General features: G+C 39.2%; 55 protein-coding genes, 1 tRNA gene and 2 riboswitches (2 of these 58 running past the window's edge). Of the genes, 18 read left to right on the plus strand and 38 right to left on the minus strand.

The window, feature by feature from the left end:
• The 7 genes from F7732_RS17605 to F7732_RS17635 all read right to left on the minus strand — a co-directional run.
• Positions 1–490: the start of a SpoVR family protein gene (locus tag F7732_RS17605; protein ID WP_151575410.1), read on the minus strand. Its footprint begins 923 nt before the window's first position; 490 of the gene's 1,413 nt are visible here — the first part of the coding sequence; it begins with the start codon at positions 488–490; the stop codon falls past the left edge of the window.
• Positions 491–627: 137 nt separating this feature from the next.
• Positions 628–1,227, minus strand: a complete 600-nt coding sequence (locus F7732_RS17610) for a PepSY domain-containing protein (protein ID WP_151575411.1) — start codon at positions 1,225–1,227, stop codon at positions 628–630.
• Between the two features lie 382 nt (positions 1,228–1,609).
• Complete coding sequence (locus F7732_RS17615) at positions 1,610–2,311, minus strand: PepSY domain-containing protein (protein WP_151575412.1); 702 nt, start codon at positions 2,309–2,311, stop codon at positions 1,610–1,612.
• Positions 2,312–2,378: 67 nt separating this feature from the next.
• Complete coding sequence (locus F7732_RS17620) at positions 2,379–3,734, minus strand: sensor histidine kinase (RefSeq protein WP_151575413.1); 1,356 nt, start codon at positions 3,732–3,734, stop codon at positions 2,379–2,381.
• The gene (locus F7732_RS17625) at positions 3,731–4,426 is read right to left on the minus strand and encodes a response regulator transcription factor (protein WP_151575414.1); all 696 of its coding nucleotides are present in this window, start codon (positions 4,424–4,426) and stop codon (positions 3,731–3,733) included. The genes F7732_RS17620 and F7732_RS17625 overlap by 4 nt, the downstream gene beginning before the upstream one ends.
• A gap of 204 nt (positions 4,427–4,630) precedes the next feature.
• Positions 4,631–4,945, minus strand: coding sequence for a DUF3889 domain-containing protein (locus F7732_RS17630; RefSeq protein ID WP_151575415.1), 315 nt, complete (start codon positions 4,943–4,945; stop codon positions 4,631–4,633).
• 57 nt (positions 4,946–5,002) lie between these two features.
• Positions 5,003–5,995 (minus strand): M14 family zinc carboxypeptidase, encoded by a 993-nt coding sequence (locus F7732_RS17635; protein WP_151575416.1) that lies wholly within the window; start codon positions 5,993–5,995, stop codon positions 5,003–5,005.
• Between the two features lie 168 nt (positions 5,996–6,163).
• On the opposite strand from F7732_RS17635, the gene F7732_RS17640 reads away from it, so the two are divergent.
• A complete protein-coding gene (locus F7732_RS17640; RefSeq protein WP_151575417.1) occupies positions 6,164–6,418 on the plus strand; it encodes a YhdB family protein in 255 nt (84 codons plus the stop codon).
• A gap of 49 nt (positions 6,419–6,467) precedes the next feature.
• Here the strand turns inward: F7732_RS17640 and F7732_RS17645 are convergent, their stop codons facing one another.
• The 4 genes from F7732_RS17645 to F7732_RS17660 all read right to left on the minus strand — a co-directional run bounded on the left by F7732_RS17645 (position 6,468) and on the right by F7732_RS17660 (position 12,006).
• Positions 6,468–7,109: a response regulator gene (locus F7732_RS17645; protein WP_151575418.1), complete on the minus strand. Its 642-nt coding sequence runs from the start codon at positions 7,107–7,109 to the stop codon at positions 6,468–6,470.
• A gap of 12 nt (positions 7,110–7,121) precedes the next feature.
• Complete coding sequence (locus tag F7732_RS17650) at positions 7,122–8,243, minus strand: GAF domain-containing sensor histidine kinase (RefSeq protein ID WP_151575419.1); 1,122 nt, start codon at positions 8,241–8,243, stop codon at positions 7,122–7,124.
• A 344-nt stretch (positions 8,244–8,587) separates the two neighbouring features.
• A complete protein-coding gene (locus tag F7732_RS17655; RefSeq protein WP_151575420.1) occupies positions 8,588–10,324 on the minus strand; it encodes a phospho-sugar mutase in 1,737 nt (578 codons plus the stop codon).
• Between the two features lie 143 nt (positions 10,325–10,467).
• Positions 10,468–12,006 carry a carbon-nitrogen hydrolase family protein gene (locus F7732_RS17660; protein ID WP_151575421.1) on the minus strand — a complete coding sequence of 513 codons (1,539 nt, stop codon included), beginning with the start codon at positions 12,004–12,006 and terminating at the stop codon, positions 10,468–10,470.
• A gap of 351 nt (positions 12,007–12,357) precedes the next feature.
• On the opposite strand from F7732_RS17660, the gene F7732_RS17665 reads away from it, so the two are divergent.
• Entirely contained in the window at positions 12,358–12,795 is a 438-nt protein-coding gene (locus tag F7732_RS17665) for a disulfide formation protein C (RefSeq protein WP_151575422.1), read from the plus strand.
• 2 nt (positions 12,796–12,797) lie between these two features.
• Complete coding sequence (locus tag F7732_RS17670) at positions 12,798–13,262, plus strand: thioredoxin family protein (RefSeq protein WP_151575423.1); 465 nt, start codon at positions 12,798–12,800, stop codon at positions 13,260–13,262.
• A gap of 59 nt (positions 13,263–13,321) precedes the next feature.
• Here F7732_RS17670 and F7732_RS17675 read toward each other — a convergent pair whose 3' ends face one another.
• Entirely contained in the window at positions 13,322–13,723 is a 402-nt protein-coding gene (locus F7732_RS17675; protein WP_151575424.1) for a YhcU family protein, read from the minus strand.
• Positions 13,724–13,967: 244 nt separating this feature from the next.
• Between F7732_RS17675 and F7732_RS17680 the strand changes: the two genes are divergently transcribed.
• The gene (locus F7732_RS17680) at positions 13,968–14,876 is read left to right on the plus strand and encodes an RluA family pseudouridine synthase (RefSeq protein WP_151575425.1); all 909 of its coding nucleotides are present in this window, start codon (positions 13,968–13,970) and stop codon (positions 14,874–14,876) included.
• 58 nt (positions 14,877–14,934) lie between these two features.
• On the opposite strand, the gene F7732_RS17685 is transcribed toward F7732_RS17680, so the two are convergent.
• From F7732_RS17685 to F7732_RS17695, 3 genes are all read right to left on the minus strand, one after another.
• Positions 14,935–15,195 carry a GlsB/YeaQ/YmgE family stress response membrane protein gene (locus F7732_RS17685; protein WP_080847673.1) on the minus strand — a complete coding sequence of 87 codons (261 nt, stop codon included), beginning with the start codon at positions 15,193–15,195 and terminating at the stop codon, positions 14,935–14,937.
• Positions 15,196–15,496: 301 nt separating this feature from the next.
• The gene (locus F7732_RS17690; protein ID WP_151575426.1) at positions 15,497–17,767 is read right to left on the minus strand and encodes a HelD family protein; all 2,271 of its coding nucleotides are present in this window, start codon (positions 17,765–17,767) and stop codon (positions 15,497–15,499) included.
• A 1,326-nt stretch (positions 17,768–19,093) separates the two neighbouring features.
• Positions 19,094–20,146, minus strand: a complete 1,053-nt coding sequence (locus F7732_RS17695; protein WP_151575427.1) for a cytochrome-c peroxidase — start codon at positions 20,144–20,146, stop codon at positions 19,094–19,096.
• A gap of 362 nt (positions 20,147–20,508) precedes the next feature.
• Here F7732_RS17695 and F7732_RS17700 point away from each other — a divergent pair, with 362 nt between their 5' ends.
• Positions 20,509–21,765 carry a DUF5068 domain-containing protein gene (locus F7732_RS17700; protein ID WP_240056675.1) on the plus strand — a complete coding sequence of 419 codons (1,257 nt, stop codon included), beginning with the start codon at positions 20,509–20,511 and terminating at the stop codon, positions 21,763–21,765.
• A 275-nt stretch (positions 21,766–22,040) separates the two neighbouring features.
• Positions 22,041–23,855, plus strand: coding sequence for a dihydroorotate dehydrogenase (locus F7732_RS17705; protein ID WP_151575428.1), 1,815 nt, complete (start codon positions 22,041–22,043; stop codon positions 23,853–23,855).
• 3 nt (positions 23,856–23,858) lie between these two features.
• Here the strand turns inward: F7732_RS17705 and F7732_RS17710 are convergent, their stop codons facing one another.
• Positions 23,859–25,514: a M20/M25/M40 family metallo-hydrolase gene (locus F7732_RS17710; RefSeq protein WP_151575429.1), complete on the minus strand. Its 1,656-nt coding sequence runs from the start codon at positions 25,512–25,514 to the stop codon at positions 23,859–23,861.
• 293 nt (positions 25,515–25,807) lie between these two features.
• Here F7732_RS17710 and F7732_RS17715 point away from each other — a divergent pair, with 293 nt between their 5' ends.
• Positions 25,808–27,109 carry an NCS2 family permease gene (locus F7732_RS17715; RefSeq protein ID WP_151575430.1) on the plus strand — a complete coding sequence of 434 codons (1,302 nt, stop codon included), beginning with the start codon at positions 25,808–25,810 and terminating at the stop codon, positions 27,107–27,109.
• Between the two features lie 272 nt (positions 27,110–27,381).
• Here the strand turns inward: F7732_RS17715 and F7732_RS17720 are convergent, their stop codons facing one another.
• The 11 genes from F7732_RS17720 to proC form a co-directional block, all read right to left on the minus strand.
• Positions 27,382–27,693, minus strand: coding sequence for a Zn-ribbon domain-containing OB-fold protein (locus F7732_RS17720; RefSeq protein WP_151575431.1), 312 nt, complete (start codon positions 27,691–27,693; stop codon positions 27,382–27,384).
• A 2-nt stretch (positions 27,694–27,695) separates the two neighbouring features.
• Positions 27,696–28,832 (minus strand): thiolase C-terminal domain-containing protein, encoded by a 1,137-nt coding sequence (locus tag F7732_RS17725; protein ID WP_151575432.1) that lies wholly within the window; start codon positions 28,830–28,832, stop codon positions 27,696–27,698.
• Entirely contained in the window at positions 28,829–30,310 is a 1,482-nt protein-coding gene (locus F7732_RS17730) for a class I adenylate-forming enzyme family protein (protein WP_151575433.1), read from the minus strand. The genes F7732_RS17725 and F7732_RS17730 overlap by 4 nt, the downstream gene beginning before the upstream one ends.
• Positions 30,311–30,312: 2 nt before the next feature.
• Positions 30,313–30,804, minus strand: coding sequence for a PPC domain-containing DNA-binding protein (locus F7732_RS17735; protein WP_151575434.1), 492 nt, complete (start codon positions 30,802–30,804; stop codon positions 30,313–30,315).
• Positions 30,797–31,564, minus strand: a complete 768-nt coding sequence (locus tag F7732_RS17740; RefSeq protein WP_151575435.1) for an SDR family NAD(P)-dependent oxidoreductase — start codon at positions 31,562–31,564, stop codon at positions 30,797–30,799. The genes F7732_RS17735 and F7732_RS17740 overlap by 8 nt, the downstream gene beginning before the upstream one ends.
• A gap of 12 nt (positions 31,565–31,576) precedes the next feature.
• Entirely contained in the window at positions 31,577–32,923 is a 1,347-nt protein-coding gene (locus F7732_RS17745; protein WP_151575436.1) for a TRAP transporter large permease, read from the minus strand.
• Positions 32,924–32,928: 5 nt separating this feature from the next.
• Entirely contained in the window at positions 32,929–33,405 is a 477-nt protein-coding gene (locus F7732_RS17750; protein ID WP_151575437.1) for a TRAP transporter small permease, read from the minus strand.
• Between the two features lie 16 nt (positions 33,406–33,421).
• Positions 33,422–34,441 (minus strand): DctP family TRAP transporter solute-binding subunit, encoded by a 1,020-nt coding sequence (locus F7732_RS17755; protein WP_151575438.1) that lies wholly within the window; start codon positions 34,439–34,441, stop codon positions 33,422–33,424.
• Positions 34,431–35,243 (minus strand): IclR family transcriptional regulator, encoded by an 813-nt coding sequence (locus F7732_RS17760; RefSeq protein WP_338024132.1) that lies wholly within the window; start codon positions 35,241–35,243, stop codon positions 34,431–34,433. Before F7732_RS17760 ends, F7732_RS17755 begins: the two co-directional genes overlap by 11 nt.
• Before the next feature lie 755 nt (positions 35,244–35,998).
• Positions 35,999–37,387, minus strand: coding sequence for an L-cystine transporter (locus F7732_RS17765; RefSeq protein WP_151575440.1), 1,389 nt, complete (start codon positions 37,385–37,387; stop codon positions 35,999–36,001).
• 178 nt (positions 37,388–37,565) lie between these two features.
• The gene (gene proC / locus F7732_RS17770) at positions 37,566–38,369 is read right to left on the minus strand and encodes a pyrroline-5-carboxylate reductase (protein ID WP_151575441.1); all 804 of its coding nucleotides are present in this window, start codon (positions 38,367–38,369) and stop codon (positions 37,566–37,568) included.
• Between the two features lie 256 nt (positions 38,370–38,625).
• Between proC and F7732_RS17775 the strand changes: the two genes are divergently transcribed.
• A complete protein-coding gene (locus F7732_RS17775; protein WP_151575442.1) occupies positions 38,626–38,826 on the plus strand; it encodes a hypothetical protein in 201 nt (66 codons plus the stop codon).
• A gap of 390 nt (positions 38,827–39,216) precedes the next feature.
• Here the strand turns inward: F7732_RS17775 and F7732_RS17780 are convergent, their stop codons facing one another.
• Together F7732_RS17780 and F7732_RS17785 are read right to left on the minus strand one after the other, a co-directional pair.
• A complete protein-coding gene (locus F7732_RS17780) occupies positions 39,217–39,843 on the minus strand; it encodes an NUDIX hydrolase (protein ID WP_151575443.1) in 627 nt (208 codons plus the stop codon).
• Positions 39,844–39,942: 99 nt separating this feature from the next.
• The gene (locus tag F7732_RS17785) at positions 39,943–40,902 is read right to left on the minus strand and encodes an MBL fold metallo-hydrolase (protein WP_151575444.1); all 960 of its coding nucleotides are present in this window, start codon (positions 40,900–40,902) and stop codon (positions 39,943–39,945) included.
• Positions 40,903–41,231: 329 nt separating this feature from the next.
• Here F7732_RS17785 and F7732_RS17790 point away from each other — a divergent pair, with 329 nt between their 5' ends.
• From F7732_RS17790 to F7732_RS17825, 8 genes are all read left to right on the plus strand, one after another.
• A complete protein-coding gene (locus tag F7732_RS17790; protein ID WP_151575445.1) occupies positions 41,232–41,405 on the plus strand; it encodes a YjfB family protein in 174 nt (57 codons plus the stop codon).
• A gap of 172 nt (positions 41,406–41,577) precedes the next feature.
• Positions 41,578–42,021: a YrvL family regulatory protein gene (locus F7732_RS17795; RefSeq protein WP_151575446.1), complete on the plus strand. Its 444-nt coding sequence runs from the start codon at positions 41,578–41,580 to the stop codon at positions 42,019–42,021.
• 297 nt (positions 42,022–42,318) lie between these two features.
• Positions 42,319–43,227 carry an EamA family transporter gene (locus F7732_RS17800; RefSeq protein ID WP_151575447.1) on the plus strand — a complete coding sequence of 303 codons (909 nt, stop codon included), beginning with the start codon at positions 42,319–42,321 and terminating at the stop codon, positions 43,225–43,227.
• A 75-nt stretch (positions 43,228–43,302) separates the two neighbouring features.
• Entirely contained in the window at positions 43,303–43,764 is a 462-nt protein-coding gene (locus tag F7732_RS17805; RefSeq protein WP_151575448.1) for a GNAT family N-acetyltransferase, read from the plus strand.
• Between the two features lie 58 nt (positions 43,765–43,822).
• Positions 43,823–44,497, plus strand: a complete 675-nt coding sequence (locus tag F7732_RS17810; RefSeq protein WP_151575449.1) for an SOS response-associated peptidase — start codon at positions 43,823–43,825, stop codon at positions 44,495–44,497.
• A 115-nt stretch (positions 44,498–44,612) separates the two neighbouring features.
• Positions 44,613–44,699: riboswitch (cyclic di-GMP riboswitch) on the plus strand.
• 33 nt (positions 44,700–44,732) lie between these two features.
• Positions 44,733–45,095, plus strand: coding sequence for a response regulator (locus F7732_RS17815; RefSeq protein WP_338024131.1), 363 nt, complete (start codon positions 44,733–44,735; stop codon positions 45,093–45,095).
• A gap of 357 nt (positions 45,096–45,452) precedes the next feature.
• Complete coding sequence (locus tag F7732_RS17820) at positions 45,453–45,731, plus strand: hypothetical protein (RefSeq protein WP_240056676.1); 279 nt, start codon at positions 45,453–45,455, stop codon at positions 45,729–45,731.
• A gap of 175 nt (positions 45,732–45,906) precedes the next feature.
• The gene (locus F7732_RS17825; protein ID WP_240056677.1) at positions 45,907–46,944 is read left to right on the plus strand and encodes a DUF3231 family protein; all 1,038 of its coding nucleotides are present in this window, start codon (positions 45,907–45,909) and stop codon (positions 46,942–46,944) included.
• Between the two features lie 113 nt (positions 46,945–47,057).
• Here F7732_RS17825 and F7732_RS17830 read toward each other — a convergent pair whose 3' ends face one another.
• The 8 genes from F7732_RS17830 to queG all read right to left on the minus strand — a co-directional run bounded on the left by F7732_RS17830 (position 47,058) and on the right by queG (position 55,884).
• Positions 47,058–47,561, minus strand: a complete 504-nt coding sequence (locus F7732_RS17830) for a DUF421 domain-containing protein (protein ID WP_151575451.1) — start codon at positions 47,559–47,561, stop codon at positions 47,058–47,060.
• 191 nt (positions 47,562–47,752) lie between these two features.
• Complete coding sequence (gene yhbH, locus F7732_RS17835; RefSeq protein WP_151575452.1) at positions 47,753–48,925, minus strand: sporulation protein YhbH; 1,173 nt, start codon at positions 48,923–48,925, stop codon at positions 47,753–47,755.
• A gap of 328 nt (positions 48,926–49,253) precedes the next feature.
• Complete coding sequence (locus F7732_RS17840; protein WP_066448160.1) at positions 49,254–49,442, minus strand: hypothetical protein; 189 nt, start codon at positions 49,440–49,442, stop codon at positions 49,254–49,256.
• Between the two features lie 56 nt (positions 49,443–49,498).
• Positions 49,499–51,394 (minus strand): PrkA family serine protein kinase, encoded by a 1,896-nt coding sequence (locus tag F7732_RS17845; protein ID WP_151575453.1) that lies wholly within the window; start codon positions 51,392–51,394, stop codon positions 49,499–49,501.
• 958 nt (positions 51,395–52,352) lie between these two features.
• The gene (gene nfsA, locus F7732_RS17850; RefSeq protein WP_151575454.1) at positions 52,353–53,102 is read right to left on the minus strand and encodes an oxygen-insensitive NADPH nitroreductase; all 750 of its coding nucleotides are present in this window, start codon (positions 53,100–53,102) and stop codon (positions 52,353–52,355) included.
• 76 nt (positions 53,103–53,178) lie between these two features.
• Positions 53,179–53,652, minus strand: coding sequence for a tRNA (uridine(34)/cytosine(34)/5-carboxymethylaminomethyluridine(34)-2'-O)-methyltransferase TrmL (gene trmL / locus F7732_RS17855; RefSeq protein ID WP_151575455.1), 474 nt, complete (start codon positions 53,650–53,652; stop codon positions 53,179–53,181).
• A 63-nt stretch (positions 53,653–53,715) separates the two neighbouring features.
• Complete coding sequence (locus tag F7732_RS17860; protein ID WP_151575456.1) at positions 53,716–54,594, minus strand: amidase domain-containing protein; 879 nt, start codon at positions 54,592–54,594, stop codon at positions 53,716–53,718.
• A gap of 162 nt (positions 54,595–54,756) precedes the next feature.
• On the minus strand, positions 54,757–55,884 hold the full coding sequence (queG, locus tag F7732_RS17865; RefSeq protein ID WP_151575457.1) for a tRNA epoxyqueuosine(34) reductase QueG: 1,128 nt from the start codon (positions 55,882–55,884) through the stop codon (positions 54,757–54,759).
• An 86-nt stretch (positions 55,885–55,970) separates the two neighbouring features.
• Here queG and F7732_RS17870 point away from each other — a divergent pair, with 86 nt between their 5' ends.
• Positions 55,971–56,636 carry a B3/B4 domain-containing protein gene (locus tag F7732_RS17870; RefSeq protein WP_151575458.1) on the plus strand — a complete coding sequence of 222 codons (666 nt, stop codon included), beginning with the start codon at positions 55,971–55,973 and terminating at the stop codon, positions 56,634–56,636.
• 256 nt (positions 56,637–56,892) lie between these two features.
• Here the strand turns inward: F7732_RS17870 and F7732_RS17875 are convergent.
• Positions 56,893–56,966, minus strand: a tRNA-Gly gene (locus tag F7732_RS17875).
• A 419-nt stretch (positions 56,967–57,385) separates the two neighbouring features.
• Positions 57,386–57,468, plus strand: a riboswitch (cyclic di-GMP riboswitch).
• 43 nt (positions 57,469–57,511) lie between these two features.
• Between F7732_RS17875 and F7732_RS17880 the strand changes: the two genes are divergently transcribed.
• A protein-coding gene (locus F7732_RS17880; protein WP_151575459.1) for a DUF5050 domain-containing protein crosses the window boundary here: on the plus strand, positions 57,512–57,671 show its start. Its footprint extends 965 nt past the window's final position; the window shows 160 of its 1,125 coding nt (coding positions 1–160); it begins with the start codon at positions 57,512–57,514; its stop codon lies beyond the right edge, outside the window.

The raw sequence follows: 57,671 nt of genomic DNA on the forward strand, positions 1-57,671 counted from the left end.
GATCAATATGCTCCTCAATGGCGAGAACAGCATCTAAAAATGTCTCTACCTCTTTTCTGCCATGTTCAATTTCATATAAGCGGATCCTTTCAGCTGTTGCCGCCATACTTTCAACCATATCGCGCTTTGTATTCTGGAAGCGAACATTGTTTTTGAAGAAGTCGCAGTGTGCCAGAACGTGCGCGACGATGAGTTTATTTTGTATAAGTGAATTCGAATCAAGCAAAAAGGCGTAACACGGATCGGAATTAATTACAAGTTCATATATTTTTGAAAGTCCAAGATCATATTGAAGCTTCATTTTAAAGAATTGCTTGCCAAAGCTCCAGTGAGAGAAACGAGTTGGCATTCCATAGGCTCCAAATGTATAAATAATATCTGCCGGACAAATTTCATAACGCATCGGATAAAAGTCGAGACCAAACCCGCTGGCAATTTCCGTAATCTCCTGTATCGCATATTCGAGTGCTTTCGCATCCTCCACTTGCATTTGCCACTCCCCCTTTAAGTCCTTATCCTAATCTATGAGCAGGGACGGGGAATGATGATTCTTGCTCGTATTTTTATAGATGGCTCTTACATTCTTTACTGCATAAAAAAACAGGCTGTTTAACAGCCTGCCGGAAATTAGTCATTATCGTTATCAAATTCCAGTTCCAATACTTCGCCTGTTACTGCGTCTAATTCAATTTCTGCCTCGCCATTGTTTGTGCGCAGCTCAAATTCGTACTTCATTCTGCCATCATCGCTATCCAAGTCCATTTCCTTTACTTTGCCGTTAGCTTCTTTTTCTGCAATGGCAATTGCGTCTTTTTCAGATAAGATCTTTTGATCAGCAGTTTGTGTGCTTTGACCTGATGCAGAAGAGTTTGCTTGACTGTTTTGTACATAATCATCGTCTTGATCATCGAAATCATCGTCATCATCACGATCTTCTCTAACAGATAAAACTTCGCCAGTATATGCATCAATATCCACGTCATAATCCATGCGATCATCATTGTTATCAATATCCACGTCATAGTAGCGTCCGTTTAAATTACTTTCCAGTTCAATGCTTTCAATTACACCTGGCTGCTCTTTTAAGGCCAGCTCCTTAGCCTTCTCCAAAGTAATCATTTCTTTTGCTGCCTGCTCCTCAGCTGATTTTTGTGTTGCGCCAGCTGCTGCTGCTCCTCCTAATACGACAAACCCTGCAAGTGCACCGATCCAAATTTTCTTTTTCATTTTTGTTTCCTCCTTCAATTTGTTTTCTACAATATTAATATAGTCTTCTTATCTTAAAGAAACGGTAGAATAACATTAGAAAATGATGAGAAAGAAATGAAATTTACTCATTTAGGTGTAAAAATGCTGATGGATAGCGATTCCAGAGAAATTTGATGATCTAAATAAAGGGGTAAAATTGATGGATTGTTTTTTTCACTGCTGAATTTAAGGCAAGTGGAGTTTGATAAGGGGGATAGTCGCCATGATCTGGAAGTTATCTGCCCGACCGAATTCCATGAAATTCACCAAGATGGGGCGTTTAAGACATTGATACATCCCTCCTCCACTCGGAGTAGAATAAAAAAAAGGCCAAGGAAATCTCATTTCCCTGGCCTAATCTTTAATCTTCTTCCCATGATATAGTATATTTGCCTGTGATCGCGTTAATTTGGACGACGGCTTCTTGGTCATCTTCTGTCTCAATTTCTACTAGGTAGTAGGGCTGGTCATTGATGGATTCAAAATCAACGTCATCAATAGAGCCACTAACCGTTTGCAGGGCAATTTCTTTCGCTTGCTCTTCTGTTAAAATTTTAGTAGTCTCCTCTTCTAAAGGAGTTGTTTTTAGAATTTCGCCTGTTACAGCATCTATTTCAAGCTGGCTTTTTTGTTCTCCCTTTTCCACTTCAGCCACGTACAGTTTTTTCTCATTTGATGTGCTGCTTTTAACAGAAGTCACCTTATGACCTGCTGCTTTAAGCTGATCTTTAATCTGCTGTTGTGTTAAGATTTCCTTTTCAGCTGGTTCATCGCTTTTATCAGAAGTATCTGTGTTCTCGTTCGTTCCTGTTTTTTCGAGGGATCTTGTTTCTCCATTGAAGGCATCAATGGCAACCTGATATTTTCCGTTATCGCGATTCATCTCGGCGATAAACTCCCCGTCCAGTTCTTCAATATTCATTACCTCGCCTGTATAGCGATTCGCAATAAGTGTTTTGGCTTCTTCCATTGTCATTGCTTTTTCCTGATTAAATAGAAAAAAGCCTGCAATAAAACCAGCCAGAACCAATACAGTTAGGATCCATATCCATTTGTTTTTCATCTATTTCCCCCTCCATCCTTCTCTCCATATTATGAAACAGAAAAATGAGAAATGGATGAGAATTGCCTTAATTAAACATTAAAGTGACCGTGGTACCAGCCCCTTTTTCACTTTTAAGCTCCAGCTGGATGCCCATTACATCTGCCATTTCCTTTGCCAATGAAAGTCCCAGACCAGTTCCGCCATTTTGCCTTGTTCTTGCTTCATCCACCCGATAAAATCGTTCAAATACCCGCGGCAAATCCTCTTCACCGATGCCTGAACCGAAATCCTGAATATGGATAAGTACTTTCTGGTTCTTTTTTTCGCATGTAAGAATGATGTCATCATCGCTATATTTCCTCGCATTATCCAGAAAAATAAACAGCAGCTGTTTGAGCTTTTGCTCATCTGTACGCACAATGGAAGTCCCGTCACAAATAAATGAGATTTTTCGATTATAGGCTTGCTCAAACGCCTTAGCAGTTTGAAGCAAAAAGGGTTTTAGCTGAATGTCGTTCCATTCAATATTCCATTGTTCGTGGTGCTTAGCCAGCAATAACAGCTGTTCAGTCATTTCTCTCATTCTTATGGCTTCAGAATGAATCGCTTCAACAGATTCCTCGAATAAAGCTGGATCTTGTAAGCCTCTTCGTTTTAATAAACTCGCATAGCTTTCAATAACGGTTAAAGGCGTTTTAAATTCATGAGAGGCATTGGAAACAAACTGTTTTTGCTTTTCATAATTATTTTCCAATAAAGTAATCATATGATTAAACGTATCTCCCATTATATGAAGTTCGTCCTTCGATTTCCCCTCTAGCTTAAGCTGTTTAAACTGTCCGCTCTCCCTAATATCTTTCATAGTCTCAATCATTGAAATGATTGGATTCATGATAAAACTGCTCAAGATTCTGCTTGATATTAACACAGGAACAAGTGTCAGCAATGTAACAATCACAAGAACAATCCGAAACAGCTGCAGAATATTAATCGCTGATTGAATGCTTTGAACCGTCTGTAAATTAGCAACTTCTCCATCCGGCAAAATAATAGGAATAGACGAAAATGCATAATGCTGATTGCCAAGAACCAATTCTTCCGTTTGTTCTGACTGATAAAATTGTTCATCCATCTCGTCTAATAACTTTCGGTTTTCGTCTGAATTTGAGCCTATCGTACTTTTCAAATCACCATTAACATCCTGCACAATTTGAATAACTCCATCTAAAGGAGCATATGCCCTAAGCAGATCGGCTGGAGGTATTTGCCCTAGGGATTGGTCAATCTCCTGCGCCAGGTTTTCTAACTCATTCCTTGCAGTATCCAGTTCACTGTCTACAATCATCTTTGAAAACAGAAAGAAAAGAGCTGCATTCATGACAATAATAAGGAAGGCAAATAATACAGATGTGTACAAGTTAATTTTATTTCGAAGCTTCATTTTGGCTCCTTTATGACGTAGCCTACACCCCGAATCGTATGAATAAGGGAAGGCTCTCCTGCTGGTTCAATTTTTTTGCGGACATAGCGAATATATACATCAACCACATTCGTATCACCCATGAAATCGTAGCCCCATACAGCCTCTAATATTTGATCTCTGGACAGCACCTGTCTCTTATTGCGGAGCAGGAATGATAAAAGATCAAATTCCCTCGGTGTTAATTCAATTTGTACATCGCCTCTAGTCACTTCTCTTGTCTTTTCATTGATTTTCAAATTTTCTATTTCTAAAGAATCTATTTGTTCTTCATTTTGTTCACTCTGTTTGTTGCGCAGTGCAACTCTAACTCTTGCAAGCAGTTCTTCAATTTGAAAAGGCTTTGTAATATAATCATTTGCACCCAAATCAAGGCCAGAAACCTTATCCTCCACTGAACTTTTTGCCGTAAGAAGGAGCACAGGTGTAGATTTATTCCCTGCTCTGATTCTGCGCAGCAGTTCAATTCCGCTTAGTCCTGGCAGCATTACATCAAGCAGGATTAAATCCCAGGTTTCTGTTCTGAATTTCTCCAGTCCATCTAAGCCATCAAACACCTTGGTCACTTCATATCCTTCAAATCCCAGTTCCAATTCAAGCAAGCGTGCAATTTTTACTTCGTCTTCAACTACGAGTATTTTCTCTTTCGCCACCAGGTCTGCCTCCCCGCCATCTCTTCATACCTTTAGACTAGCAGAAACATTTTTTAAAATCCATTTCTTATTGCATCGAATAGATCAAAAAAACCCACCAAGCAAGGCTGCTGGTGAGGCAGGTACACGTATAAAAAAGAATGCCTTTTCATGCAACCTCAGCAGGATTACAATGAAAAGACATTCGATGGAAACAATCAATCCCTATTTCTGTTCTTCAACGGTCAGGCTTAACGACTTATTATCAGTAAGCAAATGAGTGACTTTAACTAGAATGGTTTTGTCTTTACCGTTCTCTTTTACAATGAAGACAAATGTATCCATTACTTCTGCTTCAGTCAATTTTCTGCGGCCGCCGTATTTATACTCTACTACTGCCTCGCCAGGATAATCCTCTTTCACAACAACTGTTGCAATTCTTCCGTATTTTTCATAATCCGGCTTTTCTTCCGCGTGGACAGGAAGATCTGCGTTTATTATGAAAAAAAGTGCTAATAACAGGACGGATAATCGTTTCATGCGTACCTCCATATGTTTGTCATTGCCTTTATTTTTTCAAAAAATGGTTTTTTTATGTCAACGATTTTCCTTTTCGATCATTTTCTTCGCTTCTTGTGCCAGCAGGATGCCGACATGCTGATTTCGTTCCCATTCCTTATGGAATTCGCTTGTGGGCGGAGCACGATCTTCGACCAGCCTGCATATCTCAATAGTCATGGCTGGTTTGCGGAATTCTGAAATAAACCAGTCTTTAAAGCCTCCTCCTACTGCTTCAGCGGAGGGCTCAGATAATGGGTAACCTGTTAATTCTGCTACTTCATTTGCAATAGCCCGATCTCTTACAGAATGAGCCCCATTATGATAGTCCCAAAAAACTTCCTGCCCGGAAGAATGGTATGCTACAGCAAGTTCTGGATTTATTTTATACACAAAACGTATAAGCGCTTTTACTTCCGCAGCTTCAACTGGATGCTTTCCTTTATAAAATTGCCAGGAAGGCAGTTCCGATCCAGTTTGCAGTTCATCCCAGCCGGAAGGATATTGCCTATTCAAATCAATGCCAATTCCATTCGCTTTCCAGCTTGTAAAATCAGAACGGCCATCATTCATTTCGAGCAGCCTTCCATGAAAACCTTTTGGAAAAGCATCTATTCCTTCCTGCTGCAGGACGACTCCATCAGGATTCAGCATAGGAATAAACCAGATAGAGATTTCGTCTAAGAGTCTGTACGAATATCCTCCAATCCCTTTTTTCTGATGATAGGCATAGGCATAATCCTCCATCATTTTCATCGTTAAGCTTGTTGTCAGCCATTCACGCCCATGATGGGAACCAACAATAAGAATATTTCGATTGCCTTTGCCTAGTCTTACAGCATAAAGATTCCGTCCAAATGATGATTTTCCGAACTTTTTAACCTTCATAAAACGGTATTGCTTTTTCATCGTTTTCAGATCTTGTTTCAAAATATCGTAATGATATGGTGCATGAGGATTTATAATAGCAGCATTTGCACCCCAGCCTGCTGCAAAAAAGAATACAGCAAATAATAGCACTATTCGTTTCATTGAAATAATCCTTCCTTATTCGTATCATCATTACCTTCCGCAAAAATAAAAAGCTTATACAGGTAAAAGTTGAAAAGCCCAGTAAACATGGATGACCAACATTTACTGAGAAATAAAACAGTAAGTTGACATACACTATTATCAACTCCTGAAAGAGGAGGCAAGATGATGAATAAAGTTGATTATGACCGTGCCTTATATTACACCCATCGTTCTGAATGGGATAACTTGTTAATCCTAATGGTTCGTACACAGGATCAGTTTCTTTCAAAAAAAATTGAGCATTTCCTGCATGCTTATAATTTTGAAAAAGACTACACAGTAGTAGAAAGAAACCTATATTCTTTACTGAGATATATTGACCATGCCAATGAATTGTCTGCGGAACATATTCTTGAACATACAGAAGCACACTCTATATAGGCGAATTCCACCAAAAAAACACGAGCCCAATGCTCGTGTTTTTCTTGCGTTAATACTTATGAATTCCTAGCCGCACCGCCAGCAGTGCTGCTTGGGTGCGGTCTGTTACCTGAAGCTTAGAAAGGAGGTTGGAGACATGTGTTTTGACTGTTTTTTCAGTAATAAAAAGAGCTGCTGCGATTTCTTTATTGCTTTTGCCTGCAGCAATTTCCCTCAATACATCCTTTTCTCTTTTGGTAAGGACATTTAATTCATTCTGCTCTGATTGGCGCTGGCTGAGCTGTTTAAGCAAATGTGCAGTTGCTTTTGGATGAATTTCATTTTCTCCCTTTACAAGCTTTTCAATGGCTTGCACCAGCACATCTGGCTGAACATCTTTTAACTGATATCCAGCTGCGCCTGCTTCAATGGCAGGGATTACATGGTCTTGGTCAGAAAAGCTCGTAAGGATCATGATTTTAGAGGGCATTGATCTCTTAGTAATTTCCCTCGTAGCCTCAATGCCATTCATAACCGGCATATCAAGGTCCATTAAAATAACATCTGGCCGGAAAGCCTCGGCCATCGAAACTGCTTCTTCTCCGTTTGAAGCTTCTCCGATGATTTCAATATTTTTTTGTGTTTTTAAGAAGAACACCAGACCGCGTCTGACAATATGGTGATCGTCTGCAATTAATAAACGGATGGCCATTTTTTCAACTCCTTATGACAAGGGCAATGTAATAATAATCTCTGTTCCATTACCTGGTGAGCTTTTCAGCTGAAAAGAACCGTGCATCTGTTCAGCACGCTCCTTCATGCTTTTTAAGCCAAGTGATGGTATCGATGCTTCTTGATCGTAATGAAACCCTGTACCTTCATCTCTAATCTGAAAAAAGATTCTTTCTGAATCCACTTCACATACTAAGTAAACATCACTTTCTCCAGAGTGCTTCTTGCTATTTGCCAGGGCTTCCTGGCCAATCCTCCATAATACTGCTTCCATCTGTTCTGACAAACATATGAGACCACGCACTGTAGCATGAATTCTTATGCCAATCATTTCACTATAGGTTGTTAGAGCAGAAATTAAGCCATTTTCAAGCCCATGCGGTTTTAGCTGCCAGATCAAAGCCCTCATTTCTTGTAATGCTTCCTGTGCTAGGTCTTGAATATATGTAAATGTTTCTTTTGTTTCTGTGTTTTCTGCGATCTCTGCTCCTCCTCTTGCTGTTAAACTCAATGAAAACAGCAATTGATTAACAGAATCATGGAGATCGCGGGCAAGGCGATTACGCTCAGCTGATAATGCAGCTTCCTGCTCAAGCCGTGTAAGATGAATTCTCTTCAATGCTGTTCCAATTTGAAATGCAACCGACTCTAACAGTGCAAGCTCACCATCATTAAAAGTCGTTTTTTCAGGAGTGCCTACATTTAGAATGCCAAATCGTTCGTTTCCGGCACGCAGCGGAACAGATGCATGATGTGTTAGCCCGTTTGTATGCTCCACTTTTTCAGCCAGTATTTTTTCAATTCGTTTACAGCCCATAATGTTTGTAGCCTCAGACAGATGGCCATTTCTATATTTATTAAGACACCAGCAGTCTCCTGAACACATTCGGGCAGTGTTGTTTCGCGCCAGCGCCCTTGGCAGATTTACAGCTGCAGCAAGCTCATGATTTCCATCCTCATCAATTAGAAAAATCCATCCTGTCTCCAGCTCAGTAATATGAAGCAGCCTTTCCAAAACGTTTATGAGAAGAGAATCTACATCAGTGCCAGTGTTTAAGAGCTCAGCAATCTCTTTTAAGGTTTGTAATTCATGATCTCTTTTCTCTTTCATCATAATTCCCCCTGTTATTGCTAATTCCATTATAAAACGATTCTGTAACGCTTGCGTTCTAAATTAGGAGGAATTTTATACATCAAAAGTCGTAGATGGATGAAAACTTTAGCATGAGATTATCTCTTCGTCTTTTTAGCTATATTCTTAGTGTGTTTATTTCTGCTCTAGCTCTAAGTCTTTTGGCCTTTTCCAATGGTTATCAATCACTCCCAATAATTTCTCGGGTATTTATCAGTTCTTTCGCTTATTTGCTTACCTTTTTCAAACAATCCCGCAAGTTTCCTTTTTATAAAAAACACAAAAAAAGCGTCCAATAGTCAAATGACAACTATTGGACACCCAAATTATTTTGCTAATACCTGCAATTTATTTTCAACATTCTTCATAAATGACTCTTTTATTTTGTCTAATTTCTCACTGCTGGCTTCAAAGGAGTCTGCAGTGATGCCGAAGTAGAACTTAATCTTTGGTTCGGTTCCGGATGGACGAAGACAAATCCAAGTGCCATCTTCAAAAAAGTATTTAATGACATTTGATTTTGGCAGCGATATTTGATTTTCTACCCCATCCAATTCTGTACGAATACCAGTTAAATAGTCCTCAACAGCATTCACCTTTATTTTTCCTAATTCTGTTAAAGGCTCAGAACGGAATGCTGATAAAATTTGCTGAATGGTTTCAGCACCATCTTTTCCTTTTAAAGTTAAAGACTCAAGTCCTTCCATATAGTAGCCATGTGTTTCGTATATTTCTACAAGAACATCATATAGTGATTTACCTTCCTTCTTATAAAAGGCTGCTGCTTCTACAGCAAGCAGTGCTGCCTGCACAGCGTCTTTATCCCGCGCAAAATCACCAATTAAATAACCATAGCTTTCTTCATATCCAAACAAGAATTTATATGTACCTTCATATTCATTTATTTTTTCGGCAATGAATTTAAAGCCTGTCAGCACATCTTCTGATTTCACTCCAAAGGAGGCTGCTACCTTGCTTCCAAGCTCTGAAGTAACGATGGTTTTCATCATGATGCCATTATCAGGAAGTGTTCCTTTCGCCTTTTTCTGCGTCAGTACATAGTGCAGCAATAACGCACCCGTTTGATTTCCGCTTAATAGCGTATATTCTCCGTCCTGCATCTTTACCGCAACACCGATACGGTCAGCGTCTGGATCAGTGGCAATTAATATATCACCATTCACACGTTTCCCTTCCTCAATGGCAAGTTGAAATGCAGACCTTTCCTCAGGGTTTGGACTAGCTACAGTTGAAAAGTTAGGATCAGGCAGTTCCTGTTCCTTAACCGTATAAATATGTTTATAGTGAAGAGATTGGAGACCATTGCGAACAGGGTGATTCGCAGTGCCATGAAGCGGTGTAAAGACAATCTTGATATCAGAATCCTCTCCCACATGCGGATGCTCGGAAATGGTCATAAGTTTCTGATTGTAAGCCCGATCAATATTTTCCCCTATCATAGTAATGAGTCCTTGTTCTTTTAACTCATTTTCATCATTTACTTCAATGGTAAGCTCGTTTTCTATTTCATTAACCTTCCCGATGACCTCATCTGCGGCAGCAAGGCCAAGCTGTGCACCGTCTGGTCCATATACTTTATAGCCATTATATTCCGGCGGATTATGACTTGCTGTTATAACAATACCTGCAAACGCATGCAAATATCTGACTGCAAAAGACAGCTCTGGAGTCGGTCTTAGCCCATCAAAAACATAGGTCTGGATTCCGCGGGTTGCCAATGTTTTCGCAGCCTCCATCGCAAATTCAGGCGACATATGTCTGGAATCGTAGGCAATCGCTACACCGCGATGCTTGGCTTCTAATCCTTGTTCTTCTATGTATGCAGCCAATCCTGCGGAAGCCTTGCGCACGGTATATATATTCATGCGATTCGTACCAGGCCCAATAACACCGCGCATCCCACCCGTTCCGAATTCTAATTCCTTGTAGAAGGCATCTTCTAAAAGCTTTTCATCTTGTTTTAAATTTTGGAGTTCAAGCTTTAAATCTTCCTGTACTTGCTCAAACTGACTCCAGCGTTCAGCTTTCTCTTTCCATGTCATTCACCATCAGCCTCCTAAAAAAAATCCATATGTATGCTTATTACATTCGATAAAACAAACAGAAATCCTTTTGAATCTGCACCTGAATTTGTGACAATTCATGACAGAACCAAAAGGATTAAACATGCATTTCTGTTTTAATTTTACTTTTTATATTCAATTCTGTAAACGTCATGACGGCGATCCTTTAAGTGAAGGACCGTGCCGTCCTGACGCTGTCTTCTTAAAACTTCCAGATCGACATCGCCAATCTGAACCATTTCAATATTTGCATTTGCCTCACCAATAATTCCGTCTCTGGCAAATTCCACGTCGGATGGAGAAAATATACCGGATTGCGCATACTGTATATCCATATTATCAGCTTGAGGCAAATTGCCGACTGTTCCAGAAATAACAGTATAGATTTGATTTTCAATGGCACGAGCCTGTGCGCAATAGCGGACTCTTAAATATCCTTCCCGGTTGTCAGTACAAAATGGCGTAAAGATAATATTGGCACCTTTATCTGTGGCAATACGGGCAAGCTCTGGGAATTCAATATCATAGCAGATTTGAATGGCAATTTTTCCGCAATCTGTATTAAAGACTTTTACTTCGTCCCCTTCGCTAATTCCCCACCATTTTCTTTCATTCGGTGTAATATGAATTTTATATTGCTTTTCAATGGTTCCATCCCGACGGAATAAATAGGCAATATTGTATATCTTATCGTCATCTTCTTTTACAAAATGAGAGCCGCCGATAATATTAATATTGTAGCGGATGGCTAAATCCGTGAAGAGCTGAATATAGTCCTCGGTAAACTCTGTTAATTTTCTGATCGCCAGGCTAGGCGTTTTCTCATCTAAAAAGGACAGAAGCTGTGTTGTAAAAATTTCTGGAAATACAGCAAAATCGGATTCCGCATCAGATGCCACATCTGTAAAGTACTCCACCTGATTCGCAAAGTCTTCAAATGATTTAATTTGGCGCATCATATATTGAACAACACAAATCCGTACAGGATAACTTGTTTTGTAAAATCGTTTGGATGTAGGGCGATAGTCAACATTATTCCATTCCATTAAGGTCGCATATTTATTGGACTGCACATCATCAGGCAAATAATTAGGGTTAATGCGCATCAGTGAAAAGCCATTTAGAAGCTGAAAAGAAAGGACAGGATCATAAATAATATGTAAGGATACCTCATTCACATATTCTCTTGGGCTCATTTGGTCTGCGTGTTTATGATAGTTGGGAATCCTGCCGCCAATGATAATGCTTTTTAAATTTAGTGCCCGAACCAATTCTTTACGTTCTTCATATAAACGATGCCCAATTTTCATTCGGCGATAAGCGGGGTGAACCATTACTTCAATTCCATATAGGTTATAGCCATCTGGATTGTGATTGGTAATATAGCCATTATCCGTTACATCTGCCCATGTATGACGATCGTCATATTCATCAAAATTGATAATAAGACTCGAACATGAGCCGATGATTTCACCATCATATTCTGCGACAAACTGTCCTTCCGGAAAAATGCTTATGTGACTTTCCAAGTGTTCCTCTTTCCAAGGATCCATCCCTGGAAAACATTTTCCCTGCAGACTGATAATCTCCGGAATATCTTTTCTTTGCATATTTCTAATAATCATCTTTTTCTCAAATCGACTTAAATCAAGCTCACTCAAGCATAACACTCCCTATTTTTATATACACAATTGATTTGCTTCATTTGCTAAATTCCTGTTTTATGTATAATCAATTATTTCCTATACCCTCTTTTCTCAGCAATCTAACATTACTTTCTATTTCTAGCATATGAATTTTATAAAAAATCTATAATTGAATTGAAAAATTATCTTTTAATCGAGACAGTTTCGTTTACTTTAAAAGAGGTGGACCTTATAATTTTTACAGCAAGGAATTTCCACCAGGTTTTATCACCAAATTTAAGGCTGTTTCTGCATCTTGCGGCTCATTTAATCATTCTCCAATTATGTAAAAATGAATCAAGACAGCCGATCAAAAAGGAGACAAGTATGAACAAGTCTGTTAAAGACAAAAGGGAAAACACCCTCTTTATTGCCTGGGCAGCATCTATTATTGCCATGTTTGGCAGTCTGTATTTCTCAGAAATCAGACAGTATGAGCCTTGTGATCTTTGCTGGTATCAGCGGATCCTTATGTATCCATTCACCATTATTCTAGGAGTCGCTGTTGTAAAAAAGGATTATAAAATAGCTTTATATTCCATGATTTTATCAGCTATTGGCGGGTGTATTTCCCTTTATCATTACGCTCTGCAGAAGCTTCCCTTTTTACAGGATGCCGCACCTTCATGCGGGCGAGTACCGTGCACTGGCCAATATATAAATTGGTTCGGATTTATCTCTATTCCGTTTTTAGCTCTTATTGCATTTATGATCATTTTTGTATGCAGCTTTTTGATTTGGAAACAATCGAAGGAGGAAAATTGAAAATGAAGAAAATCATAATATTTCTAGCCATTATGCTGGTTTTATTCGGTGGGGTTGGCGTATTAACTTATATGCAGAATAAAGCACCAGAGGATAATGTCTATCAGAAAGATACACTTGAGCCGGAAACATTAGCTCAGCTTGACGATCCTAATTATCAAAATATCATCTTGCCGGAAGCACTTGGGGATAAATTGGAGAATGGCGAAGATACAACAGTATATTTTTATAGCCCAACCTGTCAATATTGCCAGCAAACCACTCCGATTGTGGCTCCTTTAACAGAAGATATGGGGATTGATCTTGTTCAATATAATCTGCTTGAATTTGAACAAGGATGGGATGACTTTAATATTTCTGAAACACCAACGATTATCCAATTCAAAGATGGCGAAGAAGCTGCAAGAATTACTGGTTTAAGAGAAGAAGCTGTTTTTGAGGATTGGTTTAACGAGAATTCAATGTAACTTTAAGTATAAAAAATCCTGCTGATGAGTGCGTCAGCAGGATTTTCTAACATTGCAGGTTAAACAAGCCATTCATTTGCAGGTTTTGTATATACACTAAAGCGTGTATCTGTGTTAGCTTCTTTTTCTTGGCTAAATTGGCTAAAATGGAAGGGAAAGGAAAGTTCAAACCTTTCCAGGATTTCAACGTTTCTATTAAACATATCCTCATACTTTTCATCAATTTCTGCCATTTCCAATATAGAGTAAATCGTTTCCAGCCCGCAAATGACTTGATACGCCTCCCTCAGCGTGCCAAAATATTCAAAATGGCGGGTGGATGTGTGCAGCACCTTCAATGTTTGAAATTCTTTAATTTCCTCATCAGTAAAATATTTTGGAAAAATATCTGCGTAAAATTTCTGAATGAGCCGGGCAATACGCTGTTCCTGATCTGGAGTAGATGCAAATACAACCTTCACCGAAAAAAACCACCTTTAAACACCTGTAATAATTTCGTAATATATAATAAGAATAGCATATTCTATGCTGGTAACAGGGTGGTAATTATACCCACGCATAAGTTAAATATTAGCAATTATCTATTCCAATAAAGCTAAACCTATATTTTTGGAAATATCTAGTTATACCGTTCCGAATTCACAGGTTATAATTCATTATATGGTGGAAGAACATGATTTTATCTTCCAAAGTTAGGAGTAAATTATGGTAACAGCCAAGGTAAAAGGAGAATGGTATGAAATTACCATTCCAGAACAATGGAATCAAGTTTCAGTGGACCATCTATTCAGAAATATTTGGCAAGCATCGAAGAAACAAATTCATTTTATGCGGATGGAAAAGCATGTTTTAATGAATGGAGAAATAGCTCAATGGGAAAAGCCAATACAAACAGGCGATCTGCTGATGATGAAAGTATTTGGAGAAGAGGCATCTGAAGTGCTCCCAGAATATATGCCAATTGAAGTTCTGTTTGAGGATGAACATTTTATTATTTTCAATAAGCCTGCCGGAATGGATACGCACCCAAATGAACCAGGACAAAAAAATACACTTGCTAACGCAGCAGCATTTCATGTTCTTTCTCAAGGAGTTCAGAGAAATGTAAGACATATACATCGCCTTGATCAGGATACATCCGGATGCATTCTTTTTGCCAAACATCCATTAGCAGGAGTCATTGCCGATAAGCTGCTTGAAGAAAGAAAAATCAAACGTACCTATTCAGCACTCGTACATGGTCATCTTAGGAAAAAAAGCGGAACCATTCACGAACCGATCGGTCGCGACAGACATCATCCAACAAGAAGAAGGGTTTCACCGAAAGGTCAGGATGCCATCACCCATTTTTCAGCATTTCAATTTTTTGAAAAAGAAAAACTTACGTTTATTCAATGTCAGCTGGATACAGGAAGAACTCATCAAATTCGTGTACATCTTAGTCATATCAAACACCCTCTGGCCGGCGACACTCTTTATGGAGGCAAACCGATATTTTCAAGACAAGCCTTGCATGCAGCGAGATTAACCTTTACGCATCCTTTTACACTCGAAAAGGTTGATGTAACCTGCCCGCCGCCAAAGGAATTTAGTGCTTATATGAAAGATCATTAAACGCAGAAAAGCCTCCCATTATCAGGAAGGCTTTTCTATTTCAATCTGCATGTAACTATTAGTCAGTAGATTTTCTAAATGCTCTCATTGCAAAGCTAACAATTAGCACAAGTACAATTGCACCAATTAGAGCTGGTACGATGGCAAAGTCTGCAACAACTGGACCCCAATCTCCTAAGATTAATGATCCAAGCCATGCCCCGATGAATCCGGCAATAATATTGCCAATAACTCCGCCTGGTACGTCTCTGCCTGTAATTAATCCGGCAACCCAACCAATAATACCACCTATAATTAATGCCCAAAGAAAGCTTAACATTATAATTCCTCCTTGTTCGTTTTCAATAGTTTTTGTTATATAGTGTAACTTATACAACTAGCAGAAAGTTTTCCTTTTCCACATGTGGTTTTTTCTGCTTGTACAAGTTAAATACCCCGCATTCAAAAACTGAAACATGTTAATAAAATAGTGATTGAAAGAGGAATACAATGAAAACGTTTAATTATTGGTTGCATAAATATTCCCTCAGCACAACAAAAAGCGATTGCTTTTTGCAATCGCTCGTTTATTTGAACGGCTTTAGCCAGTTAGTTAGGATATTCCCGGCCAAAAATTTGTCCTAAACCTCTTCAAGCAAAAAATCAGATGAATGTAATCCATAAAAGTATAAGCGATGCAGCGGACGTGTCATGGCTACATATAAAAGCTTAATATCCAGCGGAGAGGCATCTGAGTAAACTTCATCCAGGGAAAAAACAATGACCGCATCAAACTCCAATCCTTTAACCAAATATGAAGGAACAATAACTGCCTCGTCCTTTGGAATTTCCTCTTGTTCCTGCAGCAATTTTACACGTACCTTAGAATAGTCCTTAAAAAGCTGATAGAGCTGCTCACAATCTGTCCTGGTTTTGCCAATAAGCGCAAAGGTTTTAAAGTGCTCATTCTTCAGTTCCTGCAATTTTTTCTCAAGCTGCTTTACAAAAAACTTGCCTTCTTTTCGCCGATAAAAAGCTGGTGCCTCTCCATGTCTGACAACAGGAACTACCTTTGGGAAAAAAATCGGGAGTTTTTCGAGAAGCATATTGGCTTCTTCCATAATCTCTACAGTCGTCCGATAGCTTTTTTGCAATTCCGTATAAGTTGCACGGGGAAAAATATGTTCAATCACCGTTTCCCATGAAGAAAGACCTCGATAAGAATGAATGCCTTGAGCAAGATCTCCAACTAATGTAAACATATCTGTATCTGCCGCTTTTTTTAAGGATAAAAGCTCCATAAAGCTATAATCCTGAGCTTCGTCAATTACTATGTTTTTGGCTCGATGTTCTTTTTCCAGACCATATAAATGAACCTGTAAAAATAATAGGAGTGCTAAGTCCTCCCGTTCGTACTCATTTTTCTTAAATAACTGCTGATTGTAGTCACAAAGCAGCTCTGCTTCCTCCATAGATAATGTTCCGTCTGAAAGTGAATGAAGTTCTTTTGCATCCTGAAATAAATCGCGATAATAAGAACGCAGATCTTTTTTAGGAAAAGGCTTCATATACTTTCTGACTGCCCCTTTAATGGCAGACTGTATCTCACCCACTCTCTTTTCTTTTTTATCCATAGCTTCAATTACATACTGACGCCTTTTATCGGGATCATCGCCGCGATAAAGAGCTCGTTCAATCCTCACATCATAGTAGGTTTGAATCTTTTCCAGCATATTTTTCTTTTTTAATCGCACATCATTCTGAAGGATCCCCTTTAATTTTTCAAGCCTGCGGTAAAGAGGTAAATAATCATAATCATCTCTAAATAGCTTTATAAACTTTTTATGGCTAAATAAACGAAATTTATCTACATAGAAATCCTCAGCCGGATAAAAGGTTTTGCTTATTTTTATTAAATAATTGGTTAAAATAGTTTGAAATACAGCTGATCCTTTAAGGGCGGACAGCTGCTGAATACCTTTTGAAGACTGTGAATCCTTGTCTTCAATGATCCTGATCAGCTTATCATCCTTTTGCAACTCCATTTTCAAATCAATACAAAGTTTGACATAGTCCTGAAAGGTTGTCTGGCGGATTCTTTCCACTCCAAGTTCTGGCAGAGCTTCAGATATGTAATGCAGGAACAATCCGCTTGGGGCAATAATCATCAGCTGTTCCGGAGCAAAATTCTCTTTATATTGGTAAATAAAATAACTAATCCTGTGCAGCGCAATCGTCGTTTTGCCGCTGCCCGCTCCTCCCTGAACAATAATGGGCTTGTTCAAATCAGCTCGGATAATTTTATTCTGTTCTTCTTGGATCGTGGTAATAATTTCGGTGAGGCGATTACTTGAGCTTTTAGCCAGAGACTCCTGCAATAATTCATCTGTTGTGGTTAAGTCAATGTCGCGAATTTCCTGCATGAATCCGTCTTCAATCATAAATTGTCTCTTTAAAGTCAAATCACCAGTAAAACTCTCCTCATAGGATTCATATTGGACCGGTCCAAGTCTTCCTTCATAATAAAGGTTTGCAATCGGTGAGCGCCAATCCACTATGATTTGCTCCTGGCTTTCCCGAGAATACAAAGAAGTTTTGCCAAGATAAAGAACTTCTTTTTCTCCTGCACCATCACGGTTAAAATCAATTCTTGCAAAATAAGGCGTTCTTCTGGCTTTTTTTAAAGACTTTAACTCATCCTTAGACATCTCAAAAAATCTGGCATTGGTTAACAGGGAAGAATAACTTAAACTGGATTCAAGCCAATCAGCATCCGAAAAGGCTTCTTTCATATTTTCCTGAAATTGTTCCTTACTGGATTCAGCTGTTTTCACAACAGCTTCAATATACCGTTTAGTAAATTCTAATCGCTGCAGTTCTGTTTTGTAATCGGGGTGATTCTGAAGAGACATTCATTTTACCTCCAAAGTTTAATTTCAGCCGCAATGGAGAAAGAAAAAGCACACGGCACTTCGCCCAGGAATTCCAATCATCCTAAGCTTAAAGTGCAACTGCTTTTAAGAATAGCAAAACGCGTGAGAAGAAGAATATATTATCAGAAAAATCTGCAACAAGCAATGTTTTATGAAAAAAAGCAGCGATACACGTTGTTCGGCAATGAACTAAGGTTTCCGAAAGCCGGAGGCCGGGAAAAATTTTTTCTTATAGGATATTTACGAGGTTTATTGGTCTTAGATATTTCTGGAATCTGTGCTTCTTGTTCTTTTCGGGAATGACTCGCCTTGGGAGATTCCTGAAATCTGTGGCTTCCCTTCTTTTCGGGAATGACTCGCCTTGGGGGATTCCTGAAATCTGTGGCTTCCCTTCTTTCGGGAATGACTCGCCCTTGGTAATTCCTGAAATCTGTGGCTTTCCTGCTTTTCGGGAATGACTCGCCTTAGATAATTCCTGAAATCTGTGACTTCCCTTCTTTTCGGGAATGACTCGCCTTGGGTAATTCCTGAAATCTGTGGCTTCCGCTCTTTTCGGGAATGACTCGCCCGTGGTAATTCCTGAAATTTGTGCCTTCCCTTCTTTTCGGGAATGACTCGCCCGTGGTAATTCCTGAAATTTGTGCCTACCCCTCTTTTCGGGAATGACTCGCCTTGGGTAATTCCTGAAATCTGTGGCTTTCCCTCTTTTTGGGAATGACTCGCCTTGGGTAATTCCTGAAATCTGTGGCTTCCCTGCTTTTCGGGAATGACTCGCCTTGGTAATTCCTGAAATCTGTGGCTTCCCTTCTTTTCGAGAATGACTCGCCTTAGATAATTCCTGAAATCTGTGGCTTCCCTTCTTTTCGAGAATGACTCGCCTTGGGTAATTCCTGAAATCTGTGGCGTCCGCTCTTTTCGGGAATGACTCGCCCGTGGTAATTCCCGAAATTTGTGCCTTCCCCTCTTTTCGGGAATGACTCGCCCGTGGTAATTCCTGAAATCTGTGGCGTCCCCTTTTTTCGGGAATGACTCGCCCGTGGTAATTCCTGAAATTTTTGCCTACCCCTCTTTTCGGGAATGACTCGCCTTGGGTAATTCCTGAAATCTGTGGCTTTCCCTCTTTTCGGGAATGACTTGCCCGCAGTTATTCCTCTAAACTTTGACCCACACGTTTTTTAGGATTACTCCCACGCCCTAACTCTGACACACACAACTTTTAAGAAATATTCATTGGCCCTTACTTTAAAGAGAACTCTCCAATTAAAAAAGCCGGAAAATAAATTCCGACTTTCCCAGTAATAACATTTAAGGTATCTCAGGCGTTTCAACTTCAGGCAGATCACCGCTTAAGCTTTCCATAAAAGCAACAAGCTGCTGCACTTCTTTATCCGTTAAGCCTAATGGATTGATCAGATCACTTTTGTTTACATGATCTCCTCCGCCGTCGTTATAATAATTTACCACATCTTCGAGAGTGGCAAAGCTGCCGTCATGCATAAATGGCGCCGTATGAGCAACACCTCTTAAACCTGTCGTACGGAATTTCCCTTTATCTTCTTCGTTTTTGGTTACCTCGTATCTTCCTTCATCACCTGTCATCCCAAGATTGTGATAGCTATAATCAGAGAGCATTGGACCGGCATGGCAGGTAATACAGCTTGCTTTTCCGGCAAAAAGCTTCATGCCTTCTTTTGCATCTGCACTAATAGCATCCTCCTGACCCTGTAAATAGCGATCAAAGGCTGTATCTGAGATGACAATGGTACGCTCAAATGCAGCGATTGCCTTCGCAATATTATTCGCACTAATTGGATCATTAAAAACAGTGTTAAATTGTTCTACATATGTTGGTACACCATTAAGCTCAATGACAAGTTCATCAAGGTCCTGATTCATTTCCACTTCAGATTGTATCGGTCCAAGTGCCTGTTCTTCCAGACTTCCTGCTCTGCCGTCCCAAAAGTATTCAGGATAATAGCCCGAATTGATAATAGTCGGGCTATTTCTGCTCCCTTGTGCGCCTTCAAACCCAATAAATGTTCCAAGTCCATCACCATAACCTGCACCTGGAGCATGACATGTCATACAGCTTAATTTATTATTTCCAGACAATCTAGGATCAAAATAAAGTGTTTTTCCTAATTCAACCTTTTCATCTGTCATTTCATTATCAGCAGGTATCGGCATTTCACCTAACGGCTCAAACATCGCTTTTACATTTTCTAACTCTTTATCGACACCAGCTGTTTCGGTTTCAGGCTGGTCTTTTTCAGGAGCTGCAGCATTCTCGTTTTCATTGCTGCACGCGCTGAGCATTAGAAGAACCATAAATATGAATAACGGATATCTTAATTTCATCAGTTACTCCCCCTCTTTTTCAATTTGCCAATGATAACGCTATCTTTATTTTTCAATTTGAGTATATAACTAAAAGAATGATCATTTAGCAATCATTTCCGAAAAGTTTGTGACACTTATCACAAATCAACTTATGCCTTGTAATCAACTTGTTTACATTATAAAGACTGCAAAGTTATTTTCATAAGATCCTATTATCTATCAATCGATATTTAAAAGATGTTATTTCTTTTTACCTATTTTCATTATAATTTTGTTTTTATTATTATAGTAATAATTTACTATTTATGTATTTTAATTGAAAAAAGTGTATTAATTCCCTTATAATGAACAGGAAAAAATTACATAACGAGGTGTAGACAGTGAAAACGAAAATGTTGGCAGTTTCTATCTTATCATCAGCACTACTTTTAGCTGCATGTGGAAATAGCAGCAATGAGGAAACATCAGCAGCAAATGAAACGGATGAAGCAGTAAAGACGGAACAAACAGAGGAAGTTGAACCGGCAGAACAAGAAGAAGCTGAGGAAAGCAGTCAGACAAGTGAATTTTTAAATCCGCTCTTAGAAGAAACGGAAGGCACTATTGAAAGCATCTATAAAAACGAATCACCACAGTATACCCATAGTTTAGATGGCTTTAACATTTCCGTGAATCAATATGAAATTACTAAAATCACAGATATGAATCAGGATTACGCTTCTTATTTTAATGATGAAGTAAATGGGTATGTTGTTTCGGCAGAAGTGACACTCGAAAATACAACAGATAAAAACCTATACTATAATAACTTCCATAAAATCCAACTCGAAAATGAGTTAGATTATATTAACTCTGAAAGCAAAAATTTAATACCTGAAGACCAGCAGATTCAAAAGCTCAGAAAGAATCAAGATGAAATTAGCTTATATGAAGCTGGCGAAAAGGTAACCGGTTTGGTAACGTTTATTTTAACAGAAGCAGAATTTGAAAAAATGAAAACTGTAACTCCTAAATATATTATTGAGGGTGGAATAGCTGATAATAAGGACTACTCCGGCAGCAATCTTGAAAATTCACCAGCCTATGATTTTGTCTATGCTGGTGAGCAGGCTTCAGCTGTTGCTGATCAGCCTTCTCTTTACCAGGATCGCCTCACAACAGATAACTGGGCTGATAAGACCATCCTCTTTGAAGAAGAAGGAATAAATGAGACAAAGGAAATCGGTGATGTAACAGTAACACTTGAAGGTGTCCAATACACTGATGTTGTCCCGACCGATGCAAATGCATCCATGTTCACTGATTTTGGTGACAGCGGAATTGTTGCCCTAACCGTTAAAATGAACATTGATAATCAGTCCGATTCTGCAGTTAATATTTCTAATTTAGGCACGATGCTTGATGTTGATGACAGCAGAGCAAGATATTTAAACGTTGCACAAGCTGAGCCACGAGACCCGCGAGAGATTGCTGCAGGAGAAGCTGGAGAGAAGTATCATGTCTTTTTATTCAGAAAAGATGAATTTTCCATCTACAAAAAATTTACGATGGAATTTGGTCCATTTTATCTTGAAAGCGGCGAAAAAGCATTCAAAGGCGAGCAAGCCATCTTTGAACTTCCAAATCCACACCAATAATGCGCTAAAAAACCCCAGAAGATTTTCCTGGGGTTTTTCTGTTTTATCCAAACTCCCGTTCAAGCTTTCCAGGATTATATTCATAGGGGATATTTTAAAAGTCATGTACACCCCGAGTGAAAACCCTGTACTGCTTCTAGGGAAGATATTATTATAAAGTTTTCTCCATCAAATGATCTGTAATTTCCTATTCTCACCATGATAAAATATTTATAGTTTCATAAACTTTTAAAGCAGTTATAAATTTAACGTCATTGTAAGAATGAGGTGATCATATGCCTGATTGGTCTTATCATACCATTTTTAAACCTTTATTATCACGCCTTCCTGCTCAAACTGGCAGAGCTTTTATTCACAATGCAATGAATACGATGGTTCATCTTCCATTCGGCAGCAGGTTTGTTGAATTTTTAGGACATTTAAAGCCATCAGATTCTCTAAAGCATCCATTTTTTAAATACCAGCTGAAAAGCAGAGTTGGATTAAGCGGAAGAATTGATCCGCATTTAATTGGAACATCTGCATTTAATCAGCTTGGTTTTGGCTTCTTAGAAATTGGCCCGGTTTCCCTTCATCAGGATGCAGCAGAAGAAATGCCTTTATTTTCAGAAGATCGAACTTCCTTATATTTACCATCACAAACCTATTCAATTGGCTTAAGTCAAACCATCACACAGTTAAAAAAGCATCGAGTGGATATTCCATTATTAATCCGACTTCGCCATCCACAGGGAAACGAAATTGAAAAACAAAACGAGCTCCGCGAAATGGCTTATAGATTAGAAGAGTTTGCAGCCGCTTTTGTGATCGAGGCCGATGGGGATAGATGCAATCTCGAGGAAATCAGCAGGATGTCTGCAACCCTTCCATGTCCCGTAATTCCCGCTATAAAGGCTGAAGATATTAGCATCATAGAATGGGAGCACTTAACAAAACATGAAATAATATTGATTGATACAGATCATCAAGTTTCAACTGAATCTCTTTTGGCAGATGTTCAAAATTTACAGCACTATACAAACATCATGGTTTCAGGAGTCATTCATGAGCCTGATGACGCTGTAAAACTTTATCATGCCGGCTGCAGATTTATGATGCTATCAGAAGGATATGTTATATCAGGTCCAGGACTTCCAAAGCGCATCAACGAGGCACTTGCAGATGAAAGCAAAGAAGATATTCCTAATGGAAAGCAATCTGGATGGATTTATTATTGGCTTTTTGGGTTATGCATTTTAATTGGCGGACTTATTGCCTTGCTGTTCAGTATGAGCAGAGTGATTTTACCTTATGACGAAACCTTTTTGGGCATGACAAGAGAACAGCTTTTGCTCGTTAACCCGAAAATCATCCAATTCATGGCGCATGATCGGATGACACTTGCCGGAACAATGATTTCTGGAGGATTTCTGTATATGCAGCTGGCAAAACACGCTGTCAGAAACAACATCCATTGGGCAAGAAAAGCTGTCATGATTGCAGGCACTGCTGGTTTTCTTGGTATTCTCTTATTCATTGGCTTCGGGTATTTCGATTGGCTGCATGGATTACTTTGGCTGATCCTCTTGCCTTTTTTTATCCTTGGGTCAAAAAAAACGAAGGAAGCAAAGCAATCTCCCTCGTCTAAAAACAGAAAAAATACAGCAGCATGGAAAACAGCCCTCTGGGGGCAGCTATGCTTTGTTGTACTTGGATTTTCATTTGTCATAGGGGGAATTGTGATCTCGGTCATTGGCGCATCAAATGTTTTTGTGAACACAGATTTAACTTTTATCTGTATGACACCAGAACAGCTCAGCAAGTTAAATGACCAGCTGATTCCTGTCATAGCACATGACCGCGCCGGGTTTGGCAGCGCCTTGTTTAGTGTTGGACTGCTGGTACTAATGATTTCATTGTGGGGATTTCATGAAGGAGCAAGCTGGGTATGGAACACGCTTTTGATAGGGGGAATCCCTGCTTTTGCTGCAGGGATTTCAACCCATTTTATCATCGGCTATACTACTTTTATCCACTTGCTGCCTGCCTATTTTGCTCTGTTTTTATTTGTGGCAGGACTGCTGCTATCAAGGAAATTTTTAAGAAAATAACACTCACAAAATACTGTTTGTAAAGTCACGAATCAGCTTAGGTAAGGTATGAAACGTATATGGCTTATACACACGTTCGGTCCACTTATGACCGCCTTTGCCGAATACACCGAGATTAATAGAAGGGATATTCAGCTGTGTCATGGTTTTAAGAGGCAGCGGAAAGAGAGCGTCCATTGCAGGGAAGTTTTTCCGCAATGTGCTTATATCTTCCTCGCTTCCTTGAAATGACATAAAGCTTCCGTCGGCTAAATAAGGGAAGTATTTTCTTATTTTAAAGGTTTCCCCTGTTTCAACTGCTGTTTGCTCCAGAATATTCATTAAGATGGTTCTTAAGCTGGTGTCTTTTGATTCTGACTCACGCAATGAATTAGACGGTAAAAAAGGTGTTCCATAGAACAAGATGACTCGAGGCTTCTTTTCTGGATCAGCGTGCTGCAATGCTTCCACAATTTCAAAAGCAGTCATTCTGGCATCCATCTTTGCCAACCGGCATAGATGGAGTGTCTCGCTTATGATCTCGTCTGTTTCAATTCCTTCCCTTTTTAGTCTGTCCAAAAGATCTTTGAGCGTTAGAACCTCAATTGCCCAATTGACATCTCTTTTCGGAAGATTATTTGTTTTTCTGTATAACTCGAACGTATCTTCAAGCCGCTTTTCAATCGCTGTACATGCTTCGGCTGCTATTTTGACTAGCTCATCTGTTACGGTTTGTAGAGGTTTTTCGTATATAAAATAGTGAAAAAAGATCCTGCTTGTTACCGCTGTCTGGACATCATATCTCTTTTTTTCATCTCTCATATATAAACAGCTGGGCGGCAGAACAAGCTCATCAGAGAGCTTTTCAGTGAGATGAAAATTTTGATTGATTCTTGTATTCAATTCTGCTGCAATTAAGGTTGAATCTACTCCAAGGAGACTTTCACCTACATGTGACTCTCTTCCAAAGACCGCAAAGCTCGGAAGTAATTTCCCAGCTGCCCCTGTATAAATATATTTTGTTTCATCTCCATCTGCTAAAGGGGATATAAAATCATTGTTTATAGCAGCTACATAATGCAAACCTTTTTTCTCCTTTAATGAGATCAGTTCTGAAAGTGCTGAGCGAATGCCCGCATGTTCTCCCTCTTCATCCGGATTAAACATAACCAGCAGATTCCCAGGCAATTCTTCTCTATTTTCACAATAGTACAGCAGATTAACGAGATGGACAGCGATGCCACTTTGCATATCCAAAGCTCCTCTTCCGAATAACCATTGTTCTGAAGCCGCATCTTTTTCAAGCTCCGGGTCATTGGGTGAAGATGAAAAGAATTCTTTTAACCCTTGAGGATCGTGGGCAATATCCTGTATAGCTCCATAATCCTCTGTTCCGACTGTATCAATATGTGAATGATAAACGACCGTTTCTTTTACCTCTTTACTACTTGGCAAAAAAGCAAAAACATTTTTGCGTGAAAGGGAATCTTCTTTGATTTCTGAAAGCCAAACGTTTTCAGGGTGATCACTGAAGTAGGGAAACTGCCCGATCAAATCTGCAATCCATTCAGCCTTTTCCACTTCTCCAAACGTTAAAGTATAACTTTTCTGTCTCACAAGCATTTGGGTCAGGTATTCTGCCTGTTCAGGCAAGCTCAATGTCCGTAAATATGAATACATTTAATACTCCCCCTACTCTATGTATATGACGGTGGTGCTAAAAGCCAAGTCACGCTAACATATCAGCACCCACTTACATTAATTCCTCTTCCAATCTATTAAAGATTATATTTCAGAATATTATATCAACTTTTCCATAGATTTGGTTAGATTATGTTAAATTCATTAAAAATATGCAATTTAGACTTGAAAACTGCTCTTTAAACGAATAATATATAATTTGCGTCTTTAAATGTTCGTTTTTTTGAGCATACTAGAACACAAACTGTCTTTTTTCATTGGAGGATTATCTTATGTTTAAATTAAAGGAAAATGGAACATCTGTGAAAACTGAAATGATGGCTGGGATTACAACGTTCCTGACTATGGTTTATATAGTTGTTGTAAACCCTGGCATATTAGCAGATGCCGGTGTTCCTTTTGAGCAAGTTTTTATTGCAACGATCATTGCCGCTGCAGCAGGTACCATTTGGATGGCATTATTTGCAAATTACCCGATTGCCATTGCACCTGGTATGGGATTAAATGCATACTTTGCTTATTCTGTTGTCGGTACTCATGGAAATATTGATTATGCAACAGCTTTTGCAGCTGTTTTTGTAGCAGGGATTATTTTTATCATTTTATCGTTAACACCTTTTCGCAGTAAATTAATTGAAGCAATTCCGGATAATCTTAAGCACGGAATCACTGCAGGAATTGGGTTATTCATTGCTTTCATCGGCCTGCGCTTAACAGGTCTGATTACTAGTCATCCTACCAACTTAGTGGCATTAGGAGATCTGACATCATCTTCATCTGTCCTTGCTTTAGTAGGATTGGCCTTTACATTGATTTTAATGGCGTTAAATGTGAACGGTGCATTATTCTTCGGTATGATTGCAACTGGATTAATCGCCTACTTTACTGGACAGCTTGCATTTGAGCAGGGAATTATGGCACTGCCTTCTCTTCCTGAGGGCATCATTGTTTTCAACCCGATTGATGCAATTGGAGAAGTTGTTCAGCATGGATTATATGCCGTTGTCTTTTCTTTTTTGCTTGTAACGATTTTTGATACAACTGGAACGATGGTTGGGGTTGCCCAGCAGGCTGGACTTATGAAAAATAATAATCTGCCGCGTGCAAGACAAGCATTATTATCAGATTCTGTCGCTACGACTATTGGTTCGATGTTTGGAACAAGCCCAACCACAGCTTATATTGAATCGACTTCAGGAGTTGCTGCCGGCGGGCGTACAGGTCTTACTTCATTAACCGTTGGTGTTCTGTTTATCTTAGCAGCCTTCTTTGGACCGCTTGTCAGCGCGGTTTCTGGCATTTCTGCTATTACAGCACCAGCATTAATTATTGTCGGAAGCCTTATGATGGGCAGCATCGCTCATATCAAATGGGGAGAAATTGACGAGGCATTTCCTGCGTTTATTATTATCTTGAGCATGCCGCTCACTTCCAGCATTGCTACAGGAATTGCCCTTGGATTTATCAGCTATCCAATTTTAAAAGTAGCAAGAGGAAAATGGAAAGATGTTCATCCGCTTGTTTACGTTTTTGCTGTATTGTTTTTATATCAATTGGCGTTTCTGCCGCATTAATTAGACGGACCTGGTTTGTTCCAGGTCCATTTTTTTGTCTTTTGGCTGAACATTTCGTTGTTTTAATGTAGATTTTTTAGTGTTATATGATGGTAAAAAACCTAATATCCTCCGTTCTGAAAAAATATCCGCCATTAGAAGTGTCTTATCCGCCGTTATTTTCATATATCCGCCAAAAACACCGATTTATCCGACAAACCCAAAAACTCGTCCTGCTTCCAAACGAAAAAAGCACCCCAGCCCTAAAAGCTGAAATGCTTCACTCTTATTCCTTAAACTCTTTCAAAAATGTAGGCATCTCCGTCCTTTTCAACACATTTCACTTCATCGTTAATCTGCACTTCTTCTGACAATCGACCAGTGACCCTGAGGCCGCTCGGTGTATCAATTAAAGCGACGGTATAGGGTGCAAGGTGTGCATATTCCTTTGAAGTTACATGAATTCTTGTGAAAGAAAACACCTTACCATCACCCTCTTCCGCTGTCTTCGTAAAAGAAGTGCCTTTACAGACCGGGCAAAGCCATTTTCGCTGAACAAATTGCTTTTGACAGCCTGTGCATTCAAACACTTGTATGTTTGCCATGTTTATTTGACCCCCTCAAAAATATGAACGGTCGAATACGCGCCAGTTCCACCCAGGTTTTGTGCAAGACCGATGCGTGCTCCTTCAACCTGATTGCAGCTTGTTCCGCGCAATTGTGAAACAATTTGATAAATTTGTGCTAGACCTGTTGCACCAATCGGATGTCCCTTTGAGAGCAGCCCGCCGCTCGTATTAACCGGAACTACTCCGCCATGTTTGGTTAGACCTTTCTCAACGGCCTCCCAGCCTGTTCCTTTTGCAAAGAAACCAAGTTCTTCAATGGATAGAATTTCTGTCATCGAAAAACAATCATGCAGCTCCACCACATCAATATCCTCAGGACCCAAACCTGCTTTTTCATACGCACGCCGTGCTGATTCTTTTACAGCAGGTAAGCTTAAAAGGTCAGCAGCTTCCTGCATTTGAGTCGTACCAGATGCCTGACCTGAAGAGCGGACAATAACTCCATTTTCACCTTTTGAAAGAACGATCGCTGCAGCGCCGTCACTTGTCGGGGAGCAATCGAATAAGCCTAACGGTTCTGTGATCATTCGAGCGGACATGTAGTCCTCCATGGTCGCAGGTTTAGTAAATTGAGCAATTGGGTTATGAAGCGCGTATTCCCTGTTTTTAAGGGCTACATGTGCCAAATGCTTTTTGCTGGCTCCTGTTTCATAAAAATACCGGTTTGCAACAGTTCCAAAAAATCCTGGGAATGTCAGTCCCGCGTGCTTTTCATTTGAATCATTATCCATCGCAGCATTAATGGCATTTGTAATGACTTCTGTAGGAGCACCTTTCATTTTTTCAACGCCAGCCACCAGCACGTTTTCATATTCTCCGCTTTGAATCATCAAGAATGCCTGACGGAAGGCAATCCCTCCTGATGCACAGGCTCCCTCTACTTTAACGGTCGGAATAGCTCCTAAACTAAGATCGTTTGCCACAATTGCACCTAGTATTTCCTGATTGCCAAGTGACCCGGACATAAAGTTTCCAACATAGACTGCATCAATTTTGGGGAAATCAGCTTCCTTTATGGCTTGAAAACAGGCATCCAACAGCAGGCTTTTTAAAGTTTCTCCTTCATGTGTGCCGAATGTCGTGATTCCAAGTCCAGATACATTCACTTTGTTCATTGTACTCCGCTCCCCTCCTGTTCCCGCAGCTCCCTTTTTAAAATTTTTCCATAACTGCTTTTTGGCAATTCTTTAACAATATGAATCTGTTTTGGCTTTTTATAGCTTGCCAGATGATCCTTGCACAGCAGGAGTAATTCATCTTCGTCCACTATATGCCCCTCATTTAAAACACAATAAGCAACGACCATTTCGCCCCACTTTTCATCAGCAATCCCAAGGACACAAGTTTCTTTAATGCCTTCATGCTTATTTATGACCTCTTCAATTTCTCTTGGATATATATTTAAACCGCCGCTGATGATAACATCCTTTTTGCGGTCGACAATATGCAGATAGCCATGCTCGTCACACCAGCCTAAATCACCTGTATAAAGCCAGCCATCTCTTAATGTTTCCTTCGTTGCCTTTTCATTTTTCCAGTAGCCCTGCATAACCAATGGACCTTTGCAGATGATTTCGCCAATTTCTCCTTGAGGCACCTCTGCACCATGATCATCGACCAGCTTCATTTCAACAAATGGACCTGCTGAACCGCAGGATTCAAGTCTGTTCACGAGTTCTTGCCTCGGCATCACCGTAATAGTCATAGGAGCTTCTACCTGGCCATATGTCTCAATAAAAATAGGTCCCGCCTTCTCAATCGCCTGCTTTAATTTGCTTGCAGCTATAGAAGACCCTGCCATATTAATAGATTTAATATTTGATAATTTTTTTGCATCAAAATCTGGGCTCTGAATCATTAGATTTACCATTGTTGGCACCATAAAGATAAAAGAAACCTTCTCTTTTTCTACATCATTCAAAAACTCAGAAGGATTAAATTTATCAAATATCACTTGAGTTAAGCCGAACAGCCATGAAATATGTGATAAAAAGTTGCTTCCATGCGTCAAAGGAGCAACATGCCCAACAACATCATCTGCTGTGATCTCGCAGACAAGTGCCAATGAAAGAGCGCTTGAAATCATATTTCGATGTGACAGCATAACCCCTTTTGGCTTACCCGTTGTACCAGAAGTATACATGATCGCAAATAAATCATCTTCCTCTACATCCATTTCTGGCTGTAAAAATTCTTCTGCAAATATCCATTCCTCATACTCATGACCAATAAATACACACTGGCAGCTGCGTGTTACCTTTTCAATCAGAACTTCTTCACCTATTAAAATCTGCACATCAGCATTCTCTAAAATGTATTCAACTTCTTTTTCATGCAAGCGGTAATTAAGAGGAACTTTGATAAAGCCGCCGAATGCGGCCGCTAAATCAAGCTCAATATGCTCCAGTCGATTGGACATTAAAATGCCTATGCGGTCGCCTTTTTTCAAGCCGGCTTTTTTTAATGCTGCATATAACTGAAAGACTCTTGTTTGGAGCTGGGCATATGTTAAACTTCGATAAGCATCTTTAACAGCTATTTTATCTGGGTAACGCTTAAATACTTTCCCTGCTAAGTCAGCGATCGTTTGCATGATTACGCCTCACTTTCATCATAAAAGTTAAACAGTGAAAAACCTGATGGCTGATAGGTTTCTCTTACAGGCTGAATGCCTTCAGCCACTATAATGGTGAATTCGAGCGTAATCGCTACGATTGTTTTTCCTTCTAAGAAGTGGCCGCCAGAGACATTTTTGCGATGATCTACAAAGACACCGTGAAAATGAATATCAAGATCTCCTTGTTCATCTACTCCAATAAACCCATTGCCTGAAAGCAATTCAACAGGGGTGTTCCATTGAATCGGTTTTGAATAAACCATCTCTCCATCGTTATAATCCAATTGCACGATCTCTATATTAGAAAGCGAGCCAATGCATGAAAGCGAGCCTGATTTTACTCCATGCCGCTCACAAGCCTTTTTTATTCCGCCCAGCAAGTCTTCTCCAGGAGCAAGATAGCCCATAATGATGCCTCTTTTTTGATCAAATACAGATCGTGATGTGCGCTGAACTTGTACTTTAACCAATGGCAGCGCCCCCGCATACCTTTAGTACTTGACCGGTCGTGTAGCCTGCCTCTTTTGATGCAAGATACAAAACAGCCTCGCCGATATCATCAGGTGTGCCCATTCTTTTTACAACTTGACTGTCCAGGTTGTAGGCCATTCCTTTTGTAATAGCCGTTTCAACCGCTCCTGGAGCAATGCTGTTACAGACAATACCCAGCGGTCCCACTTCTTTGGCTACCCATTTCGTAAAAGCAATAACGCCGCCCTTGGATGCCGCATAGCCAGGGCCGGACCTTCCTTTCGTACTTCCTGGCTCGAAGCTTGAAATATGTCCGCCAACTAAGCCCGAAATCGAACTGATATTAACAATTCGTCCATACTGCTGCTCCTTCATATAAGGATAGATCACTGCCTGTGTCAGAAAGAAAGTCGCCTTTAAGTTCGTATCCATATCACGGTCCCACATCTCTTCGGTCATTTCTTCTAAATCCAGTCTGCTGCATGTTCCGGCATTGTTGACAAGGATATCTATTCTGCCTAATTTCTCATGTACATCTTTTACCAGATTTTGAATGGCAGATTGGTCTCTTATATCCACTTCATATGAAAATACCTGCACAGCGCGATATAGTTCATAAATTTCTGCTTTTGTTTCCTCACTTGACATTAAATCGACAAGCACTACGTGCGCACCTTCCCGCGCCAACACTTTCGCACAGCTTGCCCCAATTCCTCTTGACGCACCCGTTACAATCGCTACACAATCTTTAACTTTCATCTATAAACCCTCCTATTTAACTCCTAATAAATCTGGTAAAAATGTTGTAATTGCCGGAATATATGTGATCAGAAGCAGTACAACTACTGATGCGATAAAAAATGGGATGATTCTCTTTGTTATCTGATTCAAGGTGACATTTGCCTGCCCAGATGCAACAAATAAGTTGACACCAACAGGCGGGGTAAATAAGCCAATAGCCAGATTCACTGTCATAATTAAACCGAATACTGTAGGATCTACTCCCAAAAAGAGCATGACCGGCAATAAAATAGGTACAAAAATATAGAAAGCGGATATAGCATCCATAAAGGCCCCGGCAATGAGCAAAAGTATATTAACCAGCAGAAGAATAATAAACTTATTGTCTGTTAGACCCAGTAACCCATCAGAAATCTGCTGTGCAATCTGCTCAGTCGTAATTAAATAAGCAAAAACAGATGCTGCACTTACAATAAACATGACTGTGGCAGTCTGAACGGAAGAAGCTATAAGGATTTTTTTAATATCCTTCAGCTTCAGCTCTTTATAGACAAACACGCCCACAAACAATCCATAAAAGACTGCGACTACAGCAGATTCGGTCGGAGTAAAAACTCCACCATAAATTCCGCCTAATATAATAATCGGAATAAGCAAACCCCAAATCGCATCATAAAACGCTTTCATTTTTTCTGAAAATGGAATCTTTTCTGCGGCTGCAGAGATTTCCTGTTCTATATGTTTTTCTGAATCTGTTAAGGCTCTTTCACTCATATCTTTTTTCTTCACATATAAAGCCGCTACAATAAGCGCTATTCCTAAAAGAATACCTGGGATGATTCCAGCAATGAACAGCCTTCCGATAGAAACAGCAATTTGATCGCCAGCTACGACCGCAAAGACAATGAGCGCAATACTTGGCGGAATGATAATGCCAATTGAACCTGAGCTTGCCAGCAGTGCAGCGGCTGACTCCTTTTTCATGCCGTTCTTAACAAGAGCCGGTGTTAAAATACCCCCAATTGCGGCTACCGTTGCTGGCCCAGATCCTGAAATAGCGGCAAAAAAGATCGCCGTCATGACAGTGACAAGAATAATGCCGCTTTTTCGATGTCCCACAAAGACATCAGCCAAATGGATCAGGCGCTTAGAAATTCCCGCATACTCCATGATGACTCCAGCAATAACAAAGAATGGAATGGCAAGAAGTGTAAACTTCGCCACACTGGTGTACATAATATCTGCTGCAATTTCGATGGATGAGAAACCCATAGAGGTTATTAATGTCACGATGGATGCTGCTGCCAGTGAAATGGCAATCGGCACTCTAAGGAGCAGCAGCAGAAAAAACAAACCAAAAAGAATAATCGCTTCCATTACCATCAGTCACTTTCTGTTTTTAAAATTTTTAACTCTTTTACCATGGATTCAATCGCCCGAATGACACATAACACACAGCCTGCAGGAAAGCCGATTGTAAATACCCATTGTGACCACCCTAAAGCAGGTGTCATCTGATTCGTCATCATTTGAAACTGAACCATCATCGCTCCATAATAAGCACATAAAGCAAACACAATAATAACGATCAATCCCGAAAACAGAACAAGTGCCTTTTTTAATGACTCATTCACTTTATCAAATATGAGTGTAAAACCTAGGTGTGCCTTCTCTCTCACTCCCACAGCAGCGCCAACAAAAGTTAGCAGAACAAATAAATTAATCGTGATTTCTTCTGTAAAAGCAAGTGAATTGCCAAAAAAGTATCTTGAAATGACATTTAAGAAAGCAATTAAACACATAATGGATGCACTTAAGATTAAGACGCCATTTTCAACCTTAGCCAGCAGTGTAGACATGGACTAACACATCCTTCTATTGATTTTCCTGGAAGGCTTTCAAAAGATCCTCTCCCCAGATAGACTCATATTTGTCATAAATTGGCTGAGATGCATCTTTAAACTCATTCATTTCTTCCTCTGATGGGTAATACAATTGCATTCCAGCTTCTTCTAAACTTTTAATTTGCTCTTCCTCAAGCTTTCTAGCTTCAGCAATCTGAAACTCGTTCGCATTAGCTGCTGCTGTCTGAATAATCTCCTGATCACTTTCACTTAAAGAATCAAATAATTTTTTATTCATTCCAAGAACCAGCGGATCGTAAGAATAGTTCCACATTGTCATATAATCCTGTACTTCATTCAGCTTTGATGAATGAATAACGTCAATTGGATTTTCCTGTCCATCAATCGTTCCAGACTGCAGGGAAGTAAAGACTTCAGAGAATGTCATCGTAGAAGGGTTAGCGCCAAACTCAGTCCATAAATCTGTGTACATTTTAATTCCGGGAATTCTAACTTTTAATCCTGCTAAATCATCTGGAGAAGTAATTTCCTTTGTGCTGTTAGTTAATTGACGGAAACCGTTTTGCCCAAAGCCCAAAGGCTCTACTCCGAAATCTCTAAGAATCTTTTTAATTTCTTCACCGCCAGGTCCGTTTAGCTTCTCATCCACTTCTTCTAAATCACTGAATAAAAATGGTGCACTTAATACGCCAAGCTTTTCATTCAGGATTGAATAGATGATTGTTGAATTGTAAGTTAAATCAATTGTTCCCTTTGCCAATGACTCTACCGCCTTACCGGAATCTCCGCCTGAAAGCTGTTCATTTGCAAATATGTCAATGGTAATGCGGCCATCTGTCTCAGCTTCTACTTCCTCAGCAAACTTTTCAGCCGCCTTATACCAGGTAGAGCTGTCACTTACCGTCACGGACATTTTTAAGTTATGCTTATCATCACTGCTGCCTGCACTTGATTCACTACCGCAGCCGCTTAAAATCAGCGAAAAGATAACGCTTACAAAAATAAATAAAAACCTCTTTTTATTTTTCATTTACGATACTCCTCCTTGTTTTATAGCCTAATAGATTGGAAATCTTGCCTGCTACTATTAACGATTCTGATACAGCAAACTCCACTTTATCCGGAGTGAATCGATAAGAAACCCCCGCGATAGACAAAGATGCAACAATTTTTCCGGTGTGATCATAAATTGGGACAGCAATTCCCCGTAAATATTCCTCCCATTCTTCATGATCCACCGCATAGCCTTGGCTTCTGATTTTCCTGATTTCTTCTCGGAATACGTTTTGGTCTGTAATCGTATTGTCTGTTATTTTCGTTAGCTTTTGCCTCAACAAGTAATCTTCCAGTTCCATTTCACTTAAATGGGATAAATAAAGCTTGCCGCTCGCTACACAATAGAACGGTGCCGTTTTCCCTGAATCCACTACAATGCGCAGGGCGGACGGGCTTTCAACTTTGCCTAAATAAAAGACCGTATCATGGCGATAAGTAGAAATAATAGCGCTTTCATTTACTTTGACCGAAAGTTCTTCCAAATGGTGTTTGACCATATCAAACAGTTTTAGTTCGAAAAATACTTTGGTGCCTAACGTTTGGAATTTGTAAGAAATTTGATATTCATCGTTTTCATTTTTTTCGATGTACTGAAGTGATTCTAAGGTGGAAACATAACGGTGGATGGTTGCTTTGTTGCTTTTCATTAGGGTAATTAGGTCCATAAAACTTCGTGGATGTTCAACAATGAGTTCGAGCAGCTGAAATGCCTTTTCAACCGCTTTGATATTTTGCTCGATCTTTCGCTCCCCCTCTCCTGAAATGCGTAAAGTGATTTTCTGTTCAAAAAATGAAACTCAAGTTTCGTTTTCATTATATTTTCAAGTTCACAAAATAGTCAATATTTTTTAAATATAGTAACTATTCTTATTATTTTAGAAAAGTGATTTGGAATGTTCTATTATCGACAGTAAATGTGAGCCTTACAACTAATTTCGAGTTCACGATGTTAATAACTAGCTGAGCAGTAAGAAGAGATTTGTTCCATTGCGCTGCGGACACTCGCTTTCCGGGGGGAGGAAGCTGAGCCTCCTCGTCGCTGCCGCTCCTGCGGGGTCTCAGCCTTTCCTCTATTGCCCTCCGGAGTCGAGTGCCCTCCGCTTCATTCCACGCGTTTTAAAAGGTAATTTAGAGAATACAAGATAAAAACATAGACACATTGAAATAAATCAGAGCAAGCGATTTTACTGATCAGATATTTCGACATTACTTTTATGCGCATACAATAAAACATCCTCACAGTTACAATAATTATTATAGGAATAAATAGAAAAACTTAAAATTTTATTAAAAATAAGATATTTATAGCAGTCTCAAAAACATAAAATGAGTCTAAAAATTGTAACTCTTTGTTTCTCAAATGCTGCTAAAATAAAAAAACATTTTGGCGTGTGTGCCAAAATGTTAGAAATAGCTTGCTGATTGCAAGCCTATGTGCGAAATTATAATTTCCTTCCAGTGCTGCTAATTATAGTATTTGAAAACACCCGTAAAAAAACGCCCCAAATTAGGCTGGGACGTTTTTTGATTCTTATGCTTCTGCTTCAATTTTAGCATTCATATCGTTGTATGTGCTGCTGTCAATGTCACCAGTAATTCGGCTTGTAAGAATACCTGATGTCATTGACCCGCTTACGTTGACAGCTGTACGGCCCATGTCGATAAGAGGCTCAACGGAAATTAGAAGACCCGCTAAAGCAACAGGCAAGTCAAGTGCTGAAAGAACGAGGATAGCTGCGAATGTTGCTCCGCCGCCGACGCCCGCTACACCAAACGAACATAGTGCCACGATCAGAATGACTGTAAAAATAAATCCAGGTGTAAATGGATCGATTCCAACTGTTGGCGCAATCATTATGGCAAGCATCGCTGGGTAAATTCCAGCACAGCCATTTTGGCCGATTGATAATCCAAATGAGCCGGCAAAGTTGGCGACACCTTCAGAAACACCTAAAGATTTTTGAGTTTTAATGTTTAATGGAAGTGCACCAGCACTTGTTCTAGAAGTAAACGCAAATGTTAAAACTGGGAATGCCTTCTTTAGATAAGTCAATGGGTTTAAGCCCGCAAACGTGATTAACAATAAGTGAATAATAAACATAACCGCTAAAGCAACATATGAAGCAATCACAAACTTACCGAGACTGAGAATGGCATCAAAGTTACTTGTTGCAACCGTTCTAGTCATAATCGCAAGCACGCCATATGGAGTTAATCGGAGAATCAGCGTAACTACTCGCATAATTACCGCATAGAACGCATCTACAATCTTAGCAAATAACTCTGCATGCTCAGGTGTTTTTCTTCTAACTCCTAAATAAGCAATTCCTAAAAAAGCTGCAAAGATAACAACACCAATTGTTGAAGTGGATCTTGCTCCAGTTAAATCAGAAAACGGATTAGCCGGAAGCAATTCTAGAATCTGCTGCGGAAGAGTATTTCCTTCCATTTCCACTGAACGTTCTTCCAGCATCGTTCCGCGTGCTGTCTCAGCTTCACCTGCTGTAATTTGACCAGCTTCAAGTCCGAATCCAAAAGCAGATCCAATGCCGACTGCTGCAGCAACTGCTGTAGTTCCAACAAGCAATCCAAGGATCAGCACACTGATTTTCCCTATGTTATTGGTCAGTTTTAATTTAGTAAAAGCAGCCAAAATGGAGATAAATACAAGCGGCATAACAATCATCTGCAGGAATTTTACATAGCCATTCCCGACAATATTAAACCAGTCTGCACTTTGAGCAATAATATCTGAACCTGCTCCATAGGCGAATTGCAAAATAAAACCAAACAGAATTCCTAAACCTAAAGCGGTAAAAACTCTCTTTGAGAAAGAAACATGTTTCTTTTGCATGTAAAATAAAGCGAAAATAAGCAATAGCATAATAGCAATATTCAAAATTAATAAACCTGTCTCCATCTTCACACCTCCTATTAATATGTACCTCAAATACTGATTAACTATAAAACATGTAATCTGATCAGTCAAGTCGGAATTATAAGAATGAGCAAATCAGTCAGCCTGAAAAACTGGACAAATTCGCTATAAACCCAACTTTACTGTATTGTATTAGCTGAAATGCAAATACATTCTCCTTTTATTCTGACATTCCTTTTGTCTTATTCATACATGCTTCCATAGCAGATAGCACAGCCCCTTTGAATCCATTCTGCTCGAGTTCTGCTACTGCTTCAATCGTTGCTCCTCCTGGGGTACAAACCTGATCTTTTAACTGGCCCGGATGCATTCCTGTTTCCAATACCATTTTTGCTGCACCAAGAACAGCCTGTGCTGCCATTTTATAAGACTGGTCTCTAGGCAAACCGGCTCTTACACCGCCATCAGCGAGTGCTTCAATGAACATATAAACATAAGCTGGAGAAGAACCGCTGATTGCAGGTACCGTGTCCATTAGGTTTTCTTCTATTTCTTCCACCTTGCCAAATGAAGAAAGCAGCTTTTTCACTTCTTCAGCTTCATCATCATTTACATATTCATTGCGCGTCATTGCTGTCATTCCTTCTCCAACCATAGATGGTGTGTTTGGCATAGTACGTATTGCCTTTACGTTAAATCCAAATGCTTCTTGTATATAAGGCAATGTAATTCCTGCAGCCATTGTCACAATGATGGTTCCAGGTCGAATGACATCCTTCACTTCTTCAATAATACTTCCATGCAAATCGGGCTTGATGGCAAGAAATAGAGTGTCTGAATGTGCTGCAACTTCTTTGTTCTTCTTCGCCATAATCCTATAAGTCTCTTGTACATGCTCTTTTGTCTTATGGGATTTTGCACTAAACAGGATTTGTTTGTGATCAGCACCGTCAGCTGACAGAATTCCCCCTATTATGGCCTGTGCCATTTTACCGCATCCGATAAAACCAATTACTTTACTCATTTAAAATCTCCCCCTCAGCTTTCACTTTCAAACATCTTTCAGCAAATTGTATAAAGCTTCTACATATAGTGTTTTAAGGATCTTTATTTTATACTGTTTTGTCAAAAAATTGTCGATAAAAAAAACAGGCAGTTAGCTGGACTTTTTTAAAATATAAGTTTATTTTACTATAAACAGGAAATATTTCTTGTATAAGAATATTGCTGTTATTTATATTACCCTTACTTTATAAACTCATAGAATGGATGGTGCGATGATGACAAACAGCAAATTAAATAAATCCGAAAAGAAAAATGTAAACATTGGAACTAATGTATCATTAAATGGGTTAGTGACTGCTGTTTTTGATAACATGGTCCACGTCCAAGTCGGCGCTAAAATTGTAACCGTACAAATGAAGGATTTATTAAACGATTCAATTCTTCAAGCACAGCAGACAAAAACACCTTCTCAATAAGACTAACAGATTTACTTGTGAGGTACTGAACGGTACATCACAGTCAGCTCTCAAGATGTTTAAAAAATTGCATAATCAAAAGGCTTAGAGACTTTACTAAGCCTTTTTTTCATTGGTGCTGTTTGATTAGCCTTTGACGATTAATAAGCGTAGAAATTTCCCTTATTTGAGAAAAAGCACTGAAAACAGCAAAAATAGAAGGAGAAATTCCGACTTTTTCCTCAATTTGTATGAAAATAATGTTTTTTTCTAAGCATAGCCGGAAAATCTCCTCTTATTTACCCCAAAATGAGCTCCATTCTGCATTTAACCGGAATTTCTCCGTTTATTTATGAGGAGAAGTTTCCTCATTAGTTACGCCCTAACTCAATTCTAGGGGGAAGCATATCTCTATCCCCTCTCCTGAATGATCTCCAGAAAATGGTGCAGAATTCTCGCCGTTAATCCCCAAATCACTTTATCGTCCCAATAATAGAAATACTCATCCATAGCCCGTGTTTGCCAGTCATAGTTTTCTCCACCTGCTATGGAAGAGAACGGAAAGCTGGCTTCTGGCTCCACCCGGAAATTCACCTTATATACCTTCGGCTTTAGCTCCTGCAGTTTCTGCAAGGGAACTGTAAAGACCTCTTCCACCTCAAGCTGGTTAGGTTTTAAGACAGTTGAAGTAAGATCAATAAAACCTGCATAAGGGTAAATAATAGTACCAAAAGGAGAAATCATATAATCCAGCGGAAAAATATTATTGATCGAGCTTTCCTTGATCCCCAGCTCTTCGGAGGTTTCACGCATGGCTGTGTGAGCCTCATCTCGATCAGTAGAATCAGCTCTGCCGCCCGGAAAACAAATTTCCCCAGGCTGTCTTCTCATTTTTAATGAGCGCACCTCAAATAAAATATGCAAACCATCCTCTTTTTTCACTAGTGGCAGCAGAACGGAATATTTATAGAATTTATCACTGCCAAGAATAACAGGCGTTCTTTCTCGCAAATGATTTAGTATATCATTCATTTCCATTATCTCACCTCCGCGAGTGGAGTACCTGCATTATTGGATATTTCTTAAGTATAGTCATACTTTCCTTACAGTAGCCATTTATCTGTTCGCAGTTAGCTGCTATTGTGCCTTACTCAATCGTTCAATGATTCCCATTGCGCTGACATTCATATCTAATTTTAACAAATGAAGAACCTCAGATTGTATTGAAACCGCTTTTTCTGCGATTTCATCCGTAACGAGCTCTAGCATTTTTTCAGATAGAAGAACTGTTTTTGCTTGAAGATCCGCTTCAGGATTTTCGATTATTACCCTTTTCCCTAATTCCATAAACTGCGGCAGCCAATAAGCAATTTGCTGGAATACATTTTGCGGATTTTCTGTCATGCTATAGTGACCAAAATAAATTCGTTCTGGTTTAAGTGCCTGCAAGCGCTCAGCAGAACGCAGCATATCTTCCTCATTAAATTGGCTTGGCGATGTTGATGGCAAATAAAGCTCCAACCCTTTTTTCAAAAGCTGCGGGTAACATACACCAATTGTATCTCCAGTGAAAATTCCATTACTGAGAGAATCGTGAATGGAAAAATGGTGCTTTGCATGTCCAGGTGTATCGTAGAACGTCAGGGTTCTGCCGCTGCCAATATCCAATGTTTCTCCATCGTTTTTACTGATCAGCCTTTGTTCATCAATTGGTACAATCGGATCGAAAAGGCGATCAAAGTCATCACCATAGACCGCCTTTGCTCCCATAATTAAGCGTTTGGGGTCAGCTAAATGGCGCTTGCCGCGCGGATGCACATATACCGTGGCATTTGGGCAGTTCTTCAAAAAGAGACCAGTACCACCGGCGTGATCTAAATGAATATGTGTTACAATGATATTTTTCACATTTTCTAACCGAATCCCTAATTCGTTTAACCCCTGCTGTAAATATGGGATGGAAGGACTTGCACTTGTTTCAATTATCGTGATGTCACCTCCAGTTAACACGTATGCTCCTGTTCTACCCCACTGATCTAAATCATTTAAGTCTATTATATAAACTCCCTTGCCTAAATCTGCTGAACGCTGTTCCAATTATGACTCCTCCTTCAGTTTAAAACCTCTTCATTTCCTTCATTATATAGCAGTATTTTCCTGTAATAAAACCATCTGATTCTGGGTAAATAAAAGTAAGTGGAGTTAGAGTTATCAATAATATTTCACATTTCGACACAATACGACAAATACCGACAATTACCAGTAGAAATTTGTCGCTTTTTCTAGTATAGTTTACGTATAAGATTTGGTTGGTAAGCCATTGATCTTATTCCTATTCACAGAGTCATTTCGGCTCTGTGCTTTTTTTTGCATTTTTTCTTCATTTTTCTTCTCCCTTTCCGATACAAGAGAAAGGGGTGAAAATTTTGGATATCGCAGCATTATCTATAGCCTTAAGTCAATCATCCGCATCCCAGTCAGCAGGCATTCTCTTAACCAAAAAGGCCTTAGACACAGCTGAGGGCAATAGTACCCAACTGCTGAAAATGATTGAAGCCCCGCATCCAAATCTCGGCGGCACAATCGACGTAAAAGCATAAGAGTTTTTTGGCCATTCAATCGCTGGGTTGAATGGTTTTTATTTGGATAGATTATTTCGATCACTAAAATGAGGATCAGCTGAACGAACAACTATTTTTGACTAATGAAACTTAATCACATCTTTTTCCGTATATTATTTAAAAATATTATCTTAACAAAAAGGATGTTTCGATGTCAGAGCCAAACCGCCCTTTTAAAGAAGAATCAAAATCTACGAAGTTTTTTATTATCGTTACAATGAGCTTATTATTGCTTGGTGCCGTTGGTTTTGTGGTCGCTGGTTATTATTTTGGTATATTAGGGCTGTTTAATATCCTGGGTATTCATTATGAATCCCTTTTTTCCCTTTTCCTTTTCGTTCTCTTTTATTTTCTGCTTGGCATTATTGGTGATATCGTGCTAAAGGCTTTTAATATTTTATTGAAAGCAGCAGGAATAACGGCGAAATTTTCGTTTAGTGCAGGTATGCTTCTTTTTTCCTTTCTAATCAACTGGGCGATCATTTCTGCTATCAATTTACTAATGGATTCTATTGAAATTGCTGCTGTGACTGGAATAATCCTCGCACTAATTATTTCCATTATTGAAATGGCACTTGATAGTCTTGATGATTAAAAAAACTTGCCGATTGGCAAGTCATAAAAGGAAACAGACAGACGGTTTGCTACATTTACTAAAATCAACGTTTGCGTTGATCCTTTCCTCTGTGTTCCTTTTTATACTTTCTAAGTATAAAAAAGTTCATAACCACTTGAATTAATGTTTAAATTGCGCTATGATTTTTAACGGTAATTTCATACTAAAATTTTTTGTATGTGGATTTTTCTAGAGGCTACTCTACTTTTCGCCACACAATTGTCTATTTGGGCAATTGTGTGGCTTTTTTATTTTACTGGAAAGAAGGAGATTTATATGAAAAGCTGGCATTATGCTTTACTCGTTTTCCTGGGAGGCTGCAGCTTCGGTATCCTGTCTACATTTGTTAAACTTGCCTATGCAGCAGGCTTTACGATGCCGCAAGTGTCTGGGAGCCAAGTATTCTGTGGCACAGTCATCATCTGGTCTATCGCGTTATTTGCAAAAAAAATAAAAATCACCATGCTTCAAGCAGGTAAAATCCTGGGGGCTGGCATACCGACCGGATTGACAGGCGTTTTTTATTATCAATGCCTTCAGACAGTTAACGCTTCACTCGCTATTATTTTCTTATTCCAATTTATCTGGATTGGCACATTAATTGAATGGGTCGTTTATAAACGGAAACCTTCAAAATTAAAAGTTATATCTATCATTATTTTGCTTGCAGGATCGCTTTTGGCTGCTGGACTAATCTCAGGTAACATTCAGTCTATTTCAGGGGAAGGCGCCATGTGGGGACTGTTATCTGCCGTGACATTCTCATTATTCATCTTTCTTAGCGGAGTTGTAGGTAAGGAATTGCCTGCCATTCAGAAAAGTGCTTTATTGGCGACAGGCAGCATGATTACCGTATTTATTTTATTTCCACCGCTCTTTTTATTTGATGCACCCGTTTTGTTCAGTTTAGCTCCATATGGACTTTTACTAGGCATATTTGGGGTCGTACTGCCGCCGCTGCTATTTTCTATTGGCATGCCGCATGTAGGACCAGGTCTGGGAACTATTTTAACGGCATCAGAACTGCCCGTTGCTGTTGTATTATCTGCAGCCGTCTTATCAGAACATGTCGGTGTCCTGCAATGGACGGGTGTATTAATCATCTTAGCCGGAATTATGATCGGCAATAAAAGCAGTATACAGCCCAAAATCATACAGCCATATGAACTAAACAGCCAGGGTTGATAACCTTGGCTGTTTTTTTAAAGGAGATTCATCCAAGTTCGTAGAATTATTTTTTCAATGAGAAAGGAGAATACAATGCAAATCAGACTTGCTGAAGCAGACGATATCCAACAGTTAATTCAAATGAGATGGGACTTCACTATTGAACATGATGAAAGCAAAAAAAGTACATCCTTCCAGGAATTTGAGACTGAATGCCGCTCCTTTTTAGAAAGAGCACTCCTCAATCAGCAGTGGTTTATTTGGATTGCAGAGGAGCAGGGAAAAATTCTTTCTCATATTTATATTGAATGCATCCACAAGGTTCCCCGTCCAGGGAGAATCACTTACCCTTTCGCCTACATGACGAATGTATATACACTTCCAGAATATCGGCAAAAGGGGATTGGCAGCAAACTTTTACATGTTATCCATGATTGGACCAAGGAAAACAAATATGAATTTGTTCTTGTTTGGCCAAGTGATGAAGCCATCGAATTTTACAAAAGAAGTGGGTATGAAGTTCTTACGGAACCTTTGATTTATTATCCTAAATAAAAAAGCATCCGTAAACAAATGTAGCTATTCTATTTAAAGACCAGGAGTGTGGAAATAGATGTGCGGAAGATTCACCTTATTTACTGATTATGAGGAAATAATCGATCGCTTTGATATCGAAGCGGCCATTGATGAAGAACAATACATACGCAGCTATAATATTGCGCCATCTCAGGAAGTGCTGGCTGTCATTAACGACGGAGAGAAAAATCGGCTGGGCTATTTAAAATGGGGTCTTATTCCTCCCTGGGCAAAAAATTCGAAAATCGGCAATAAAATGACGAACGCCCGCGGAGAAACCCTGACAGAGAAACAAAGCTTTCGAGCTGCTTATGAAAAGCGCCGCTGCCTCATTATTGCTGATTCCTTTTATGAATGGAAAAAAACGAGCACAACAAAAGTACCGATGAGAATAAAATTAAAATCAGATACCCTCTTTGGCATGTGCGGCCTCTGGGAACGCTGGATTTCTGCTGAAGGAGCACCCGTTTATTCATGCACAATTATTACAACAGCCTCCAACCCGTTTATGAGAGAGATTCATGAACGCATGCCTGTGATCCTTAATCCTGAGGATGAAAAAACATGGCTAAACCCAAACAACAGGAATACCAGTGAACTAAACAAACTCCTTGTCCCCTTTGATGAAAACCACATGGATGCTTTTGAAGTTTCGGATAAAGTAAACTCTCCTAAGAATAATACCATTGAAGTTACTCATGCTCTTTGCTGATTTTTCAAGGCTGTCGAAAGACGCCTTTTTTTATTTAAACTGAATGCAAATCTTTTCAAATATTCATAATAAGAAAAAAGTCGCAAATTGTCGAAATAGTAATCACGTGCTAAAATACCTATAACGGCAAATTTTACGAAAGTAAAAGACGCAAAGCCACGGACCTAAGGCATAGATTTGCTAAGGCAGCCGGGTTACCAAGATGACTGATCTTGTAAAAAAGGAGTAAAGAGAAATGATGCATTATAAAGTATTAATTGCTGACGACTCAATGTTTATGCGCCAGCTGCTTAAAAAAGCAATCTCAAGTGACCGCTACACTGTCATTGGAGAAGCTGCAAATGGAAAAGAAGCCATTAAGTTATTTAAAAGGATGTCACCTGATATTGTCTTGCTTGACTTAACAATGGATGGGATTAATGGAATGACTGCTTTAAAAGAAATTAGACGGATTGATTCCCGCGCAAATGTAATTATTTGCTCAGCGATGGGCCAATCGAAAATAATCATTGAAGCTCTTCAAAATGGAGCAAAAGACTTTATCGTCAAGCCCTTTTTTAACGAACTTCTGCCAGCATTAGATAAAGTGATTAAATAAGTTTTTAGCTCTGGAATAAAGCGTTGACAATTAATAGGAAAATAGAAAACGGATTAACCGGGGTGGCTATTGATCATATTCAACTGACATTTAACCATTTGAATGATTATATACGTTTTCAGCATATCACTTACTTTGTCGGAAAACCGTAGTTACTTAACTGAAAAGAAAAAGAACCTGAAGAGTCTGAGAGGACTCTTTTTTTATCGCAATTTACAAAACCGATACAATTCAACTTTGATTTTTATGGTAAAATTTACATATTACTATTTTCGAGGTGATTATATGACTTATTTCTTTAACTTTCTTCTAGCCATTTTTCTTACTGCTTCATCATATTTTATTGGAAGCATACTTTTGAAAAATAGTATCACGATATTAGCGGCTATTATTATTGGAGCTTCCGTCGTATCATTAGGTTCCATAACCGAAAAGCTTGGAGCACCGATTTGGTTAATTATACTCGTTCCATTTCCAGTTGGCATGACCCTGCTCTACTTATTTCTGAAAGAACCTTTTCATATCTGGCTCATCACCTATATGACAACATTGGCATTATATACGGTTATTCATGTCATTATGAGTTACTTTTTTAAATTCAATTCGCTGATTCCAGCTTGGAAACTGAGAGTATAACTGGTAAAAGGAAATAGAATCTTCGAAGAGACATCTGCTTGCTATATATAAGAATAAAAGCACTAAGGTTTGCAAATACAGAAAAGTATATTAAATTTTTATGATAAAGGAAGCAACAGGCATAAATAAAAATCCATCGGTAATCCTAACAAAAAATGTACAAAAGGGGATTACGATGGATTTAAATCCAATGGATATTTTAAAGCCTATTCAATTAAGTTCAGAATCATTAAGTGAAAATGAACCTTTAACAGCTGTTGAAATGGGGAAGCTTTGGGCTACCTATACAGGAAACAGTATGTCTCGGCAGATCCTCACTTATTTTCGTCACCATTGTGACGATGAACATATTAAAATTCTGCTGGAGAATGGAATTGCTTTGACAACAGATTTCATGGAGCGGATTGAATATTTTTTTAAGAAAAGTCATTTCCCGATCCCGAAAGGATTTTCAGAACAGGACGTTAACTATGGTGCTCCAAGGCTTTATGATGATACATTTTATGTTCACTATCTGAAATATGCTGCCAAAGCGGGAATGAGCATTTATGCCGTTGCGATTCCTTTAATTATGAGGAAAGATATCAATCAGTTTTTTACTTATTGCAACAATTGTGCCGTGGCATTTTTAGATCAAATTAATACCGTCTTAGCTGAAAAAAAATTAATAGCAAAACCTCCTATTATTCCGATTCCAGAAAGCAACGATTTTATTAAGAAACAAAATTACTTAGCAGGTTTTATTGGAGACATACGGCCCCTTCATGCTCTAGAAATCTCTCACCTTTATGACAACATTGAAAATAACACAACAAGCAAAACATTATTATTAGGATTTTATCAGGTGGTTAGGGATGAAAAGATTAAAGCTTTGTTTAAACGCGGGTTGGACATGACCGAAAAATCAGTAAAGCAATTCATGGAGAAATTGCATGTTGAAAATCTGCAGACACCATCTCATCTTGATCATTTAGTTACAACATCCGCTTACCCGCCTTTTTCAGATAAAATCATGCTCTTTCATAAGGTAGATATGTTTTCAATCAAACTAAGATCATTTGCGAACTCTATAGCAGTAAATGGACGAAGAGATATCGCTTTAATGTATGGGCGAAACCTCATGAATGTTGGATTGTTTGTTGATGATGGTGCAAACATTCTCATTGATCAGGGCTGGATGGAATCACCTCCTAAAGCCTATGATCGAACTTAAGTTCATTACCGTATGCCCTCTGTAGAATTTCCATTCTTAAAGCAACTTATAAACAGCCTTCTTATTTCATATAGGAAGGCTGTATTTATGAATTCAAGTGGGTTGATTTTCGACTATTTCACATTCGCAAGCGTAGACTCTCCAGCTTTATCTGTTTTTTGAATAACGGAAATACTTCCATCTGCTTCTAGCACTACGGCTTCGACCTGCCCCATCGAAGATATACCATTGGACCTTGCAGCCTGGAGAATTTCTACTTTTAGCACCCGTTTCCTTTTCATCACATCATAAAGATAACGATCATCTCGATATAAAAATGCTGGTTCTGACTTAATCAAGCTTCTTACTATCCCAGATCTGACCGAAAGAAAAGCAAGAAAATATTGCAAAACAATTAAAATAAAGAATGCCGAGAGTCCCTCTGCAAGGGATACATCTTTACTTAGAAGGATTGTTGCCAGCGTCGAACCAAGTGCAACGGTAACAACCAAGTCGAAAGCATCCATTTTTGAAAGTGTCCGTTTTCCTGAAACTCTTATGAACAGAACCAGCCCAGCATATGCAAAAACCCCAATTAAAATCGTCCTGCCAATCGTTTCCCAATCATTAAAAAACATCCTATCACCCTTATAATAATTAATTATAAAATTTGTCAGATGGACGGTTTAACATCCTTCACTGTCAGCTTGTTTACTTTATATCCTTGTACCCTATTTTTGAGAGAGGTATTGCATAATAGGGTAAAAAGTAAATAATAATAAACCCGGCAGACCGCTGATCTGCCGGGTTTATTAATTATGGGTTTTGTTTATGCATACTTCTTATTCTCATCATTATTGCTGAAAAAGGCTTTCATTGCATGAAATACATCCGCTTTTTGCTTTAAAATATAATGGCGGAAATGTTCGTTTTTAATATTTTTATAGGCGGACATAAGGGTGGAATGTCGGTTATATTGGTTAACTTCCCCATATCCGAACATATTGGATTTTTTAATAAGTTCTTCGACGAGTTTGACGCAGCGGGCATTATCTGAGGTAAGATTATCACCATCTGAGAAGTGAAATGGATAGATGTTGAATTGAGCTGGGTTATATTTTGCATCAATGAGTTCGAGTGCCTTTCGGTAAACGGAAGAGCAGATGGTGCCGCCGCTTTCTCCTTTAGAGAAAAAGTCTTCTTCTGAGACCACTTTTGCCTCTGTATGGTGGGCAATAAATTCGATTTCCACTGTTTCATATTTGGTGCGCAGGAAACGGGTCATCCAGAAAAAGAAGCTTCTTGCCATATATTTCTCCCAAATACCCATGGATCCGCTCGTATCCATCATCGCAAGCACAACGGCTTTTGATTCTGGTTTGACAACCTCATTCCATGTCTTAAACTTCAAATCTTCCTGATAAATAGGATGGAACGAAGCTTTTCCTGCCATCGCATTTCGTTTAAACGCCGTCATCATCGTTCTCTTTTTATCAATATTGCCCATTAATCCCGTTTTGCGGATGTCATTAAATTCAATATTTTCAACGAGCTGCTCTTGGTTTTCTTTTTTCTTCAAGTTAGGCAGTTCTAAATGCTGAAAAAGCGCCTCTTCAATTTCCATCATGGAAACTTCGGCCTCAAAATAATCTTCTCCCGCCTGGTCTCCTGCACCTTGGCCTTTGCCTGGACCTTTTTGTCTTTGAGAACCATCACGGGCAACCACATCACCAATTTTGCTTTCACCCTCACCTTGACCAACATGCTTATTCTTATCATAGTTATAGCGAATTTTGTATTCATCCAATGATCTTATCGGGATTTTGACAACTTCCCTTCCATTCGACATGACGATATTTTCTTCGGTAATCAGGTCAGGTAAATTATTGCGAATCGCATCCTGTACTCTATCCTGATGACGCTGCTGATCATCATGACCTTTGCGATGGAGGGTCCAATCTTCCTGGGAAATCACAAACTGATGGTTATTGGCCTCGTTCACGTTTAATCCCTCCTTTTTAAACTGGCGAAAATGTAGCAAACACTTAGTTAACCTGCTGCACAAGACGTCAAAAATTTCTTCACTTTTTATGCACATTTGATATTCTGCTTACATACTATATTCCGAGTGTCAAATAAGAAATTTCACCATAGAATGCAGTGATAACAGCTATCTAAACAATTCTTGACCATATTAAAAATGGTGTATTACTTCATCATATGCAATGAGACAAAATAATTTACAAATTATTTCGACAATAGTACATGAAAATCTATTTTGGACAAGCCTAAATTCACATCTATTATTTTAGGGAAAATAAAACCTTCGCTTACGAACGGCGAAGGTTTTTATCTGCTTCTTTATATTGAACGGGGTCAGGCACTTTTTGATCTTCCTTTAATTCCTTGTTTGTGCGTAGATTCTCCATTTGGTTTCCGAGGTTTTTCATTTCTTCCACATTTTCAGCCATTGAACTATTGCGCGGTTTAAAATTTTTATCTAGCTCATACTTTTTCATGCTATCACCTCAAGTTTTCTTTACCCTTGTGGCGGACAGCCTCAAACATGAGCTTATTAGCGATTTAATAAGCTTCCCACATACTTTAGAAGCTCATTTGCAGATGATGAATTATAGCCATGCTCATCTATAAGGCGTGCTACTACCTCATTGACCTTTTTCAGCTGCTGTTCATCTGGTGTTTTTGAAGAAGTGGTGATTTTCACGACATCCTTAAGGTCAGCGAAGAGCTTTTTCTGGATCGCTTCACGTAGACGGTCATGTGAATTATAATCAAATCGCTTTCCTTTGCGGGCATAAGCCGAGATTCGGATGAGAATTTCTTCACGGAATGCCTTTTTCGCATTTTCCGAAATACCAATTTGCTCTTCAATCGACCGCATCAATTTTTCATCTGGATTAATTTCTTCACCAGTCAGCGGGTCACGAAGTTTTACTTTATTGCAGTATGCTTCAACATTATCAAGATAGTTTTCCATCAATGTTTTTGCAGACTCTTCGTATGAATACACAAATGCTTTTTGCACTTCTTTTTTCGCAATATCATCATATTCTTTCCTGGCAAGAGAGATAAAGTTTAAATATCTTTCCTTTTGTTCTGCCGTAATCGAAGGGTGCTGATCAAGTCCTTCTTTTAAAGAACGCAAAACATCCAATGCATTGATGGACGTAATATTCTTACGGATGATGGTCGATGAAATTCGATTGATCACATAACGCGGATCAATGCCGCTCATTCCTTCATCACTATGTTCTTTTTTCAATTCTTCTACATCTGCAACCGCATAGCCTTCTACATTTTCTCCATCATAAAGGCGCATCTTCTTAACTAAATCAATATCCCCTTTTTTCGGGTCTTTGAGTCTAGTTAAAATCGTAAACATGGCTGCAACCTTTAATGTATGCGGAGCAATATGCACTTCAGAAACATCGCTTTCGCGAATCATTTTTTCATATATTTTTTCTTCTTCTGTTACTTTTAGGTTATATGGAATCGGCATGACGATGATTCTGGAATGAAGAGCCTCATTCTTTTTATTGGAGATGAATGAGCGATACTCCGTTTCATTCGTATGAGCAACGATTAATTCATCCGCTGAAATGAGGGCGAATCGTCCTGCCTTGAAATTTCCTTCTTGAGTTAATGATAAGAGATGCCATAGAAATTTCTCGTCGCATTTAAGCATTTCCTGAAACTCCATCATGCCGCGGTTTGCTTTGTTCAGTTCTCCATCAAAACGATAAGCACGCGGATCGGACTCTGAACCATATTCGGCAATCGTTGAAAAATCGATGCTGCCTGTTAAATCAGCGATATCCTGTGATTTAGGATCTGATGGGCTGAATGTTCCGATCCCAACGCGCCGATCTTCTGAGAAAATGACCCTTTCAACCATTACATCTTCAATCTTGCCGCCATATTCCTCTTCCAGTCTCATCATATTAAGAGGTGATAAATTCCCTTCAATTCGAATGCCATATTCGTCCAGGAAATCCTTGCGTAAATGATGTGGAATTAAGTGAAGCGGATCTTCATGCATTGGGCAGCCTTTAATGGCATAGACTGCTCCCCGCTCTGAGTGGGAATAGGCTTCCAGCCCTCTTTTTAACATAGTCACTAAAGTTGATTTACCTCCGCTTACAGGTCCCATCAGTAATAGAATCCGTTTGCGTACATCCAGCCTTTTTGCGGCAGGATGGAAATATTCCTCTACAAGTCTTTCCAGTGATTCCTCAAGACCAAACAATTGATCACTGAAAAACTGATATTTTTTCTGCCCTTTAACATCGTCAATTCCCGCGTCTTTAATCATATTATAAACACGTGAATGTGCGGACTGGGCAACCCATGGCTTTTCTTTAATAATTTCTAAATATTCACCGAAAGTCCCTTCCCATTTCAGCTTTTCCTCTTCATGGCGATACATCTCAATTTTTTTTAGAATATCCATATGGACCTCCCCCTGTCACATTATCAGAGACGATTAATATACTGTATGCGCCCTGTTTATCGAACATGCGCGAACAAGGGATTGTTTTAGCAGGTAATTTTTACAATATTCACACAATAACAACTGTTTATCCCTTCGTAATAGAGGGAAATAGAGCTTTATTTTTAAAGAAAAGTAAACACTTACAAAATTTTCACACATGACATTCACAGTTTTCCTGCAATAGGATATAATAAACTCATATGCTTGTGGAATGTTTCATAAAAAGGAGGATACATAACATGGGTACAATTATTATTCTTGGTGTCATGGCTGCTTTCCTTGTTGCTATTTTCACAGCAGGATACGACGATAAACCAGGCATTAATAAAAAATAAAAAACTGCTGGCGTTTGTGCCAGCAGTTTTTTATTTTGAGTTTCGGTACTTATTTTTTCTATTGGATTATATAAGAGCGATGGTAGTATTTCATTTACGGATTTCTGGATCACGGGGGGTGTGATCAGCTGGTTTGGCGACACCGTTTACCATATATTAGTTTCCAGGGGTGTGTTTCTGCTGGTTCACGACACCATTAAGCATATTTTAGTTTCCAGGGGTGTCTTTCCGATCTTTTCGCGACACCATTTACCATATACTGGTTTATAGAAGGGTGTTTCCGCTCTTTTCGCGACAGTATTTACCATTTACTGGTTTTTAGTGGTGTGTTTCTGCTGTTTTCGCGACATCATTTACCAAATACTGGTTTACAGAAGGGTGTTTCCGCTCTTTTCTCAACACTATTTACCATATACTGGTTTACAGAAGGGTGTTTCCGCTCTTTTCGCGACACTATTTACCAAATAATGGTTTACAGAAGTGTATTTCCGCTTTTTTCTCGACACCATTTACCAGACTCTAATTTACAGTGGTGTATTTCCTCTGCTTTCACGAACCCATTTACCATATGTTTTTATACTCTATCTCAAATCAAACCCCTGTTTCTTCACAAATTCTTTCATATACATTCTTGTTTGTTTTTCAAGCATTTGAGCCATCTGGCCTGTCCATGTGTCTGATCTCTTTCCATCTGTCCGCTCCTGGTAGTATTCAGAGATGATCTCATCAAATATGGAAAGCTGCTTTTTATAGGCTTCCGTGTCTTGGTTATATTCATTTTCATGGTATATATGCTCAAAAGGCAATCGAGGCTTCTGCTCATTCTCTTTTTGTGGATAACCTACCGTCATGCCGAATAACGGAATAACTCGTTTAGGTGTTTTCAATAACTGTGATACTGCATCCAAATTATTGCGAATGCCGCCTATGTAGCAAATGCCAAGACCCATGGACTCGGCTGCAATTGCAGCATTTTGTGCTGCTAAAGCTGCGTCAATTAGAGCAACCATGAACTTTTCCGTACTTTCTATGGATGGCAAAACATCCTTCTTTTCAAGTTCCCCAATGAGCTCATGCCGATGCAGATCAGCACAAAATACAAAAAAGTGACCATTTTTTGCAACATATTCCTGTCCGCCAGCTAGGGCAGCAAGCTGGTCTTTCTTGTCTTGGTCTGTCACTCCGATAATGGAATACGCTTGAATAAAGCTGGAGGTTGAAGCTGCCTGTGCAGAGACAACAATCGCTTTAATTTGTTCTTCTGATAATGGCTTGTCCTCAAAAAAGCGAACAGAGCGGTGATTTTGAAGTAATTTAATTGTTTCATTCATGGGTCATGTTCCTCTCTTTTTTTAATAAGGATTTCCTCGAAAAGGATATAAACAAGACCTGAACAAATGCTCAGGTCTATTTTAAATGGATATAATCTTGTTGTCTCAGCGCCTCATAAATCAGGATGGCAGCTGTGTTGGATAAATTCAGCGAGCGGACATTATTATTCATCGGAATGCGCAGGGCACGATCTTTGTTACTTTCAATAACATCCTTTGGAAGGCCAGTCGTTTCTTTTCCGAAAATAAAATAATAATCTTTGCCCTGATCACTATAATCAAATGTGGAGTGTGGCTGTGTGCCAAACTTAGTTAAATAGAAGAACTCTCCGCCTTCACTTTGTTTATAAAAATCATCTAATGAATCGTGATAAACAATATTTACAAATTCCCAGTAATCAAGTCCTGCGCGCTTCAGCATTTTATCGTCTGTTGAAAATCCAAGCGGACGAATCAAATGCAGTGTTGTGTCTGTCGCTGCACAAGTACGGGCAATATTGCCGGTGTTTGCCGGGATTTCTGGCTGATAGAGTACAATATGTAGTGCCATGTCTTTCACCTCTAAAAATATGTCTGATTCATTATATCACTTTGAAAGAAAAATTTTAAACTTCTAGTTCTGATCGTCAATGGAAAAAAATTTATATTTTATGTTCGGTGTATAAGCAGTGGAATCCTCATATGCCCAATAGCGCATACGGCTATTTGTGGTATGAGCATTAACGAGCGGCATTCCATCAGCATCTTTTCCTGTCACAATCGTAGTATGATCAAAACGGCCATCTCCCTGGAAGTCATAGCAGATGACATCTCCAAGCAGCAATTGCTCTGGAGCCGCTGTTTCCTTCGCTTGAAGACCCGCGTTTGAGCCAGGCAAATGCCAGCGCATGGCATTTGCTACCGTCCAGCTATAGCTCCAATTATTGTTTTGCATCCACCATCCCTTTCCTCTATTCGGATAGCCTCTCATCGGAGCACCGCCAGCATGCAGACATTGGGAAATATAATTTGTGCAATCAACATCAAAGCTTTTATAGGCAGGGTTATAGCTATTCCACCATGTTTCAGCATATTGAACGGCCTTCAAACGATCATAATGAAATTTCAGCCTAACATCAGCTTCTCCGCCCTCCTGAAGATCATTCAGCATACTTTGCTTTTGATAATCCGGCTCAATCTCTTTATCATCAACAAGCACACCTTTATAAAACTCAGCCTCCCGCTCTTCCACCTCTTCTTCTATATATAAGGAGGACTTTTGTTTAATTAAGTATTGGAAATGAGCACGATATCGCACAAGCTCTGTTTCATTTTCTCCTTGTTCTTTTTTTATAATCGCCCCTGTTGCTTTCGCTTTAACGATTTCAGCATTCCTGCGCTGCAGGCCGCCTATCTTACGCTCAACTTTTAAATCCGCTGAATTAGAGAGCCTTTCAAATGATACATATTCTCCAACCATATTCTCTAAATGTTTCTGTAATTGGTCTCTCACTGTGCATCTCTCCCTTCCTTTTATACTTATGAAGGAAAAGTCATTTTCACAATAAAAAAATGAGAGGACATGCCTCTCATCTCAATAAAAATATTTAAAGCTGACAAAGAACGCACATCTGTAGCTCCAGACCTTTAGGAGCTAGACACTTCAAAGAAATCTTTACAAAAAAGAAAGTCCTTTTTGGATTTCTTCCAAGGCTTCCGGATCCTTCTCGGTTGTTAGAGCCTTTTCTAATTCCTGCTTCGCCTTTTCTCCGCCAATCTTTCCTAAAGCCCACGCACTCGTGCCGCGAATAACAGGACGGGGATCTGTAAACATCAGGTCACTTAAATCATCAACGGCTGTTTCATCTTTAAAATGAGCTAGAGCAAGAATAGCATTACGCTGAATTGGTTTCTTTCCGCGCCATGAGCCTGACATGCGCCCAAATCTTTGCTTAAACTCCTTGTTGCTCATTTTTAAAATAGGCTTTAACAGTGGCTTTACGTCTTCTGAATTAGGCTCCATTTCAGGGTGAAAATGAAAGTCTTTGCCTTTATTTTCAGGACACACGGTTTGGCATGTATCACAGCCATAGATGCGATTGCCCAATTCTTCCCTAAATTCATCCGGCATAAAGCCTTTTGTTTGTGTAAGGAAGGCAATGCAGCGCTGAGCATTCAGCTGACCCGGATTCACCAAGGCTCCAGTCGGACAGGCATCCATGCATTTTGTGCACGTACCGCAGCGATCCTCAATCGGCTTATCCGGTGCAAACGGAATGTTCGTAATGATTTCCCCTAAATATACATAGGAGCCAAATTCTGGTGTGATGATGGAACAATTCTTTCCAGTCCAGCCGATTCCCGCTCTTTCAGCAACCGCCCGATCGACAAGCTCACCCGTGTCGACCATAAATTTAAATCGGGCATCCGGCACTTTCTCAGCGATATAGTCCTGCAGCTGCTGCAGACGATTCCTTAAGATATGATGATAATCTTCTCCCCAAGACGCCCTGCAGAAAATGCCTCTTCTTTCCCCTTTTTTCCCTGCAACCCGCTCCCTCATTTTAGAAGGGTAGGCAAGAGCGATTGAAATAATCGATTGGGGTTTATCCAAAAGCAATGCAGGTGTAACTCTCTTATCCAAGTCAGGTTCTTCAAAGCCGGAATGATAATTCAGTTCAATTTGCTTCATTAATATATTTTTTAAACCAGTAAAGGTATTGGCTGTTGTAAAGCCGATTTTATCAATCCCGATTGACTGGCTGTATTGAATAATATCTTGTTTTAATTCTTCTACTTTCATGCAGTACACCAACTCACTTACCTTTTAATGAAAAAATCATTATTCTTATGATAAACTATTTCTAATCTATTTTGGAGGTGGAAACATTGGAAATTAGCATTTCACCTGAATTGAGCACATTAATCCCTCAATTTAAAATCGGCGTGATTACATACCATGATATTCAAGTTGGCCAATCTCCGCAAATGGTAAAAGGCCGTTTGCAATTATTTCAGGAGTCGCTTTACTTTGATTATGAGGATAAAAAAGTCACCGAGATTGAAGCAATTCAGGAATGGCGTCAGATTTTTAAAGCTTGCGGGAAGGATCCTAACCGCTATCGGCATTCCGCTGAAGCACTTTACAGACGAGTCTTAAAACAAAACTATCTGCAATCTGTGCATAGTGCGATTGATTTGAATAATTTCTTTTCGCTAAAATATCAAGTGCCTATCGGAATTTACGATGCAGACAAGCTATCTGGTGGAGTCCAAATTCGACTTGGTGAGGAGAATGAATCCTATATCGGTTTAAATGGAAGGGAAAACTCTGTCCACCGATTACTTGTCGCAGCAGATGATTCTGGTCCATTTGGCAGTCCATTCGTGGATTCAGAACGAACGGCTGTCACAGAAGAAACCGTCAATGCGCTGCAAGTTATTTTTCTTCGCCCATCTATTATGGTAGAAGAAGCCGAAGAAATGACAGTGTCTTTGAAGGATATGTTCCTTCAAGTGCATGGAGGTACTGCTGAGGTCCGCATAATTGATTAATATGGTAGAGAGCGTTCCGTCTGCTGCTTAGCAGGCGGGCGCTTTTTGTGCTGAGCGTGGTTTTTGCGTTTGGCGGATATACGGCGGATAACTTTCGTCTAACAGCATATTCCCGCTGCTTCTGGGCTCATATCTCCTAAAAAACAGAACCCTTCTCCAGCCAAAATGGCCTCACTTTTAATGACAACACATTTTTAAACATGAAAAAACGCAACATTTCGTTCTTATAGAAACGGAACACTGCGTTGGCTATGTATGGAGCGGGTGAAGGGAATCGAACCCTCATCATCAGCTTGGAAGGCTGAGGTTTTACCACTAAACTACACCCGCATTATAATAAATCCTTATAATTTCATTTCGATCTTACGAAATGTCATGCCTCTTTCTCTGCTAGCTCAATCGAGAAGTTAATGCGTCGAGGCAACTCGCAGATGTTTCATGGATGTTTCGCTCGTGGCTGAGGTTTTACCACTAAACTACACCCGCAATATAATAAAATAATATGTTTTCAATCTCAAAATAGAACCTGCAAAATCTATCGAATTTTGTCGAATAATCCTGCTCACTACTTTTATTATTCTAGTATATTTATACTCTATCGTCAACAGGTTTTTCATTTTTCTTTAACAAATGTTTAATTAAATCTTAATAAACACACAACATTTAATAACATTTTTACATAAATACTTCTAATAGACTAGTATTTTTAACCTAACACTCCTTTAATTACTAATATTAATAGACTATAATACTCATAACGGCAAATCAATTGAAAGATTGAGACGCAAAGCCACAGGTCTAAGGCGCAAGCTATGACAGCTGGGTTACCGTAATTACTTTCTATTTAGAAACTAATCGTAAAGGAGAGATTGACCATGGTCAAAAAGACCTTGTATTCCGTATGTTTTGCATTTCTGATCCTCACAATTATCAGCTCCTCTGCTCTTGCAGCCGAAAAGAAGGATTCAGCTTATCAAGAAACCTACCAGAATCTGCTGAATTCCTTTAAAAACTATCAAACTGCTGCTACATTTC

Origin of the sequence: Bacillus mesophilum (assembly GCF_008923265.1) — a bacterium.
GTDB classification, from domain to species: Bacteria; Bacillota; Bacilli; order Bacillales; family Cytobacillaceae; genus Cytobacillus; species Cytobacillus mesophilum.

Coding starts and splice junctions, on each gene's coding strand:
- F7732_RS17635 (WP_151575416.1), bottom strand. CDS start 5,995: ATGAAACGAATAGTGCTATTATTTGCTGTATTCTTTTTTGCAGCAGGC.
- F7732_RS17705 (WP_151575428.1), top strand. CDS start 22,041: ATGCCTGATTGGTCTTATCATACCATTTTTAAACCTTTATTATCACGC.
- F7732_RS17650 (WP_151575419.1), bottom strand. CDS start 8,243: ATGATGAAAGAGAAAAGAGATCATGAATTACAAACCTTAAAAGAGATT.
- F7732_RS17805 (WP_151575448.1), top strand. CDS start 43,303: ATGCAAATCAGACTTGCTGAAGCAGACGATATCCAACAGTTAATTCAA.
- F7732_RS17830 (WP_151575451.1), bottom strand. CDS start 47,561: ATGTTTTTTAATGATTGGGAAACGATTGGCAGGACGATTTTAATTGGG.
- F7732_RS17750 (WP_151575437.1), bottom strand. CDS start 33,405: ATGTCTACACTGCTGGCTAAGGTTGAAAATGGCGTCTTAATCTTAAGT.
- F7732_RS17730 (WP_151575433.1), bottom strand. CDS start 30,310: ATGCAAACGATCGCTGACTTAGCAGGGAAAGTATTTAAGCGTTACCCA.
- proC (WP_151575441.1), bottom strand. CDS start 38,369: ATGAGTAAAGTAATTGGTTTTATCGGATGCGGTAAAATGGCACAGGCC.
- F7732_RS17670 (WP_151575423.1), top strand. CDS start 12,798: ATGAAGAAAATCATAATATTTCTAGCCATTATGCTGGTTTTATTCGGT.
- F7732_RS17755 (WP_151575438.1), bottom strand. CDS start 34,441: ATGAAAAATAAAAAGAGGTTTTTATTTATTTTTGTAAGCGTTATCTTT.
- F7732_RS17725 (WP_151575432.1), bottom strand. CDS start 28,832: ATGAACAAAGTGAATGTATCTGGACTTGGAATCACGACATTCGGCACA.
- F7732_RS17745 (WP_151575436.1), bottom strand. CDS start 32,923: ATGGAAGCGATTATTCTTTTTGGTTTGTTTTTTCTGCTGCTGCTCCTT.
- F7732_RS17815 (WP_338024131.1), top strand. CDS start 44,733: ATGATGCATTATAAAGTATTAATTGCTGACGACTCAATGTTTATGCGC.
- F7732_RS17610 (WP_151575411.1), bottom strand. CDS start 1,227: ATGAAAAAGAAAATTTGGATCGGTGCACTTGCAGGGTTTGTCGTATTA.
- F7732_RS17710 (WP_151575429.1), bottom strand. CDS start 25,514: ATGTATTCATATTTACGGACATTGAGCTTGCCTGAACAGGCAGAATAC.
- trmL (WP_151575455.1), bottom strand. CDS start 53,652: ATGGCACTACATATTGTACTCTATCAGCCAGAAATCCCGGCAAACACC.
- F7732_RS17640 (WP_151575417.1), top strand. CDS start 6,164: ATGAATAAAGTTGATTATGACCGTGCCTTATATTACACCCATCGTTCT.
- F7732_RS17695 (WP_151575427.1), bottom strand. CDS start 20,146: ATGAAATTAAGATATCCGTTATTCATATTTATGGTTCTTCTAATGCTC.
- F7732_RS17655 (WP_151575420.1), bottom strand. CDS start 10,324: ATGACATGGAAAGAGAAAGCTGAACGCTGGAGTCAGTTTGAGCAAGTA.
- F7732_RS17665 (WP_151575422.1), top strand. CDS start 12,358: ATGAACAAGTCTGTTAAAGACAAAAGGGAAAACACCCTCTTTATTGCC.
- F7732_RS17825 (WP_240056677.1), top strand. CDS start 45,907: ATGGATTTAAATCCAATGGATATTTTAAAGCCTATTCAATTAAGTTCA.
- F7732_RS17620 (WP_151575413.1), bottom strand. CDS start 3,734: ATGAAGCTTCGAAATAAAATTAACTTGTACACATCTGTATTATTTGCC.
- F7732_RS17775 (WP_151575442.1), top strand. CDS start 38,626: ATGACAAACAGCAAATTAAATAAATCCGAAAAGAAAAATGTAAACATT.
- F7732_RS17630 (WP_151575415.1), bottom strand. CDS start 4,945: ATGAAACGATTATCCGTCCTGTTATTAGCACTTTTTTTCATAATAAAC.
- F7732_RS17690 (WP_151575426.1), bottom strand. CDS start 17,767: ATGTCTCTTCAGAATCACCCCGATTACAAAACAGAACTGCAGCGATTA.
- F7732_RS17715 (WP_151575430.1), top strand. CDS start 25,808: ATGTTTAAATTAAAGGAAAATGGAACATCTGTGAAAACTGAAATGATG.
- F7732_RS17840 (WP_066448160.1), bottom strand. CDS start 49,442: ATGAAAAAGTATGAGCTAGATAAAAATTTTAAACCGCGCAATAGTTCA.
- F7732_RS17800 (WP_151575447.1), top strand. CDS start 42,319: ATGAAAAGCTGGCATTATGCTTTACTCGTTTTCCTGGGAGGCTGCAGC.
- F7732_RS17795 (WP_151575446.1), top strand. CDS start 41,578: ATGTCAGAGCCAAACCGCCCTTTTAAAGAAGAATCAAAATCTACGAAG.
- F7732_RS17810 (WP_151575449.1), top strand. CDS start 43,823: ATGTGCGGAAGATTCACCTTATTTACTGATTATGAGGAAATAATCGAT.
- F7732_RS17720 (WP_151575431.1), bottom strand. CDS start 27,693: ATGGCAAACATACAAGTGTTTGAATGCACAGGCTGTCAAAAGCAATTT.
- F7732_RS17615 (WP_151575412.1), bottom strand. CDS start 2,311: ATGAAAAACAAATGGATATGGATCCTAACTGTATTGGTTCTGGCTGGT.
- F7732_RS17780 (WP_151575443.1), bottom strand. CDS start 39,843: ATGGAAATGAATGATATACTAAATCATTTGCGAGAAAGAACGCCTGTT.
- nfsA (WP_151575454.1), bottom strand. CDS start 53,102: ATGAATGAAACAATTAAATTACTTCAAAATCACCGCTCTGTTCGCTTT.
- F7732_RS17740 (WP_151575435.1), bottom strand. CDS start 31,564: ATGAAAGTTAAAGATTGTGTAGCGATTGTAACGGGTGCGTCAAGAGGA.
- F7732_RS17765 (WP_151575440.1), bottom strand. CDS start 37,387: ATGGAGACAGGTTTATTAATTTTGAATATTGCTATTATGCTATTGCTT.
- F7732_RS17680 (WP_151575425.1), top strand. CDS start 13,968: ATGGTAACAGCCAAGGTAAAAGGAGAATGGTATGAAATTACCATTCCA.
- F7732_RS17845 (WP_151575453.1), bottom strand. CDS start 51,394: ATGGATATTCTAAAAAAAATTGAGATGTATCGCCATGAAGAGGAAAAG.
- F7732_RS17685 (WP_080847673.1), bottom strand. CDS start 15,195: ATGTTAAGCTTTCTTTGGGCATTAATTATAGGTGGTATTATTGGTTGG.
- F7732_RS17645 (WP_151575418.1), bottom strand. CDS start 7,109: ATGGCCATCCGTTTATTAATTGCAGACGATCACCATATTGTCAGACGC.
- queG (WP_151575457.1), bottom strand. CDS start 55,884: ATGAAAGTAGAAGAATTAAAACAAGATATTATTCAATACAGCCAGTCA.